General features: G+C 72.3%; 58 protein-coding genes and 1 riboswitch (2 of these 59 cut by a window edge). Of the genes, 33 read left to right on the forward strand and 25 right to left on the reverse strand.

Annotated features, from left to right (window positions below):
- Positions 1-954, forward strand: the 3' portion of a protein-coding gene (locus HGB44_RS01565) for a YihY/virulence factor BrkB family protein (protein WP_061080693.1). It extends 39 nt beyond the left edge of the window; the window shows 954 of its 993 coding nt (coding positions 40-993); its start codon lies beyond the left edge, outside the window; it ends in the stop codon at positions 952-954.
- Positions 955-1,314: 360 nt separating this feature from the next.
- Here HGB44_RS01565 and HGB44_RS01570 read toward each other — a convergent pair whose 3' ends face one another.
- Positions 1,315-2,202 (reverse strand): LysR family transcriptional regulator, encoded by an 888-nt coding sequence (locus tag HGB44_RS01570; protein WP_061080694.1) that lies wholly within the window; start codon positions 2,200-2,202, stop codon positions 1,315-1,317.
- 313 nt (positions 2,203-2,515) lie between these two features.
- On the opposite strand from HGB44_RS01570, the gene HGB44_RS01575 reads away from it, so the two are divergent.
- Positions 2,516-3,280, forward strand: a complete 765-nt coding sequence (locus HGB44_RS01575; RefSeq protein WP_061080695.1) for an SDR family NAD(P)-dependent oxidoreductase — start codon at positions 2,516-2,518, stop codon at positions 3,278-3,280.
- A 261-nt stretch (positions 3,281-3,541) separates the two neighbouring features.
- Here the strand turns inward: HGB44_RS01575 and HGB44_RS01580 are convergent, their stop codons facing one another.
- The 3 genes from HGB44_RS01580 to pfkB form a co-directional block, all read right to left on the reverse strand.
- A complete protein-coding gene (locus HGB44_RS01580) occupies positions 3,542-3,721 on the reverse strand; it encodes a hypothetical protein (RefSeq protein ID WP_061080696.1) in 180 nt (59 codons plus the stop codon).
- A gap of 118 nt (positions 3,722-3,839) precedes the next feature.
- A complete protein-coding gene (locus HGB44_RS01585) occupies positions 3,840-4,109 on the reverse strand; it encodes an HPr family phosphocarrier protein (protein ID WP_061080697.1) in 270 nt (89 codons plus the stop codon).
- 54 nt (positions 4,110-4,163) lie between these two features.
- On the reverse strand, positions 4,164-5,105 hold the full coding sequence (gene pfkB, locus HGB44_RS01590) for a 1-phosphofructokinase (protein WP_061080698.1): 942 nt from the start codon (positions 5,103-5,105) through the stop codon (positions 4,164-4,166).
- 329 nt (positions 5,106-5,434) lie between these two features.
- Here pfkB and HGB44_RS01595 point away from each other — a divergent pair, with 329 nt between their 5' ends.
- The 6 genes from HGB44_RS01595 (at position 5,435) to ptsP (ending at position 11,432) form a co-directional block, all read left to right on the forward strand.
- Complete coding sequence (locus tag HGB44_RS01595) at positions 5,435-6,196, forward strand: DeoR/GlpR family DNA-binding transcription regulator (RefSeq protein ID WP_061080699.1); 762 nt, start codon at positions 5,435-5,437, stop codon at positions 6,194-6,196.
- Between the two features lie 133 nt (positions 6,197-6,329).
- Complete coding sequence (gene mtlA, locus HGB44_RS01600; RefSeq protein ID WP_082768369.1) at positions 6,330-7,436, forward strand: PTS mannitol transporter subunit IICB; 1,107 nt, start codon at positions 6,330-6,332, stop codon at positions 7,434-7,436.
- On the forward strand, positions 7,436-7,744 hold the full coding sequence (locus HGB44_RS01605; RefSeq protein ID WP_061080716.1) for a PTS sugar transporter subunit IIB: 309 nt from the start codon (positions 7,436-7,438) through the stop codon (positions 7,742-7,744). Before mtlA ends, HGB44_RS01605 begins: the two co-directional genes overlap by 1 nt.
- Positions 7,734-8,177 (forward strand): PTS sugar transporter subunit IIA, encoded by a 444-nt coding sequence (locus tag HGB44_RS01610; protein ID WP_061080700.1) that lies wholly within the window; start codon positions 7,734-7,736, stop codon positions 8,175-8,177. Before HGB44_RS01605 ends, HGB44_RS01610 begins: the two co-directional genes overlap by 11 nt.
- 65 nt (positions 8,178-8,242) lie before the next feature.
- On the forward strand, positions 8,243-9,283 hold the full coding sequence (locus HGB44_RS01615) for a zinc-dependent dehydrogenase (RefSeq protein ID WP_013155220.1): 1,041 nt from the start codon (positions 8,243-8,245) through the stop codon (positions 9,281-9,283).
- A gap of 445 nt (positions 9,284-9,728) precedes the next feature.
- Positions 9,729-11,432, forward strand: a complete 1,704-nt coding sequence (gene ptsP / locus HGB44_RS01620; RefSeq protein ID WP_061080701.1) for a phosphoenolpyruvate--protein phosphotransferase — start codon at positions 9,729-9,731, stop codon at positions 11,430-11,432.
- Positions 11,433-11,564: 132 nt separating this feature from the next.
- Here ptsP and HGB44_RS01625 read toward each other — a convergent pair whose 3' ends face one another.
- The gene (locus HGB44_RS01625) at positions 11,565-11,804 is read right to left on the reverse strand and encodes an EF-hand domain-containing protein (RefSeq protein WP_061080702.1); all 240 of its coding nucleotides are present in this window, start codon (positions 11,802-11,804) and stop codon (positions 11,565-11,567) included.
- A 217-nt stretch (positions 11,805-12,021) separates the two neighbouring features.
- On the opposite strand from HGB44_RS01625, the gene HGB44_RS01630 reads away from it, so the two are divergent.
- The 5 genes from HGB44_RS01630 (at position 12,022) to HGB44_RS01650 (ending at position 16,620) form a co-directional block, all read left to right on the forward strand.
- Positions 12,022-13,212 carry a sensor histidine kinase gene (locus HGB44_RS01630; RefSeq protein WP_061080703.1) on the forward strand — a complete coding sequence of 397 codons (1,191 nt, stop codon included), beginning with the start codon at positions 12,022-12,024 and terminating at the stop codon, positions 13,210-13,212.
- 152 nt (positions 13,213-13,364) lie between these two features.
- Positions 13,365-13,979 (forward strand): response regulator, encoded by a 615-nt coding sequence (locus tag HGB44_RS01635; RefSeq protein ID WP_210751091.1) that lies wholly within the window; start codon positions 13,365-13,367, stop codon positions 13,977-13,979.
- A gap of 227 nt (positions 13,980-14,206) precedes the next feature.
- Positions 14,207-15,109 carry an ABC transporter ATP-binding protein gene (locus HGB44_RS01640; protein WP_168443879.1) on the forward strand — a complete coding sequence of 301 codons (903 nt, stop codon included), beginning with the start codon at positions 14,207-14,209 and terminating at the stop codon, positions 15,107-15,109.
- Positions 15,106-15,867, forward strand: a complete 762-nt coding sequence (locus HGB44_RS01645) for an ABC transporter permease (protein ID WP_061080705.1) — start codon at positions 15,106-15,108, stop codon at positions 15,865-15,867. Before HGB44_RS01640 ends, HGB44_RS01645 begins: the two co-directional genes overlap by 4 nt.
- 3 nt (positions 15,868-15,870) lie before the next feature.
- The gene (locus HGB44_RS01650) at positions 15,871-16,620 is read left to right on the forward strand and encodes an ABC transporter permease (protein ID WP_061080706.1); all 750 of its coding nucleotides are present in this window, start codon (positions 15,871-15,873) and stop codon (positions 16,618-16,620) included.
- 66 nt (positions 16,621-16,686) lie between these two features.
- Here the strand turns inward: HGB44_RS01650 and HGB44_RS01655 are convergent, their stop codons facing one another.
- The 4 genes from HGB44_RS01655 to HGB44_RS01670 form a co-directional block, all read right to left on the reverse strand.
- A complete protein-coding gene (locus HGB44_RS01655) occupies positions 16,687-17,247 on the reverse strand; it encodes a GNAT family N-acetyltransferase (RefSeq protein ID WP_061080707.1) in 561 nt (186 codons plus the stop codon).
- A 152-nt stretch (positions 17,248-17,399) separates the two neighbouring features.
- Positions 17,400-17,684, reverse strand: a complete 285-nt coding sequence (locus HGB44_RS01660) for a DUF397 domain-containing protein (protein WP_061080708.1) — start codon at positions 17,682-17,684, stop codon at positions 17,400-17,402.
- A gap of 61 nt (positions 17,685-17,745) precedes the next feature.
- Positions 17,746-17,934: a DUF397 domain-containing protein gene (locus HGB44_RS01665; protein WP_231972433.1), complete on the reverse strand. Its 189-nt coding sequence runs from the start codon at positions 17,932-17,934 to the stop codon at positions 17,746-17,748.
- A 13-nt stretch (positions 17,935-17,947) separates the two neighbouring features.
- A complete protein-coding gene (locus HGB44_RS01670) occupies positions 17,948-18,820 on the reverse strand; it encodes a helix-turn-helix domain-containing protein (protein ID WP_231972434.1) in 873 nt (290 codons plus the stop codon).
- A 306-nt stretch (positions 18,821-19,126) separates the two neighbouring features.
- On the opposite strand from HGB44_RS01670, the gene HGB44_RS01675 reads away from it, so the two are divergent.
- From HGB44_RS01675 to HGB44_RS01685, 3 genes are all read left to right on the forward strand, one after another.
- Positions 19,127-19,564, forward strand: coding sequence for an ATP-binding protein (locus HGB44_RS01675; RefSeq protein WP_168443880.1), 438 nt, complete (start codon positions 19,127-19,129; stop codon positions 19,562-19,564).
- Positions 19,565-19,574: 10 nt separating this feature from the next.
- Positions 19,575-19,808, forward strand: a complete 234-nt coding sequence (locus HGB44_RS01680) for a hypothetical protein (RefSeq protein WP_061079477.1) — start codon at positions 19,575-19,577, stop codon at positions 19,806-19,808.
- 469 nt (positions 19,809-20,277) lie between these two features.
- Entirely contained in the window at positions 20,278-20,445 is a 168-nt protein-coding gene (locus tag HGB44_RS01685; RefSeq protein WP_168443881.1) for a hypothetical protein, read from the forward strand.
- Positions 20,446-20,500: 55 nt separating this feature from the next.
- Here HGB44_RS01685 and HGB44_RS01690 read toward each other — a convergent pair whose 3' ends face one another.
- Entirely contained in the window at positions 20,501-21,148 is a 648-nt protein-coding gene (locus HGB44_RS01690) for a TetR/AcrR family transcriptional regulator (protein WP_061079476.1), read from the reverse strand.
- Positions 21,149-21,331: 183 nt separating this feature from the next.
- On the opposite strand from HGB44_RS01690, the gene HGB44_RS01695 reads away from it, so the two are divergent.
- On the forward strand, positions 21,332-22,924 hold the full coding sequence (locus tag HGB44_RS01695; protein ID WP_061079475.1) for an MFS transporter: 1,593 nt from the start codon (positions 21,332-21,334) through the stop codon (positions 22,922-22,924).
- A 347-nt stretch (positions 22,925-23,271) separates the two neighbouring features.
- Here HGB44_RS01695 and HGB44_RS01700 read toward each other — a convergent pair whose 3' ends face one another.
- Together HGB44_RS01700 and HGB44_RS01705 are read right to left on the reverse strand one after the other, a co-directional pair.
- On the reverse strand, positions 23,272-23,490 hold the full coding sequence (locus HGB44_RS01700; protein ID WP_061079474.1) for a hypothetical protein: 219 nt from the start codon (positions 23,488-23,490) through the stop codon (positions 23,272-23,274).
- A gap of 86 nt (positions 23,491-23,576) precedes the next feature.
- Entirely contained in the window at positions 23,577-23,882 is a 306-nt protein-coding gene (locus HGB44_RS01705; RefSeq protein WP_231972348.1) for an AbrB/MazE/SpoVT family DNA-binding domain-containing protein, read from the reverse strand.
- Between the two features lie 296 nt (positions 23,883-24,178).
- Between HGB44_RS01705 and HGB44_RS01710 the strand changes: the two genes are divergently transcribed.
- Positions 24,179-24,967, forward strand: a complete 789-nt coding sequence (locus tag HGB44_RS01710) for an SDR family NAD(P)-dependent oxidoreductase (RefSeq protein WP_061079473.1) — start codon at positions 24,179-24,181, stop codon at positions 24,965-24,967.
- A 196-nt stretch (positions 24,968-25,163) separates the two neighbouring features.
- On the opposite strand, the gene argJ is transcribed toward HGB44_RS01710, so the two are convergent.
- Positions 25,164-26,324, reverse strand: a complete 1,161-nt coding sequence (gene argJ, locus HGB44_RS01715; RefSeq protein WP_061079472.1) for a bifunctional glutamate N-acetyltransferase/amino-acid acetyltransferase ArgJ — start codon at positions 26,322-26,324, stop codon at positions 25,164-25,166.
- A 169-nt stretch (positions 26,325-26,493) separates the two neighbouring features.
- On the opposite strand from argJ, the gene HGB44_RS01720 reads away from it, so the two are divergent.
- A complete protein-coding gene (locus HGB44_RS01720; protein WP_061079471.1) occupies positions 26,494-27,525 on the forward strand; it encodes a serine hydrolase domain-containing protein in 1,032 nt (343 codons plus the stop codon).
- A 246-nt stretch (positions 27,526-27,771) separates the two neighbouring features.
- Here HGB44_RS01720 and otsB read toward each other — a convergent pair whose 3' ends face one another.
- On the reverse strand, positions 27,772-28,602 hold the full coding sequence (gene otsB / locus HGB44_RS01725; RefSeq protein WP_061079470.1) for a trehalose-phosphatase: 831 nt from the start codon (positions 28,600-28,602) through the stop codon (positions 27,772-27,774).
- Positions 28,603-28,882: 280 nt separating this feature from the next.
- Positions 28,883-29,167 (reverse strand): DUF3263 domain-containing protein, encoded by a 285-nt coding sequence (locus HGB44_RS01730; RefSeq protein ID WP_013155209.1) that lies wholly within the window; start codon positions 29,165-29,167, stop codon positions 28,883-28,885.
- A gap of 228 nt (positions 29,168-29,395) precedes the next feature.
- Between HGB44_RS01730 and HGB44_RS01735 the strand changes: the two genes are divergently transcribed.
- The 3 genes from HGB44_RS01735 (at position 29,396) to HGB44_RS01745 (ending at position 32,519) form a co-directional block, all read left to right on the forward strand.
- Positions 29,396-30,565: a S8 family serine peptidase gene (locus tag HGB44_RS01735; protein WP_061079469.1), complete on the forward strand. Its 1,170-nt coding sequence runs from the start codon at positions 29,396-29,398 to the stop codon at positions 30,563-30,565.
- 374 nt (positions 30,566-30,939) lie between these two features.
- The gene (locus HGB44_RS01740) at positions 30,940-31,716 is read left to right on the forward strand and encodes a class I SAM-dependent methyltransferase (RefSeq protein WP_061079468.1); all 777 of its coding nucleotides are present in this window, start codon (positions 30,940-30,942) and stop codon (positions 31,714-31,716) included.
- A gap of 206 nt (positions 31,717-31,922) precedes the next feature.
- Complete coding sequence (locus HGB44_RS01745; RefSeq protein WP_061079467.1) at positions 31,923-32,519, forward strand: GrpB family protein; 597 nt, start codon at positions 31,923-31,925, stop codon at positions 32,517-32,519.
- Between the two features lie 184 nt (positions 32,520-32,703).
- Here HGB44_RS01745 and HGB44_RS01750 read toward each other — a convergent pair whose 3' ends face one another.
- Positions 32,704-34,140, reverse strand: a complete 1,437-nt coding sequence (locus HGB44_RS01750; protein WP_061079466.1) for an alpha,alpha-trehalose-phosphate synthase (UDP-forming) — start codon at positions 34,138-34,140, stop codon at positions 32,704-32,706.
- 283 nt (positions 34,141-34,423) lie between these two features.
- A riboswitch (SAM riboswitch) is annotated at positions 34,424-34,565 on the forward strand.
- Positions 34,566-34,578: 13 nt separating this feature from the next.
- Here HGB44_RS01750 and thrC point away from each other — a divergent pair.
- The 8 genes from thrC to HGB44_RS31710 all read left to right on the forward strand — a co-directional run bounded on the left by thrC (position 34,579) and on the right by HGB44_RS31710 (position 42,258).
- A complete protein-coding gene (gene thrC, locus HGB44_RS01755) occupies positions 34,579-35,838 on the forward strand; it encodes a threonine synthase (protein WP_061079465.1) in 1,260 nt (419 codons plus the stop codon).
- Positions 35,839-36,119: 281 nt separating this feature from the next.
- The gene (locus HGB44_RS01760; protein ID WP_061079464.1) at positions 36,120-36,398 is read left to right on the forward strand and encodes a ubiquitin-like small modifier protein 1; all 279 of its coding nucleotides are present in this window, start codon (positions 36,120-36,122) and stop codon (positions 36,396-36,398) included.
- A gap of 173 nt (positions 36,399-36,571) precedes the next feature.
- Positions 36,572-37,054, forward strand: coding sequence for a GNAT family N-acetyltransferase (locus HGB44_RS01765; protein ID WP_061079463.1), 483 nt, complete (start codon positions 36,572-36,574; stop codon positions 37,052-37,054).
- Between the two features lie 84 nt (positions 37,055-37,138).
- The gene (locus HGB44_RS01770) at positions 37,139-37,732 is read left to right on the forward strand and encodes a PadR family transcriptional regulator (protein ID WP_061079462.1); all 594 of its coding nucleotides are present in this window, start codon (positions 37,139-37,141) and stop codon (positions 37,730-37,732) included.
- 167 nt (positions 37,733-37,899) lie between these two features.
- Entirely contained in the window at positions 37,900-38,871 is a 972-nt protein-coding gene (locus HGB44_RS01775; protein WP_061079461.1) for an ATP-binding cassette domain-containing protein, read from the forward strand.
- The gene (locus HGB44_RS01780; RefSeq protein WP_061079460.1) at positions 38,868-39,701 is read left to right on the forward strand and encodes an ABC transporter permease; all 834 of its coding nucleotides are present in this window, start codon (positions 38,868-38,870) and stop codon (positions 39,699-39,701) included. The genes HGB44_RS01775 and HGB44_RS01780 overlap by 4 nt, the downstream gene beginning before the upstream one ends.
- Before the next feature lie 392 nt (positions 39,702-40,093).
- Positions 40,094-41,725, forward strand: coding sequence for a chaperonin GroEL (gene groL / locus HGB44_RS01785; RefSeq protein ID WP_061079459.1), 1,632 nt, complete (start codon positions 40,094-40,096; stop codon positions 41,723-41,725).
- A 35-nt stretch (positions 41,726-41,760) separates the two neighbouring features.
- Positions 41,761-42,258: a hypothetical protein gene (locus tag HGB44_RS31710; protein WP_231972347.1), complete on the forward strand. Its 498-nt coding sequence runs from the start codon at positions 41,761-41,763 to the stop codon at positions 42,256-42,258.
- Here the strand turns inward: HGB44_RS31710 and HGB44_RS01795 are convergent.
- The 3 genes from HGB44_RS01795 to HGB44_RS01805 all read right to left on the reverse strand — a co-directional run bounded on the left by HGB44_RS01795 (position 42,219) and on the right by HGB44_RS01805 (position 46,407).
- A complete protein-coding gene (locus tag HGB44_RS01795) occupies positions 42,219-44,171 on the reverse strand; it encodes an ABC transporter ATP-binding protein (protein ID WP_061079458.1) in 1,953 nt (650 codons plus the stop codon). The genes HGB44_RS31710 and HGB44_RS01795 overlap by 40 nt on opposite strands.
- Positions 44,168-45,910 carry an ABC transporter transmembrane domain-containing protein gene (locus HGB44_RS01800; RefSeq protein WP_061079457.1) on the reverse strand — a complete coding sequence of 581 codons (1,743 nt, stop codon included), beginning with the start codon at positions 45,908-45,910 and terminating at the stop codon, positions 44,168-44,170. Before HGB44_RS01800 ends, HGB44_RS01795 begins: the two co-directional genes overlap by 4 nt.
- A 74-nt stretch (positions 45,911-45,984) precedes the next feature.
- On the reverse strand, positions 45,985-46,407 hold the full coding sequence (locus HGB44_RS01805; RefSeq protein WP_061079456.1) for an NUDIX hydrolase: 423 nt from the start codon (positions 46,405-46,407) through the stop codon (positions 45,985-45,987).
- A 167-nt stretch (positions 46,408-46,574) separates the two neighbouring features.
- Between HGB44_RS01805 and HGB44_RS01810 the strand changes: the two genes are divergently transcribed.
- Both HGB44_RS01810 and HGB44_RS01815 read left to right on the forward strand, forming a co-directional pair.
- Positions 46,575-47,870, forward strand: coding sequence for a glycoside hydrolase family 6 protein (locus HGB44_RS01810; RefSeq protein WP_061079455.1), 1,296 nt, complete (start codon positions 46,575-46,577; stop codon positions 47,868-47,870).
- Between the two features lie 130 nt (positions 47,871-48,000).
- The gene (locus HGB44_RS01815) at positions 48,001-49,053 is read left to right on the forward strand and encodes a zeta toxin family protein (protein WP_061079454.1); all 1,053 of its coding nucleotides are present in this window, start codon (positions 48,001-48,003) and stop codon (positions 49,051-49,053) included.
- 15 nt (positions 49,054-49,068) lie between these two features.
- Here the strand turns inward: HGB44_RS01815 and HGB44_RS01820 are convergent, their stop codons facing one another.
- Positions 49,069-50,085 carry a R2-like ligand-binding oxidase gene (locus HGB44_RS01820; protein ID WP_061079453.1) on the reverse strand — a complete coding sequence of 339 codons (1,017 nt, stop codon included), beginning with the start codon at positions 50,083-50,085 and terminating at the stop codon, positions 49,069-49,071.
- 260 nt (positions 50,086-50,345) lie between these two features.
- Between HGB44_RS01820 and HGB44_RS01825 the strand changes: the two genes are divergently transcribed.
- Entirely contained in the window at positions 50,346-50,582 is a 237-nt protein-coding gene (locus HGB44_RS01825; RefSeq protein WP_017563581.1) for a hypothetical protein, read from the forward strand.
- A 73-nt stretch (positions 50,583-50,655) separates the two neighbouring features.
- Here the strand turns inward: HGB44_RS01825 and HGB44_RS01830 are convergent, their stop codons facing one another.
- The 5 genes from HGB44_RS01830 to HGB44_RS01850 form a co-directional block, all read right to left on the reverse strand.
- Positions 50,656-52,302: a DNA repair helicase XPB gene (locus HGB44_RS01830; protein WP_061079452.1), complete on the reverse strand. Its 1,647-nt coding sequence runs from the start codon at positions 52,300-52,302 to the stop codon at positions 50,656-50,658.
- Positions 52,303-52,481: 179 nt separating this feature from the next.
- Positions 52,482-52,916, reverse strand: coding sequence for a hypothetical protein (locus tag HGB44_RS01835; RefSeq protein ID WP_061079451.1), 435 nt, complete (start codon positions 52,914-52,916; stop codon positions 52,482-52,484).
- 73 nt (positions 52,917-52,989) lie between these two features.
- Positions 52,990-53,265, reverse strand: a complete 276-nt coding sequence (locus HGB44_RS01840) for a hypothetical protein (protein ID WP_082768251.1) — start codon at positions 53,263-53,265, stop codon at positions 52,990-52,992.
- A 416-nt stretch (positions 53,266-53,681) separates the two neighbouring features.
- Positions 53,682-54,140: a CD225/dispanin family protein gene (locus HGB44_RS01845; RefSeq protein WP_061079450.1), complete on the reverse strand. Its 459-nt coding sequence runs from the start codon at positions 54,138-54,140 to the stop codon at positions 53,682-53,684.
- Between the two features lie 89 nt (positions 54,141-54,229).
- Positions 54,230-55,067 carry the end of a helicase-associated domain-containing protein gene (locus tag HGB44_RS01850; RefSeq protein ID WP_061079449.1) on the reverse strand. It continues 1,823 nt past the right edge of the window, so only the last 838 of its 2,661 coding nucleotides appear in the window; its start codon lies off the right edge, out of view — the gene reads right to left on this strand; its stop codon occupies positions 54,230-54,232.

Genomic DNA, 55,067 nt, shown 5'->3' on the forward strand with positions numbered 1-55,067 from the left:
TCCTCCCCGGAGGAGGCCGGGAAGCCGACCGACATGTCGGCGTCGTCGTGGTGGGCGTCGCTGCGCCGGACCGTCGGCGAGTTCAAGGAGGACGCGCTGGCCGACCTGGCCGCCGGACTCACCTACTACGCGATCCTGTCGCTCTTCCCGGCACTGCTCGTGCTGGTGTCGCTGCTCGGCCTGGCGGGGCCCTCCGCGACACAGACCCTGACCGAGAACGTCTCCGCCACCATGCCCGCCGACGCCGCGCGGCTGGTGACGACGGCCATCGAGAACCTCCAGGGCAACCAGGCGGCCGCGGGCGTGTTCGGCCTGGTCAGCCTGGCGATCGCCCTGTGGTCGGCCTCCGGCTACATCGCGGCCTTCATGCGCGCCTCCAACGTCGTCTACGACGTGCCCGAGGGTCGCCCCATCTGGAAGACGCTGCCGATCCGCGTCGGCGTCACCCTGCTGATGGTCGTTCTGCTGTCCCTGACGGTGGTCGGCGTCGCCCTCACCGGCAGCGCCGCGGCCTGGGTCGGGCAGCTGCTGGGCCTGGGCTCGACCGTGGTGACGGTGTGGAACATCGCGAAGTGGCCGGTGCTGCTGCTCATCGTGGTGTTCATGATCGCGCTCCTGTACTGGGCCTCGCCCAACGCCAGGCGCGGGTTCCGCTGGGTCAGCCCGGGGAGCGTGCTGGCGGTGGTGATCTGGCTGCTCGCCTCGGCCGCCTTCGCCTTCTACGTCGCCAACTTCGCGTCCTACAGCAAGACCTACGGGACCATGGCGACGGTGGTCATCTTCCTGGTGTGGCTGTGGATCACCAACATCGCGATCCTGCTCGGCGAGGAGTTCAACGCCGAGATCGAACGCGGACGCGCCATCTCCGGCGGCCAGCCGGTGGACGAGGAGCCCTACGTCGACATGCGCGACGTGCCCAAGAAGAAGCACCGGGCCCACCACGAGCAGGAGTGAGGGACCCGGGCCGCGACGACGGGCGCGCACCCTCAGCGTGATCTTGTACTTAGGGCGTCCGCCAGTAGGTGCTCGATCCGGGCGCACCCCCTGCGGCGGCCGAGCCCTGTTCGCGGCGACCCTATTCGCGGTGATCTTGTACTTATAGCGAGGTTCGACCGTCGACATGAGCTATAAGTACAAGATCACCGCAGGTCAGGCCCCTTGCGTCACGCCAGCAACGTTTCCGGCCAGACCACATCCGGCACCTACTGGCGGACGCTGTTATAGCGAGGTTCGAGCGCCGACATTGGCTATAAGTACAAGACCATCCCAGGTCAGGACCTCGTGCGTCACGCTGGCAACAGACCCGGTCAGCCGCTAGCCCAGGGTCTCGGCGAGGGCGGCGGCCAGGACCGGCACGCTCGGATGCCTGTCCCCGCGCGGCCACACCAGGCCGAGGGACGACTCCGGCAGGCCGTTGACCGGGACGAGGACGAGTTCGTCCCGGTCGGCGTGGTCCGCCACGTCCCCGCTCAGCAGCATGGCCCCCCTCCCCGCCGCGACCTGGGAGAATCCCTCCCGCAGGGTGTCCACGCCGGCCTCGTGGTGGATGGTTCTGCCCAGAGGGGTGAGGGTGGGGGCGTGGACGCGCAGCCAGTGGTCGGGGGTCCGCCGGACCGGGATGAGCGAGACCCGGGCCACGTCCTCGACCCCGACGCCGGTGCGCGCGGCGAGGGGGTGGTCGGCGGGCAGCGCGAGCCGCTGCGGCTGACGGGAGAAGACCGCCCCCACGACCAGGTCGCGTTCGCGCACCGGCAGCAGGACGACGGCGGCGTCGACCTCACCCTCGCGCAGGGGGCTGAACGGGTCCGAGTGCGCCGTCTCCACGATCCGCACCCGCGTGCCCGGCTCGCGCTCCTCGAAGGCGCGCACCGCCTCGGCCACCGGGCCGTGCACCCTCCCCCGGAATCCGAGACGGACCAGGGACGGCCCGCCGTGGGCGCGGTCGCGCGCGCCGTCCACCACCGCCGCCAGGTTCTGGTAGGCGGGCCGCAGGGCGTCGAGGAACTCCTCGCCGAACGGGGTGAGGCACGGGCGCGGGCCCGCGCGGTCCAGGAGGGGGGCGCCGATCCTGTCCTCCAGGGCGCGCAGCAGCCGGTCCACCGTGTCCGCGGGCACGCCCAGCCGCACCGCGGCGTGTCCGGGGTGCAGCTCCTCGGTCAGGACGAGGAAGCACTCCAGCTCCCGGATCTCGATACCCCGCAACCGGTCCGCCCCTCCTCGTGTCCGCCGACATGGTGCGCGCCGCTTCCGACACGCGTCGGGTCGGCGAGCACCCCTCATAGAAGCACGGGACGCGTCCCGCCCGGTCGACCGGCTCTCGTGTGGCGAGGGGGCGCGGCGAAAGACGGACCCGCGCGGTGTCCGGTCCGTAGGGGTCCGCGCGTGGGCGAGGCCCCCGGGCCGGGCCGCCCGGCCGCCGCTGGAACCCGGGCGGCCGGGCGGCCCCTCCTCCCTACGGTCCGGGCACGGCCACCGGATACGCTCGGCGCGACAGCGACTTCCAGGAGGAACCACCATGTCAGCGACCGCCGTCGTCACCGGAGCCAGCAGCGGGATCGGGGCCGCCACCGCGCGCGGCCTCGCCGAGGAGGGCTACGAGGTGGTCCTGGTCGCCCGCCGCGCCGACCGGATCGAGGCGCTGGCGAAGGAACTGGCCGCGGAGGGCCGCAGCGCCCGCGCCCACGTCCTCGACGTCACCGACAGGGCGGCCGTCGACGCCTTCGCCGACTCCCTGGCCTCGTGCGAGGTCCTGGTCAACAACGCGGGCGGCGCCATCGGCACCGAGACCGTCGCCGAGGCCGACCCCGCCGACTGGCGCGCCATGTACGAGGTCAACGTCATCGGCGTGCTCAACATGACCCAGGCCCTGCTGCCCAAACTGACCGCCAGCGGGGACGGCACCGTGCTGGTCGTCTCCTCCACGGCGGGCCACGTTGCCTACGAGGGCGGCGGCGGGTACGTGGCCGCCAAGCACGGCGCGCACTCCCTGGCCGCCACGCTGCGCCTGGAGCTGTGCGGGGAGCCGGTGCGCGTGCTGGAGGTCGCGCCGGGCATGGTCAGGACCGAGGAGTTCGCCCTCAACCGGATGCGCGGGAACTCCGGTGCCGCCGACGCCGTCTACGCCGGTGTGCCCGACCCGCTGACCGCCGGGGACGTCGCCGACACCATCGTGTGGGCGGTCACGCGGCCCCCGCACGTGAACATCGACCTGCTCGTGGTGCGCCCGCGCGCGCAGGCCGCCCAGCACAAGGTCCACCGCGTTCCGCGGGGGGAGGACTAGGGCCTGTTTTTTGGGCGGATCCCGGTTCGCAGGGGGTCGGTCCGGGCGCCCACGGGGTCCTGGGGGCGGCGGAGGCGGGTTCGTGGGGAACGGGTGGACCCGCAGTGGGCGCCGCCGTGCCCGCTACGACCCGGTTCCCGCTCTCCGGGCGCCCGGACACGGGCCGGGGCGGAGCGGAGGCCCGAAGAACGGCGGAGGTCCGGAGAACACCGTCCAGCCGGGGAGGCGCGTGCGGGCCGCCGGTCCCCGGCCCGGCGGGGCTCAGGCCTGCGCGCCGCCGGACGCGCACTCGGCGCAGTCGCAGTAGTTCGTCGTGGACATGGACCGGCACCGGGTGCAGATCTGCCGCTTCGCCCCGGGGGGATCGTGCTTCCAGTCGTGCTGCCCCCGCCTGCAGATCCCCGAGGGGCCGATGACGGTGTCGTCACGTGAGGTGTCCATGGCAGCAAGGTAGCCCCGGCCGACCCCGAAGACCAGGGCAGGGTGGCCCCGTGCCCGGTCGGGGCCGCCCCCGGACGGGGACGGCCCGTGTCCGGACGGGGGCCGGGCGGAGCCCGGATCAGGCGTCGAGTTCCCGGGACAGCATCTCCACCAGCTCGTCCAGGACCTTGTCCGCGTTCTCCTGCTCCTCGCAGGACAGGGTGACCGTCTCGCCGTGCTTGACGCCCAGCGCCATCACCGCGAGCACGCTGCGCGCGTCCACGGGGTCCTGGCCCTCCCGGGCGACCTTGACGGGCAGGCCGGAGCCGTTGACGGCCTGGACGAACAGGCTGGCGGGGCGGGCGTGCAGGCCGAGCTGGGAGGCGATGGCTACGGTGCGCTGGGGCATGTCAGTCCTCGAAGAAGTCGTCGGGAGATCGTCGGGTGGGCGGGGAGGCCCGGGTCAGAGCGTGTCGACCGGCCACTGCGGGTCGGGGTCGGCCACCACGCTGATCGCGTCGGTGGCCACGTCGTCGGGGGAGGGGACGGTGGTTCCGGGCAGGGAGACCGCGGCCGTCCCCCACGCCACGGCGTGCCGCAGCCGGTCCTCGGGGGGGCCGTCCGCGCCCAGGAACCCGGCCAGGGAGCAGTCGCCCGCGCCCACTGTGCTGCGCGTGCGGACCCGGGGACCGCGCGCCCACCAGGTGTGCTCGGGATCCACGAGTATCGCACCGTGGCCCCCCAGAGTCACCAGAGCGGAGCCGTTGCCCCACCCCAGAACCTCGCGGGCGGCGTCGGTGACCGCGCCCACGGTGGGCAGTTCCCGGCCGATCAGCTCGGCCAGCTCCTCGTGGTTGGGCTTGAGTAGGGACACCGACCCCGCGCGGGCCGCCGACTCCAGGGGCTTGCCGGAGGTGTCCAGGGCCAGGGGGACCCCGTGGGAGGCGGCCAGTTCGGCGACGCGCACGTACAGGTCGTCGGGGGTGCCGGAGGGAAGGCTGCCGCTGGCCACCACCCACGCGGGTCCCCGGCCCAGTTCGCCCTCCAGGGCGGCGAGCAGGGCGTCGGTCTCCCCGGGGGAGAGCACGGGGCCGGGTGCGTTGAGCTTGGTGGTGGTGCCGTCGTCCTCGGTGACGGCGATGTTGCCCCGGGTCTCGCCCTCGATGGGGACGGCGACGCAGGGCAGGTCTCCGAGCAGTGTGGTCAGCTCGGCGCCTCCGCCGCCGCCCACGGGCAGGACCGCCCTGGTGGGCACGCCGGCACGGCGCAGCGCGCGGGAGACGTTGACGCCCTTGCCGCCCGCCTGCGCGCGGGTGGAGCCCACGCGCAGGACCTCACCGCGGGTCAGGTGGCTGACCTCCAGGGTGTGGTCCACGCTCGGGTTGGGGGTGAGGGTCAGGATCATGGGTGCTCTTTTCGAGGTGGCTGCGCCCGGCCCGGTCCGGATGTGGGACTACCTTTGATTATGTGTGTTTACCTGCGTGTGTCAATGCTGTTGTGTCCTGGTTTCCGGTTTTGGCCACTGTCGGTCACGGGTGGAGGGGGCTCGCGTCACCGGTGTTCGGGTGCGCGGGTGCAGTCGAGGGGGAGGGAACGCTCCTGGTGGGTTCGGGCGGAGTACAGGGCTTCGCGTCGAGCGGTGTTGCTGGGATATTGGTTCAAGGTACCTCTTGTGTGTCCCAGGCAACACCACTAAACTCACAGAAAACCACACCGAAACACAGGTGATCCAACATGTACGCGGAAGAGCGCCAGAAGGCGATCCTCGAACGCGCCCGGCGGGACGGCCGGGTCGACGTCACGGGGCTTGCCGCGGAGTTCGACGTCACCTACGAGACCATCCGGCGCGACCTCACGGCACTCGAACGCCACGGGGTCCTGCGCAGGGTCCACGGTGGCGCGATCCCCGTCGAGCGGCTGGGCTTCGAGCCCGCCCTCAATGTGCGCGACTCCGTCATGACGCAGGAGAAGGAGCGCATCGCCAAGGCGGCCCTGGCCGAGCTTCCGGAGGAGGGCGCCATCCTGCTCGACGCCGGGTCCACGACCGGACGCCTCGCCGAGCAGCTGCCCTCCGACCGCGAACTCACCGTCGTCACCAACTCCCTGTCCATCGCCCTCACACTCGCCCCACGTACCCACATCAACCTCATGCTGCTCGGCGGACGCCTGCGCACCCGCACACAGGCCACCGTCGACGCCTGGGCGCTGCGCTCCCTCGCCGAGTCCTACGTCGACGTCGCCTTCATCGCGGCCAACGGCATCTCCACCGAACGCGGGCTCACCACCCCCGACCCCGCGGAGGCGGAGGTCAAGCGGACCATGATCGCCTCGGCCCGCCGCTGCGTCCTGCTCGCCGACCACACCAAGGTCGGCAACGACCACTTCGCCCGCTTCGCCGCGGTCGAGGACCTCGACCTGGTCATCACCGACACCGGTCTCGCCAGCGGTCTCGCCGACGAACTGGAGGCCGCCGGACCCCGGGTCCAGGTGGTCTGACCAGAGCGGGACACCGAGCGGGGCGGTTCCACCGTCCGGGACCGCCCCGCCCCGGACGCCCCGCGCCCACCCACTTCCCCTCCCCATCTCATCGGCGGGCTGCCCGCCCGTCGCACCTCCCAGGAGGTCCCCCATGACCACACAGCAGAGCACGGACAGACTCGCCTCGGTGCGCTCCGGAGTACAGCGCTTCGGAGGCTTCCTGTCGAGCATGGTGATGCCCAACATCGGCGCGTTCATCGCCTGGGGCCTCATCACCGCCCTGTTCATCCCCGACGGGTGGTGGCCCAACGAGCAGATGGCCGGGCTCGTCGACCCGATGATCAAGTACCTGCTGCCGCTGCTGATCGCCTACACCGGCGGCGCGCTGGTGCACGACAGGCGCGGCGGCGTGGTCGGCGCGGCCGCGACCATGGGCGTGATCGTCTCCGCGGACATCCCGATGTTCCTGGGCGCGATGTTCATGGGGCCGTTCGCGGCCTACCTCATGAAGCACTTCGACCGGGTCGTCCAGCCGCGCATCAAGGCCGGCTTCGAGATGCTGGTCAACAACTTCAGCGCCGGCATCCTCGCGGCGCTCCTGGCGGCCCTGGGCGTCTACGCGGTCGGCCCGGTGGTGGAGCGCATCGCCGGGGGCCTGGGCGCGGGCGTGCAGTTCCTCATCGACCTGAGCCTGCTGCCGCTGGTCTCGGTCATCGTCGAGCCCGCCAAGGTGCTGTTCCTCAACAACGCCATCAACCACGGCGTCTTCACCCCGCTGGGCACCGCCCGCGCGCTCGCCGACGGCCGCGCCATCGAGTTCCTCATCGAGTCGAACCCCGGACCGGGCCTGGGCATCCTGCTGGCCCTGATGTTCTTCGGCTCCAAGGTCAGCCGCGCCACCGCGTCCGGAGCCGCCGTCATCCACTTCTTCGGCGGGATCCACGAGATCTACTTCCCGTACATCCTCGCCCAGCCCAAGCTGATCCTCGCCGCGATCGGCGGCGGCATGTCCGGCGTCGCGACCTTCATGGTCCTGGACGCCGGACTCATCTCCGCCGCCTCCCCCGGCAGCATCATCGCGATCATGGCGGTCACCCCGCCGGGGGGCCACCTGTCGGTCCTGGCCGGGGTCGTCGCCGCCACCATCGTCTCCTTCGTCATCGCCTCGTTCCTGCTCGGCTTCGGCCGGTCCGAGCGCAAGGCCGAGCGTGAGGAGAAAGCCCAGCAGGAAGCCGCCCAGAACCAGGAGAACAGCTGATGAGCAGTATCGAGGGCTCCGCCATCAAGAAGGTCGTCGTCGCCTGCGACGCGGGTATGGGCAGCAGCGTCCTGCTCACCTCGCAGCTGAGCAAGACCCTGTCCCCGCACGGCGTGACCGTCGAGCACTCCCCGGTCGACCGGATCCCCGAGGGCGCCGACGTGGTCCTGTGCCACGTCGGGCTGGTCGACCGGGCCCGGACCCGGGTGCCCGGCACCGTCGTGATCAGTTTCCAGATGTTCCTGGGCGACCCGGCGTTCGCGCGCCTGGAGCAGGCCGTGAAGAACGGGAGCACCCTTGCCGAGTGATCTGGTGCTGACCGAGGAGGCCGTGCGGCTGGGCCGCAAGGCCGCCGACCGCGCCGACGCCATCGACCAGTGCGGCGCCCTGCTCGTCGAACTGGGCGCCGTCGAACCCGGCTACGTGCCCGCCATGCACGAGCGGGAGGCCTCCATCCCCACCTTCGTCGGCGAGGGCGTGGCCATCCCGCACGGCACGGACGCCTCGCGGGTCCTGGTCAAGCGCACCGCGCTGGCCGTGGTCCAGTTCCCCGGCGGGGTCGACTGGGGCGGTCCCACCGTCCACGTGGCCATCGGCATCGCCGCCTCCGGAGACGAGCACCTGGGTGTCCTGTCCTCGCTGGCGGGGATCCTCACCGACCCGGAGAAGGCGGCGCGCCTGCGCTCCGCCAGCACCACGTCCGACGTCCTCGAACTGCTCGGCCCCCTACAGGACGGCTGAGCCCAACCGAACCACCCGCCGGTCCCCTGACCCAGGGCCGGCGGGCCCAGCAGAAAGGCCCGAACATGCTCGTCGCCCGCTTCTACGCCCCCGGTGACATCCGACTGGAGCAGGCCCCCGAGCCGACCGCCGGACCCGGACAGCTCAAGATCGCCGTCGTCAACTGCTCCACGTGCGGCACCGACGTGAAGATCTCCCGGCACGGACACCACCACATCCGTCCGCCCCGCGTGATCGGCCACGAGATCGCCGGGCGGATCGTCGAGGTGGGCGAGGGCGTCACCGGCTGGGCCGAGGGCGACCGCGTCCAGGTCATCGCCGCCATCCCCTGCGGCACCTGCGTGGAGTGCTCCGACGGCCGGTTCACCGTGTGCTCGCGCCAGGAGTCCATGGGTTACCACTACGACGGCGGCTTCGCCGAGTACATGATCATCCCCGAGTCGGTCCTGGCCGTGGACGGGGTCAACCGCGTCCCCGACAACATCGACCTGGCCGAGGCCTCCGTCGCCGAGCCGCTGGCGTGCGTGCTCAACGGCCAGGAGATCGCCGGTGTCGGCGAGGGCGACACGGTCGTGGTCATGGGCGCAGGGCCGATCGGCTGCCTGCACGTCCGGCTGGCCCGTGCGCGCGGCGCCGCGAAGGTCTACCTGGTGGACCTCAACCGGGGTCGCCTGGACATGTCCGCCGACATCGTCCAGCCCGACGCGTCGATCTGCGGCGCCGAGACCGACGCCGTGGAGGAGGTGCTCCGCCTGACCGACGGCCGGGGCGCCGACGTCGTCATCACCGCCGCCGCCTCCGGGCGCGCCCAGGAGGACGCGCTGCGCATGGTCTCGCGCAGCGGCCGGATCAGCTTCTTCGGCGGCCTGCCCAAGGACGCGCCGATCATCCAGCTGGACTCCAACGCCGTGCACTACCGGGAGATCTCGATCTTCGGCGCCAACGGCTCCAGCCCCGAGCACAACCGCCGCGCCCTGGAGCTGATCTCCTCCGGCGCCGTGCCGGTGGCGGACCTGATCACCGAGCGGATGTCCCTGTCCGACGTGCACAAGGCCATCGAGACGGTGGCCTCGGGCACCGCGATCAAGGTGACCATCCAGCCCTGACGCGCGATGGCGGCGGACCCGGACGCGCGGGCGCGCGGCCGCTTCCGGGACGGTCCCCGGACCCACCCGGGCCCTCCCGGTACGGAAGCGGCCCCGGGACCCGGCCCCCGGGCCGTCCGCAGGGCTCTCGCACCCCGCCCTCCCCGCGGTCTCCCGGACCGCGGGGAGGGCGGTCGCGGGGCCAGCCCGGTCGTCCACAGGGGCTACCGCCGCCCGCCCTCCCCGCGGTTTCCTGGACACACAAGACTTCTGCCGGACACGCGACCCGCCCGTCACCTCCACCGCCCCCGGCGGCCGACCTCCGGCCGCGGCCTCCCGGTCCGCGTCCCGTCGGCACGGCGGCGCCCGCGTTCCCCGCACCCGGGGACGGGGCGCTCCGGCGGGGCACGAACCCTGACGGGCCCCGGCCACACCACCCCGGCCCTTCCCGACGTACGGAGCGACCATGGCGAAGACTGAACCCCTCCCCGCCGCAGCCGGCGACACCCGGCTGACGGGTATCCCCGCCAGCCCGGGGGCCGCTGTCGGCCCGGTGGCGCGGATGGCCCCACCGCCGTCCCTGCCCGACCAGCGGCCCACCGTCGTCGACGCGGGAGAGGAGGCCGCCCGGGCGCGTCAGGCCCTGGAACAGGTGGCCGACCTGCTCGACGGCCAGGCCGCGGACCTCCAGGGCGACGCGGCGGCCGTGCTGAGCGCCCAGGCGCTCATGGCACGCGACCCCGAGCTCGCGCGCCGCGCCGCGGAGCGCACCGAGGCCGGGGACCCCGCGGCGTGGGCCGTCCACGCGGCCTGCGGCGCCTACCAGGAGCTGCTCCAGGCGGCGGGCGGCTACCTCGCCGAACGCGCCGCCGACCTCGCCGACATCCGGGACCGCGCGACCGCCGTGCTCCTGGACCTGCCGATGCCCGGGCTGCCCGACCCCGGCGTCCCCCACGTGCTGGTCGCCGACGACCTCGCGCCCGCCGACACCGTCCAGCTCGACGTCGAGCGCGTGCTCGCCATCGTCACGCGTTACGGCGGACCCACCAGTCACACGGTCATCCTGGCCCGGTCACTCGGCATCCCGGCCGTGGTCGGCTGCACGGGGGCCGCCGGACTGCGGGACGCGACGCCGGTGGCGGTGGACGGCGACGCCGGGACGGTCGAGGTCGAGCCCGACGAGGGGCTCGCCGAGCGGATGCGCGAGCGCGCCGAACGGCGACGCGCCCTGCTGGCCGGATCCACCGGTCCGGGCCGGACCGCCGACGACGTCCCGGTCGCGCTGCTGCTCAACGTCGGCGAGGGGGACCCCGGCAAGGCCGGTGCCCACGACAGCGAGGGCGTGGGGCTGCTGCGCACCGAGTTCCTCTTCCTGGAGCGCTCCGACCCGCCCACCGTCGAGGAGCAGACCGCCTCCTACACGGCCCTGTTCCAGGCGTTCGCCGGGCGCACGGTGACGGTGCGGACCCTGGACGCGGGCTCGGACAAGCCCCTGGCCTTCGCGCAGACCGGCCACGAGGACAACCCCGCGCTCGGCGTCCGGGGCTTCCGGACCTCGCGGGTGCACCCCGACCTGATCACCGACCAGCTCACGGCCATCGCCGCCGCCTGCCGGGAGACCTCCGCCAAGGTCCGGGTGATGGCGCCGATGGTGTCCACGCCCGACGAGGCGGCGGAGTTCGTCTCCCTCGCCCGCGAGGCCGGGCTCGACCAGGTCGGCGTGATGATCGAGGTGCCCGGCGCGGCGCTGCTCGCCGACCGGCTGCTGCCCCGGGTGGACTTCGTGTCGATCGGCACCAACGACCTGGCGCAGTACACCATGGCCACCGACCGGACCCTCGGCGCGCTGCCCGACCTGCTCGACCCCTGGCAGCCCGCGCTGCTCCAGCTGGTGGGCACCGTGGGCGGCGCGGGGGAGCGGTCGGGACGTCCGGTGGGGGTGTGCGGCGAGGCCGCCGCGGACCCGCTCCTGGCCCTGGTGCTGGTGGGGCTGGGCGCGACCAGCCTGTCGATGTCCGCGCCCGCGCTGCCCGCCGTGCGCCACGCGCTGGCCCTGCACACCCACAGCGACTGCCGCAGACTGGCCGACCTGGCGGTCGCCGCCTCCAGCGCCGAACAGGCGCGCGAGGCGGTCAGGTCCGCCGCTCACCCGGAGGCGGTCGACCGCTGACGCCCACCCGGGCACGCCGTGCGCCCTCCCTCCACACCTCGGACACGGGAGGGCGCACCGCCGCGGGCGAACACGTTCTCAACCCCCCGGGGGGCGCCCGGTACGCGGGGCCGGCACGGGGCGTCGGGGCCCTCAGCCCCCCTGCGTGCCGATCCGGACGAACTCGTCCTGGCTGATGAGCAGGTCGTGGTCGGTGTCGACGTCGAGGGCGAAGGCGTGCAGCGCGCTCATGCGGTCGAGTCCCAGGTCCTGCTCGGCGTACACCAGCCACTCGTGGATGTTGATGGAGCCGTCCTGGTCCGTGTCGAGCCGGGTGAACAGGTCGCGTGCCTCCTGCTCGGTCGTGGCGCTGGGCAGGAACTTCTCGGGCATGGTGATGCGCTCCTTCGTTCGTGGGATCGGCCGGGGCGGAACCGTCGGCGGTACGTGTGCTCATCGTCCCACCGGAAGGGGCCGCTCCGTCGCCGGAGTCCCCGGCGCCCTCTCCGCGGTGGCGCGGGTGCGACGCCCCCGTTCCGGAGCGGACAGCCGGACCGGAGAACGCGCTCCGGGCAGGCGGCGGCCGGAACCGGGAACGTAGACTCGGCGCATGTTCGGCAGAGTCCGGCGTTGGTCGCGGCGGCACGAGACCCTCGTCGACGCGATCCAGGCGGCCCCGCTCCTGCTGCTGTGCCTCATGGCGAGCCTCAACCACGCCGACCCGGACTCCTACGGCGGCGTCCCCCTGCCCTACCTCGCCGTCACGCTCGCGCTCGTACTGCCGCTGGCGCTGCGTCGTAGGTACCCGCTGGCCGTGTTCGCGCTCCTCGCCTTGGTCGGGCTCCTGCAACTGGCCCTCGGCTTCGGCCTGGTCCTGGCCGACTTCGCCGTCCTCGTCGCCATGTACACCGTGGCCGCGCACCGCCGGTTCGGGTGGGCACTGGCCGCGCTGGCCACCGCCGAGGCCGGTCTGGTGCTGATGCTCGCGAGCCTGCCCCACGCCGACTGGGGCGACTGGAACGTGTTCGTCGTCTACACGTTCCTCATCATGCTCCTGTGGGTCACCGGCCTCTACACGAGCGTCCGCCGCGGCTACCTCGTCGGTCTGGAGGAGCGCGCCGAGTGGCTCGAACGCGAGCGCGACGCCCGCGCCCGGGCCGCGATCGCCGAGGAGCGGGCGCGCATCGCCCGCGAACTGCACGACGTGGTGGCCCACAACGTGAGCGTGATGGTGGTGCAGGCCGACGGCGCCGCGTTCGCGATCGACTCCGACCCGGCGCGGGCCAAGGGCGCGCTGGAGACCATCTCGGAGACCGGCCGAACCGCCCTGGCCGAGATGCGCGGCGTGCTCGGGGTGCTCCGGGAGGACGAAACCGGAGGGGAGTACGCTCCGCGACCCGGCGTCGAACAGCTGGAACAGCTGTTCGCGCGGGTGCGCGGTGCCGGACTGCCGGTGGAGTGCACCGTGGAGGGCCCGGTACGCCCACTGACGACGGGGGTGGATCTCGCCGTCTACCGGGTGGTGCAGGAGGCGCTGACCAACACGCTCAAGCACGCCGGGCCCGGGGCCGGTCGCGTCCGGGTGCGGCTGCGCTACGGGGACGACACCCTGGAGGTGCGGGTCCTCGACGACGGGCGCGGCACGGCTGCGTCCGAGGCCGCCCGCCCCGGGCGGGGGCACGGCCTGATCGGCATGCGCGAGAGGGTGTCGGTGTACGGCGGCTCCGTACGGGCGGGACCGTGCTCCGGCGGAGGCTACGAGGTGGTGGCGTCGCTGCCGTTGCGGCCGACCACCACGTGAGCGATTCGAGGGAGGGGAGCACACCTGTGGGCACACCGGAAGCCGGTGGGACGGGCATCGACACGGGAACCGGCACGGGAGGCGCCGGGAGGACGGACGCCGTACGCGTCGTGCTCGTCGACGACCAGGAGCTGGTCCGCACGGGCTTTCGCATGGTCCTCGACGCGCAGCCCGACATCCGGGTGGTGGGCGAGGCCGGTGACGGCGCCACCGCGCTGGAACTGCTGCGGACCCTGGCCGCCGACGTCGTCCTCATGGACGTCCGGATGCCGCGCATGGACGGCGTGGAGGCGACGCGCCGCGTCTGCGCCGTGGACGGCGGCCCACGGGTGCTGATCCTGACCACCTTCGACCTCGACGAGTACGCCTACGCGGCGCTGAAGGCCGGGGCGAGCGGTTTCCTGCTCAAGGACGCCCGGCCCCCGGAGCTGCTGTCGGCGATCCGCTCCGTCCACTCCGGCGACGCGGTGGTCGCCCCCAGCACGACGCGGCGGCTGCTCGACCGCTTCGTCGGCCACCTGCGCGCCGACGACGAGGCCCCGCCGACCCCCGAGTCCCTCGACGTGCTGACCCCGCGCGAGCGCGAGGTGCTCGCGGTGGTGGCCCGCGGGCTGTCCAACACCGAGATCGCCGCCCTGCTGCACGTGTCCGAGGCCACGGTCAAGACCCACGTGGGGCGGATCCTGACCAAGCTCGACCTGCGCGACCGGGTGCAGGCGGTGGTGCTCGCCTACGAGACCGGCCTGGTGGGCGTCCGCGGGTCCTGAGGGCTCCGGGTTCCCGCGCCGCGCTCCAGGTCCCCCGCGCCGCCGGGAGGGGCCGCTGACCGCGAACCCGGCAGGAGGCCGGGGCGCGGGGCCGACCGCACCCCCCTTCGGCGCGCCGGGCCTACCCCATGGGTCGCACACCGGGGCCCGGGTCATCCCGCAGAGGGACGCGCAAGGTCATCCTCCGGCCAGACGCCCCGTGGGGCCTCGGCGGACACGATGGTTCCGTGCCTCCAATGATCACCACCCACGGCCTGAGCAAGAAGTACGGCGACCGCGCCGTCGTCGAGGACCTGGACCTGCACGTACCGGAAGGGTGCGTGTACGGCTTCCTCGGCCCCAACGGGTCGGGAAAGTCGACCACGATGAAGATGCTCCTGTCGCTGGTACGCCCCACCAGCGGCGAGATCCACGTCATGGGCCGCCCCATGCGGCGTTCCACCCGCCGAGAGCTCCTGGGCGGTATCGGTTCCCTCATCGAGTCCCCGCCCGCGTACGCGCACCTCACCGGCGGGGAGAACATGCGCCTGGTGCGGCGGCTGCTGGACCTGGACAAGGGCCAGGTGGCCCGGGCGGTGCGCACCGTACGCCTCCAGGACCACCTCGACAAGCTCGTCCGCGACTACTCGCTGGGCATGAAGCAGCGGCTGGGCATCGCGATGGCGCTGGCCCGCGAACCCCGCCTGCTGATCCTTGACGAGCCCACCAACGGCCTCGACCCCGCCGGTATCGACGAGATCCGGCGCCTGCTCACCCGGCTGGCCGAACAGGGAACCACCGTGATGGTCTCCAGCCACCTGCTGGGCGAGATCGACCGGACCGCCTCCGTGCTCGGCATCCTCAGCAACGGCCGCATGCTCTTCCAGGGCACCCGGGACCAGCTGCTCGCGCGCTCCACCCCCGACGTGCTCATCGAGACGACCGAACCCGAACGGGCGAGCGCCCTCACCGCCCGGTGGGGCGCGGTCCGCGACGGCGGCGCCGTGCGCCTGCCCGGACTCGACCAGGAGGCCACGGCCCGCGTGGTGGCCCACCTCGTCGGCGAACACGTGCCCGTCCACGGCGTGCGCCGCGACGCCCAGTCCCTGGAGGACGTGTTCATGGACCTCACCGGAGGGCAGGGCCTGTGATCGCTCTCGCCGTGGCCAACGAGTTCGCCAAGATGCGCCGCCTGCGTGTGGCGCCCGTCGCGGGCGTCATGGTGGCCGGCGTGGTCGCGCTGTCCTGCTTCGCCGCGTTGGGCGACCCGGGGTTCCTGGAGTCGGTGGACGACCCCTCCGAGCACCCCTGGCGGTTGCTGCTCGCGGGCATGGCGCTGGCCGTGCCGCTGACCTCGCCCATCCTGCTGGCGGTGCTGGCCAGCCGACAGGTGGACATCGAACACCAGGGGAACGGCTGGCTGCTCTCCCAGACCTCGGGACTGACCCCCGGACACCTGTGCCGGGCCAAGTTCGCGGCCACCGGCGCGGTCGTGGTGGCGGCCACCCTGGCCCAGAGCGGCCTGGTGGCGGCGGTCGGCCTGGCGCTGGGCGTCACGGTGGCCTTCCCTGCCGGGCAGTGGCTCGGCTACACCGCCGCGGCCGTGGTCGTGAACCTGGTGCTCCTCGCGTTCCACCTCCTGCTGTCGGCGCGCGTGGGCAACCAGCTCGTGGGCATGGGGGTCGGGGTCCTGGGCGTGTTCGTGGCCCTGACCAGCACGGGGACGCCCGCGTGGCTGACTCACCTCCTCCCTCCGTGGGGGTACTACGCGCTGGTCACGCCCGTCGACTCCCGCGGTTCCGACATGGTCTCGCTGGATCCCCCGCACCTGAGCGTGGTCGCCCTCGGGGTCGCGGGCGGCCTCCTGTTCATGCTCGTCACCCGCCTGTTCGACCGTCAGGAGGCCTGAGCCATGGGTTCGGTCCGAGCCGAGTTCCTCAAGCTGAAGCGTTCCCTGAGCTGGGTCGTGGTGGTGCTCCTGCCGCTGTTGGCCGTGCTCACCGGGGCGGCCAACACGGCGGTCTCCGGTCAGCCGCTCGAAGGGGACTGGCACACCCTGTGGATGCGGGTGGTGGTCTTCTACGGCCTGTTCCCCCTGGCAGTCGGCATGGCCGTGCTGGCCTCGCTGGTGTGGCGGGTCGAGCACCAGGGCGGCAACTGGAACGCGCTGATGGGTCGGAAGGTGTCCAGCTTCCACGTGGTCGTCGGCAAGACGGCCGTGCTCGCCGTGCTCGCGGCGGCGATGCAGGCGGTGCTGGTCGCGGGCGTCATCGTCGTCGGCAAGCTGGTGTTCGCGCTGCCCGGAACGCTGCCGCCCCGGTACCTCCTGGCCAGTGTCGTCGTCGTGCTGGCGTGTGTGCCCGTGGCGGCACTCCAGTCCGGGTTGTCGATGCTCATGAGGTCCTTCGCCGCCCCCGTGGCCGTGGCGCTGCTCGGGGCGACCTCGGGGGTGCTGCTGCTGGTGACCCGGCTCGAACCCGTGGCGGTGACGCTCCCGTACGGGCTGCTCAGCCGGGCGACCCAAATGGGCACCGGGATGTTCGCGGACACCGGGAGCGTCACCACCGGCCTCGTGTCCGTCGTCGTGGCGGTCGCCCTCGGTCTCACGGCGGTGCTGACCGTCGGGGCCGCCGCCGTCCTGGACCGTCGCGACATCCGCTGACGGCGCGCGCGGCCCGCGGGTTCGGCTCGTCCGGTTGTCGGGCCGTCCGCGCCTCGGACGCGGCCGTCAGGAGGACTGGCGCCGTGCGCGCCACTCCGGGGCGAGCACCGACCAGACCTCCATGTCGTGGCGCTCGCCCCGGTAGACGTAGCTCTCCCGCAGCACGCCGTCCCTGACCATGCCGAGCCGCCGGGCCACGGCGATGCTGGCCCCGTTCGCCGAGGAGGCGTGCCACTCCACGCGGTGGACGCCCCGCTTCTCGACGGCCCAGTCGATGATCGCGCGCGTGGCCCTGGTCACCAACCCGCGCCCGGCGGCTGACGGTTCCAGCCAGCAGCCCGCCTCGGCGGTGCCGTGCGCGAGGTCCATCGTGCGGAAGAGGACCCCGCCGAGCAGCCGCTCACCCGACCAGATGCCGTAGATGGCTCCGGTGTCGGTGGCGGCCTTCTCCGCGTACGAGCGCAGGTAGGTCCGGCTCGACTCCAGGTCCACGATGACGTCCGGGAGCGCGATGTAGCGCCCGATGAACTCGCGTCCCCGGTCGATGTTGGCCAGGAACTCCTCGGCGTGCCGCGGTTCGAGCGGGCGCAGTTCCGTGCCGTCAGCATCCAGGGGTAACGCGAACATCGCCGACCTCCACAGCCGATCCCGTGAACATGGTGGACGGGATCATCCCATGGGGGTGTTGCCGGACTCCGTTGAGGGCTGTGGACTGCGGTCGTGGGGCTGGGCTGGGCTGAACCTGGGCGGTTCCGTGCCCTGTCCGTGTGGGTGGGCGCTTACCGCTGGCGGGCCTTGAGGGTGCTGAGGAGGCTGGTCCACTCGGGGGCGGTGAAGGCGAGGTGGCCGAGTTCGCGGTTCTGGGTGTCGCGGACCAGGGTCTCGGTCCAGCCTTCGGCGACTTCCACGCAGTCGTTGTTCACTCCGCTGCTGTGACTGCTCTTGTGCCAGTCAGAGACCTCGACGCACTCACCGCCGTTGGTGCTGTAGCTGGACTTGTGCCAGTTCGAGAGCTCCACACAGTCACCACTGTGGGTGCTGTAACTGCTTTTGCGCCACGTCATGCACTGCTCCATCGCAATACTGGGTACCTCGGCAGTCCCGAGGTACCCAGGACGACTGGCTCTAACGCGTCTTGAGGGTGTTGAGGAGGCTGGTCCACTCGGGGGTGGTGAAGGCGAGGTGGCCGAGTTCGCGGTTCTGGGTGTCGCGGACCAGCACGCTCTGCCCTTCCGCGACCTCGACGCACTCGCCGCCTGAGCTGCCGCTGTGGCTGGACTTGTGCCAGTTGATGTCGGTGACCTTCGTTTTCACTCGTTGCTCCTGCTCAGGCGTTACGCGCATAACGTGTCTCGATCACCTGCTGGATCAGCTCGATTGAGGCTGGTGGGGAGAGCGCGACGTTGTGGACGTGCTCGAACGTCTCTTGGAATGCCTCTGTCTCGCTGGCTTCTTCCAGGTACAGCGATCCGAGCCTGTACTCGATGTAGACCAGGTCCCCGATCTCCACGTTCTCCAGTAGGTCCGGGAACTTCATGATCATGAAGCTGGTCTCGCTGGCTGTGTGTACCCCGGCGTCGAACGGAAGTACCTGAAGGCGGATGTTGTCCAGTTCAGCGCGTTCGATCAGGAACTCCAACTGTCGGCGCATGGTCTCGGTGTCGCCGCCGGGCCGGTGCAGCGCGGCCTCGTTGAAGACGGTGTGGAGGCGCAGGGGGTTCTCACCCGTCAGACGGGCCTGGCGTTGTGTTCGGACTTCGACCTGGGCTTCGATTTGTTCGAAAGTCCCAGAGCGCACATCCGAGGCCAAAAGGGCGCGGGCGTAGTCCGGCGTCTGGAGTAGGCCGGGGATCACGCTGTCCTGGTAGGTGGAGACCTCCAGGGCCTCGGATTCGAAGGCGACGTAGGTCGCGAACCAGTCAGGGATGTCCTTGTAGACCTGCCACCAGCCCAAAGTGCGCTGGCCCGCGAGGTCCACGAGCTTGTCGCGGACTTCGGGATCCAAGCCGTAGAAGTCAGCAAGGCGGTAGACCACGGTCTTAGGGAACGGGTTCTCAGCCCGTTCGTACTTGGTCAGAGTCCCTTGAGCGAAGCCCGCGACGGAAGCCGCGTTGGTTGCGGTGATGCCGTTGCGGATGCGTGCATCTCGCATGACACGAGCGACGATCCGTCGCGCGACGGACGCAGTGGGTCTGCTCACGGACGCCTCCTCGCAGTGTGGTGTCCCAAGTTTGGCGCAAGTTCCGCTTCGTAACCAACTTCTCGCATACTCACTCAGGGAATAATTCCTTAGAACACCTTGCGCTAGGACATTGCTCCGTGCACACTGATTCCATACTGAGGTGCCCCTTCGTGAAGGGATAGTCACGCAGTGCATGGGCCAGGCTCTGAGCGTCGTCAAGGAGGAAGCACGATGGATGGTTTTGGCGTACCGCGACCGAGGCGGGCGGCGGAGGGAGAACCGGGTGGGAGCGGGCTGCCGCGTCGGGGGAGGGGCGGTACCGGGGTGCGCACAGCGTTCTTCGGGTCTGAGGTGAACCAGGTGGCCCAGATCCGCAGCTGGTGCCAGCGGGGCGCGCGGGTTCAGGTCCACCGGACCTTCTCCCTGGTGCTCGTGGTCAGCGAACTGGTCACCAACGCCTGGACGCACACCGCCTCCGGTGCCCCCGGCGGCCGGGTGAAGATCCAGATGCGGCACCTGCCGAAGCACGTCATCCACCTGGCGGTTACCGACGACGGGCCGCGACCGGGCCAGCCCGCGCGCCTTCCCCATCTGTCCCCGCGCAGCGACGACCTCCGCGTCGGCGGGCGGGGCCTTTACCTCGTGGACAGCCTGTCCGTGGAGTGGGGCTGGAACGGCGAGCCCGGCATGCCCCTGACGGTCTGGGCGCACGTCGACCCCTACGCACCCGTCCCCGAGCCCGACGACGCCGTCGCGGCCTGAACAGCCAGCAATGGCGTGGGACCGAAGCCAGGACGCCGCCCAGTACGAGGCCGCGCGCCTGCTGGAACAACTCCACGAACGCTGGTGGGTTCTGTGGGGACCGGCTTCGCGCCGCTTCTTCGCCTTCCACCTCGGACCACACCAGGTCACACCGCTGAGAGCGGTCACACCGCAGTTGCTGGACGCGGCCATCCGCGCCACCGAGCGCGAACTCCGATCCCTTCGTTCCCTCCGGTCCCTTTGACCGTGAGCGGGAAGCGCAGCCCCTGCTGGGGCCAATGATACCCGCGCGAACGCAACAGAAAGCAAGGTGCCCCGAACCGGTGTTAGGGCCACCGGGCCGGGGCGTGATCACCACCTGTCACCACCAGGAGGAGACCGTGGAAAACCCTATCGGCAGGCACCGCAGGCGTCACCGGTCGTGGGCCGAACAGCTGCGTGCGCTGTGCGCCGCCGCGCTCGCGTGGATGCTGGGACACCTGCTCGGCACGCGTCGCCAGACCAGGGCCATCGAGAGCACGCCGCCGTGCCCCGAGCTTCCGCCCGTCCCCGCGCCACGACCGCGACCCGTCCCTGAATCGCGACCTGCCTTCGCGCCGAGGCCCGCGTCCACACCACGCCAGCGACCTGTTCCCGAGTCGCGGCCCGCACCCGAAACGCGACGCCCCATCCTGAACCCCGACCGCACGGCGGGCGCGCTGGTCCGTCCCTACATGCCTCCGCTGCCACGGGTTCCGGTCGGCGACCTGCTGGCCGCACCGCCTTCCGCCACGCCCACAGCTCCCGCCACGGCAGCGGACTACCGCACGACCAGTTCCCCGCCGGGTGAGTTCGACGAACTCCGGGACCTGGTGCGCGTCTGGTGCGCCCTGTTCGACTGAGGTTCCCCATGTGAACCGTGAACCCAACAGAGGACCCGCGAGGTTGCGTAGCCGCTCAGCCTCGCGGGCACTCCCAGTGCCCGCCGACCACCTCGGGCACCAGGTCGAACCGTTCGAGGAAGGCCTGGACCAGGTCCTCCACGTCGCTGGAGCCGGACACGCACCACGCCTGGTGACCGCTGTTGAGCACGGACAGGAACACCGAGGCCAGCACCCCCGGGCGCGGGTCGGTGACCGGGTCCACGCCGGTACGCCTGCCCAGCGCCCGCGCCAGCCGCTCCTGCCTGCGGTGGCAGTAGCGCATGTTGACCTCGATCAGCTCGGGGCTCTCGGACACCAGTCCCATGGCGCTGCCCTGGAGGTGGAGCATCTCGCGTTCGAGGTAGTCCCAGTGGTCGAGCATCGCGTTGCGCAGAGCGGTGAACGGCGACTCGTCGGCGGGACGGGCGAGCAGGGCGGCGAACAGCTGCTCGTCGATGTCCTCGACCGCCTCCAGGACCACGTCCTCCTTGGAACCGAAGTAGCGGAAGAAGGTGCGCTGGGAGACCCCGACGCAGGAGGCGATCTCCTCTGTCGTCGTCCGCTGGTAACCGTTCTCGTGGAACAGGCGCAGCGCCGACTCCATGAGTGACTCGCGCATCCGGGCCTTCTTGCGCTCGCGCAGCCCGAGCTGCTCCCCCGGTTCGGCACTCGTCGTGCTCATGGACGTGCCTCCGCATGTTGGCTCTGCCCGCTGGTCCCGGCCCTGTCGACCGAGGTCTGACGAACGAGGATACCGTGTGAAACAGATTACGTCAGCGACTGACAAAACGCACTTGCTGCAAAGAGTCAGCGGCCGACATAATTATGCGGACGACGACATCGGCACCGGCACGCAGGGGGAACCATGACCGCACAGACCGTCCCGAAGGCGGCTCCGGAGACGGAGCAGACGGAGCGCAAGCAGCGCTGGACGGAGAGCCCCTGGGCGACCCTGGTCGCCATCGCCTTCGGCGTGATGATGGTGGCGCTGGACGGCACCATCGTGGCCGTCGCCAACCCCGCGATCGGCACGAGTCTGGGCGCCTCGCTGGCCGAGCTCCAGTGGGTCACCCACGGCTACCTGCTCGGCCTGGCGGTCTTCCTGATCACGGCGGGCAAGATCGGCGACCGCTTCGGCTACCGCAACACCTACCTCGTGGGCGCGGTCGGCTTCGTCCTCAGCTCGGTCGCGATCGCGCTGTCCGCCGGTGTCATCATGCTCGTCGCCTTCCGGGTGCTGCAAGGCGTTTTCGGGGCGCTGCTCCTGCCCTCGGCGATGGGCCTGCTGCGCGCCAGCTTCCCGCCCAGCAAGCTCGGCCGGGCCTTCGGCGTCTTCGGCAGCCTCATCGGCGCCGCCACGGCGGGCGGCCCCATCCTGGGCGGCGTCCTGGTCGGCTCCCTCGGCTGGGAGTCCGTCTTCTACATCAACGTCCCGGTGGGCGCGGTCGCCCTCGGACTCGGCCTGTGGCTGCTGGCGGCCAACAAGCCGACCGACGCCGGGAGCCGGATGGACGTTCCCGGCATCGTGCTGCTGAGCATCACCATCTTCGCCCTGGTGTGGGCCCTGGTGGAGGCGCCCAGCGTGGGCTGGGGCCACCCCGTCACACTGGGCTCGCTCGCCGTCACGGCGGTCTTCGCCGTGGCCTTCCTCGTGTGGGAACGCCGTGCGGAGCAGCCCCTGCTCCCGCTCGGCCTGTTCGCCAACCCCTCGGTCTCCATCGGCGCCGTCCTGACGGTCGCGATGGCGCTGAGCCTGATGGGGTCGCTGTTCTTCATCACGTTCTACCTCCAGGGAGTGCGGGGCATGAGCCCCGCCCAGACGGGCCTCCAGCTCATCTCCATGACCGCGCTGATGGCGGTCACCTCGCCGATCGCGGGCCGGATCCTGGACCGGGTCGGCGCCCGGCCGCCCACGACGGCGGGTCTGCTGCTGGCGGCGGCGGGCATGTTCATGCTGTCGCTGCTGGAGGTCGACACGGGCGTGCTCTACACCTCGGCCGGGTTCGTCCTGCTCGGCATGGGTCTGAGCCTGATCATGACCGGCGCCACCGCGGCGATCATCGGCAACGCGCCCGTGCGGTACGCCGGTGTCGCCTCGGCCGTGCAGCAGGCCGCCATGCAGCTGGGCGGCTCCCTCGGCACGGCGGTCCTGGGCGCGGTCATGTCCGCGACCATCGTCTCCACCCTGCCCGGCCACTTCGCCGCCGCGGGGCTGGCCGAACCCGCCGCCGAGGAGCTGGCGGGCATGCAGAGCGTCGTGGCCCAGGGCGGCGCGGTGCTGCCCGAGGGCGCGACCCCGGAGGTCGTGGCGGCCGTGACCGAGGCCAGCAACCTGGCGTTCATGGAGGGCCTGCAGCTCGCCTTCACCATCGCGGCGGCGGTCATGCTGGCCGCCGCGGTGCTGTCGCTGTTCATGCGCTCGGGCAGGATGACCGACGGCCCGGCCGTCCACATCTGATAGCCCGGCCAGAAATTGCTGGTGTGCCGCGAGGGTTCTGACCTGCGATGATCTTGTACTTATAGCGAGGTTGGACGGTCGAGACGCGCTATAGGTACAAGATCACGGGGGCGGGGACGGCCTCACGGCGGAGGGGACGGCTGCGGGCACGCCGACGCCGCACGGGTTCGCGGGCGCGCCCATGCCGCCGGAGGCCGTGGGCCCCCTGTATCCAGGAAACCGCGAAAGAGGAGGCGGCACCACCCCCTGTGGACAAGGGTGGGGCCGCCTCCGACGTGCGGTTCCGGCCGCATACCGCCGGGGGAGTAGGGCGTGACGGGAGTTCCTGCGTCGTCCGGCCTCCGTTGTCAGGGCGGACCGGGGTTGAAGACGGCGTGTGTGCCCACCCGGCGCCAGATCACGTGCGGCTTACCGGGGAAGCGCTCGTCGCCGTACTCCCACGTGGCGCGCCCGTCGGGTGCCCAGGTCATCTCGTAGACCCCGGGGGCGCCCTGAACGCCCTTGACCCGCAGACCCGGTCGGAATTCCCCCTTCTGCACGTCGGGTGCGAACTCGGTGGTGACCACCTTCCGGAAGCGCTCCGCCTGTTGCCGCGTCAGTTTCTTGAAGTCGACCCGGAACCGGGGGGTGGTGGCGAACGTGGCCAGTGTCCTCAGCGCTCCTCGTCTTCCAGAGCGTCGAACATCGCCTCCGCGCCCTCGAACTCCTCGGTCAGGCCCGCGGCGATCTGCTCACTGGCCTCGCGCTCACCCTGCTGCCAGTCGCGGTCCCAGAACCACGCCTGGTCGGCGGGCACCGAGGTCATGCCCCTGAGTGTGACCTGACCGTTTTCCGCGATGGCGAACTCGACCTCGTCGCCCTCACGGATGTGCAGGGCCTCGGCGATCTCGCGGGGCAGGGTGACCTGGTTCTTGCGACGCATCACCGCGCGCCGACGTCTCGCCTTCGTCTCGCCCATGGGTGTGGTCCTTCCGGCTGGGGTGCCTGTCCAAGGGGTTCCCGTCCCCGAAACAGGGCGCTCGTACCCCGGGCTTCCGGGGGCACGCTCCCAGAATGGCTCCAATAGTCGGAGAGTTCAACTTTCCTACTAGAGATTTTCCGATCGGACGCCCGAGCAGAGAAAGAAAGAGGCGGCACCACCCCCTGTGGCCAAGGGTGGGGCCGCCTCCGACGTGCGCGTTCCCGGGCGACAGACTTCACCGAGCGGCGGCCTGCGCCGCCCCGCCATTCGTACGACCCGACAGGGGGCTTCTCTTGAGCGACCGCACCGGCCAGCACCGGGCCTATCTGGACGAACTGTTCGGACTCACCGGCCGCCGTGCCCTCGTGACGGGAGGGAACTCGGGCATCGGCCGCGGTGTCGCCGAGGCCCTCGGACGCGCCGGGGCGAGCGTGCACCTGGTGGCCCGCGACGCCGGACGCCTGACCCAGACGGCGGAGGAGTTCGCCGCCCAGGGCATCGAGGTCGGCACCACCCCGGTCGACCTGGCCGACCGCGACGCGCTCGGGGAGCTCTGCGCGAGTGAACCGGTGACGGGGGCGGACATCCTGGTGACCTCGGCCGCGGTCAACCACCGGCCCCCGCTGGGGGAGACATCGGAGGAGGTCTGGGAGGAGACACTGGCGGTCAACCTCACCGCGCCGTACCTGCTGGGCCAGGCGTGCGGGCCGCGGATGGCCGAGCGGGGCCGGGGCCGGATCCTCAACATCGGCTCCCAGCAGACGTGGAGCGCGTTCGGCAACTCGGGGGTGTACGGCGTCAGCAAGGCCGCCGTCGGCGGGCTCTCACGCTCCCAGGCTGAGGCTTGGTCGCCCCACGGCGTCACCGCCAACACCATCATTCCCGGTTTCGTGGTCACGCCGATGACGATGCACACGGTCGCGGTGCCCGGCCGCGAGGAGGAACTCGCAGCCCGCACCATGGTCGGCCGCAACGGCCTCCCCCGCGACTTCGCCGGTCTGGCGGTCTTCCTCGCCTCGGACGCCTCCGCCTTCGTCACCGGGCAGACGCTGGCCGCCGACGGCGGGCTCAGCGTGCACTGACCCGTGGCGCGGGAGTTTCCAGGAAACCGCGAAGGAAGAGGCGGCCCCACCCCTGTGGACAAGGGTGGTGCCGCCTCCGCCGTGCTGTCTCCGCTGTCCCGCCTTCACGACCGCGCCGCCTCCGCTGTACACGGCGCCGCCGACCGTGACCGACCGACTTGGCTGTCCGAAACCCCTCCGGGCCCGGACCGGCGGTTCAGGTCGTGTAGTCGGCGTTGATCCGGATGTATCCCTCGGTCAGATCGCACCCGTAGGCAGTGAAGGCGCCGTCGGCGATGCCCAGGCCGACGCCGATCACCACCTCGTCGCCCTTCATGTGCTGGGCGGCGCGCTCCAGCACCTCGTCCGTGGCCTCCGCGGGGTAGGTCTCCACGTCGCCGAAGGAGATCCGCACGTTGTCGGGGAGGATGTCGGTCTCCTCCTCGCACTTGCCGACCGCCATCGTCACCCGGCCCCAGTTGGGGTCCGCGCCGTGCACGGCGGTCTTCACCAGCGGCGAGTTCACCACGGCCTTGGCCACCCGCTTGGCCTGGGCGTCGTCGCGCGCGCCGGTCACGCGCACCTCGATCAGCTTGCTGGCACCCTCGCCGTCGGAGGCGATCATCCGCACCAGCTTCAGGGCCACCTCGTGCAGCGCCGCCTCGAACTCCGCCGCGTCCACCGGCCCGGCCAGCCCGTTGGCGAACACCGCCGCCGAGTCGCTGGTGGAGGTGTCGGTGTCGATGCTCAGCGCGTTGAACGTGCGGTCCACCACCCGGCGGAACACCTCGTCCAGCACCGGCTGCTCCAGCTCGGCGTCGGTGAAGAACCAGGCCAGCATGGTCGCCATGTTCGGCTCGATCATGCCGACGCCCTTGGCGATGCCCGTCAGCGTCGCCCCGCCCACCGTCACCGAGGCGGTCTTGGGCCGGGTGTCGGTGGTCATCATCGCGGCGGCCGAGCGGTCCAGGTCCGCCGGAGGGAACTCCGCGGGCAGCGCGTCCAGGTAGGCGCGGACCTTCTCGATCGGGTACGGGCGGCCGATCACGCCGGTGGAGGCGACAAGCACCTCCTCGGGCGGCACCCCCGCCGCCCGCGCCACGCGCTCCTGGAGCTCGTGGGCGTGGCTGTCGCCGACCCTGCCCGTGGCCACGTTGGCGTTGCGGGCGATCACCGCGACCCCCCGCGCACTGCCGTCGGCCGCCGCCCGGCGGCTGAGCAGCACGCTGGGTCCGGCGAACCGCGACCGGGTGAACACTGCGGACACGCGGGCGGGTACCTCCGACACCACCGCGAAGAAGTCGTCGTTGGGGTCCTTGATCCCGATGTTTCCGGCCACGCCGCGGAAACCTGCGGGCACGGGGGTCTGGCTGCTCATCGTCCTCCTCGGGGCTTCTCCGGCGCCAGACTACTCCGCCGCGTCCCACGGCCCTCATTACGGCTGCGACCTGCGAGGGTTTCGTCCTGTGCGCCTCCGGGACCCGTGTGACAACAACCTGATAACGGGGTATCGCCGGAAGACGAGACCACCCGGGGGGAGGCGTGTTGTGCGTGATGGTGACTGGCTCACGGAGACAGGGGCGCGGATTCGGGGCGTCCTGAAGGTGATGGTGGACGCCGGGTGGCTGCCCGGCGGAGCCGCCGTGATCGGCACCGGCGGCATGTGGGAGTTCGTCGCCGTCGGCCGGATCGACGGAGAGCACGACACCGCCCCGGACGTGGCCTACGACGTCGCGAGCCTGACGAAGGTCATGGCGACCTGGCCGCTGGTCGGCCAGGCGGTCGCCGAGGGGATCATGGACCTGGACGCACCGATGTCGGAGTACCTGGACGTGGACCACCTCCCCGGCGCGGAGATCACCACGCGGCAGATCCTCACCCACACCGGCCGCCTCAACCCGGTGACCTGGCTGGAGAGGTACGTGGGCACCGACCAGGACCTCGCGGAGGCCATCCTCGCCGACCCGCTGGAGGAGCCGGGCTACGCCTACGTCGACCGCGGGTTCATCCTGCTCGGCATGCTCCTGGAACGCCTCTACGGCACGGGCCTGGACCGGCTGGCCCGTGACCTGTGGGAGCAGATGGGCATGCGCTCCACCGCCTTCGGCCCCCTGACGCGTTCGCCCGGCGTGGCGCCCACCGAGCGCCGCATCCCCGGAGCCGCTCCCGCCTGGGGGGTGGTGCACGACGAGGCGGCCGCGCTGATGGGCGGCGTGGCGGGGCACGCCGGGGTGTTCAGCACCGCCATCGACCTCGGCGCGTTCACCCGGGAGATCCTGCGGATGCACGACGGCGGCCGGGGGCCGGTGCCGTCCTCCTACGTGCGCACGAGCTGGCAGCCGCACGTGGACGCGGGGGCGCGGCTGTGGCGCGGCCTGGGCTGGCTGGTCACCCCGGAGGGGGTGGTCTACCACAACGGTTTCACCGGGACGAGCCTGTTCATGCACCCGCAGAGCGGCCGGTACGTGGGCGTGCTCACCAACGCAGTGCACTACGGGCGCCACCGGACCGGGCTGGTGGACCTGCGGTCGGCCGCGCGGTCGGCGCTCACGCCGCAGGCGCACGAGTCGTCGTCCTGAGGCGGGCGGTGACGGCGAGGGCGGGCGTTGGGAGCGCGCCCACGCGTCGGATGTGGCCACCGCGCCGGGCGAACGCGGTCCACCGCGGACACCCGGCGCGCGCCCACGCGTCGGACGGGAGCGGGGACAGGTACGGGCGTGTTGGCAGGAGAAGCGCACACGCCACACCGCCGACGCTTCCGGTCAGCGCATCAGCGCGTCACGCCCTGAAGGTGCCGTGCCTGGGGGCGCCACGCTCCGAAGGTGTCACGCCCCGGAGGTACCGCGAATCGTGTCGGCGAGCCCGCCCAGGAGGTCGGCCAGTCCCGCGGGACCGGAGACGACCAGGTCGGCGGCCTCGGCCACGGCGGTGACCTCGTCCGAGGACGAGCACACGTTCAGGCCCTCGACGCCCTGCGAGCGCAGACCCACCACGGCGTCGAACGCGGGCAGGTCACCGAGGTCGTCACCGGCGTAGAGCACCGTGCGCGGACCCGCCTCGGCGACGAGCGCGGTGAGCGCCGCGCCCTTGTCCACACCCAGCGGGCGGAGCTCGACGACCATCCGGCCCGGCTCCACCTGGAGGTCCGACCGCCGCGCCAGTTCGCTCAGGGCGGGCGTGAGCAGGGCGAGCGCGCCGTCCGGGTCGGCGGTGCGCCGGGTGTGCACCGCGAGCGAGCGCCCCTTGTCCTCGATCCAGGTGCCCTCCGGGGCGCCCAGACCGTCGAGCAGGCCGGGCAGCTCCTCGCGCACCACCTCCACGCCGGGCGGCGCGGGGACGGCGACCACGCGGCCGCCCTCCCAGCGCTCGGCGCCGTAGTGCCCCAGCACGGTGATGCCGGGCACCCGGTCCAGGCCGCCCAGCCGCACCGCCGTCTCGGCGGGGCGGCCGGTGACCACGGCGACCGAGCCGATGAGTCCGGCCAGGTCGGCGAGCACGTCCACGATCCCCGGGTAGGGGGCGGACGTGCGCGGGTCGGCGACGATGGGCGCGAGCGTGCCGTCGAAGTCGAAGGCGGCCAGCGCCCGCTCGGGTGCGGAGAGGAAGGCGTCGAGCGCGGTGCGTCCGGCGTCCGTGCTGGGTTGGGGCAGGGACATGGCGGGCCTTTCCGGTGGGGCCGCGGATGCGGGCCGGGCGGGACCGCCAGACTACCGACGCGACCCCGCGCCGACGGGACTCCACCGCGTGTGTGACGGCTGTTTCACCGGATGTCCGTGCGGTGTTGGGTGCGCGGTCGGCCTCGTGGGACGCAACGGCACCGCCGCTTCCCGTCGCGGGGGTGGCCCGGACGGGAGGCCCCGGCGAGACCGTGCGGACGGTGTCGTCACCGGGGTGCGGGATGGGTACGGGTGACCCGAAGGAGAGGGACGGGAAACGTCAGAGCTGGATCCCCAGCTGGCGTGCGTTGCGTTGACGGCGGCGGTCGGCGCGCAGCCGACGCAGCCGCTTGACGGTCATCGGGTCGAAGGCGAGGGCCTCCGGTCGTTCCACCAGCCCGTTCAGCAGCTGGTAGTAGCGGGTCGCGGAGAACCCGAACTCGTCACGGATCGCCTGTTCCTTTGAGCCCTCGAACTTCCACCACTGGCGTTCGAAGGCGAGGATGCGCTGCTCGCGCTCGGCGAGGGCCGACTGACCGTCTTCGGTCGGACCGATATTCGGCATGGGACACCCCCTGGACGGGAAATTGGTTTGTCCGGATCGGCCCGACTCATGCTAGCGACTCGACATGCCGGATGAGGAGCCGAAACCGCAGGACTGGCACCAGGGATACAGTTACGTTTTCTACCCCTCAGGCCACTTGTCCACGCTTGAATCCTGTGCTCGTGACAGAATTACGGGGGTCCGGAGGGCCGCGTGGAACGTCGACCGCATCGTTCGAGGGAGCCTGACGTGCTCGGGGGCAACAGCCGCAACAGGATACACACAAGCCGCGCCCGTGGCGGGGCCAGCGCGGCCTTCGCGGCCGCCACCGCCGCCGTCCTCGGTCTGACCGCGGTCCCGGCCGCGGCGGACCTGGTTCCCGACTACCGTCCCGAGCAGTGGGGACTCCAGGCCGTGGGAGCCATGGAGCTGTGGGAGGAGAACCAGGGCCAGGGCGCCACGGTCGCGCTTCCGGGCGTCTCCGTCGACGAGGGGCACCCGGACCTGGTCGACAACGTCCAGCTGGACACGCAGTTCGGTGAGAACGACGGCGACGTCGAGCAGGGCAACGCCGCGGCCGGACTGGTCGCGGCCCACGGGCACGGCAGGGACGCCGACGGCGGCGTCCTGGGGGTGGCCCCCGAGGCCACCGCGCTCGTGCTGCCCACGGGGGACCAGCTGGCCGAGGCCGTGCGGTTCGCCTCCGAGGAGGGCGCCCAGATCATCCTGCTGCCCGAGCCCGCGGGGCCCGGCCTCGCCGAGGCCACCCAGGAGGCCGCCGACAACGGCGTGCTGGTCGTCGGTCCGGCGGGGGAGGACGAGGACCCCAACGTGCTCACCGTCGCGGGGACGGACCAGGACGGAGCCCTCATCCCGGACACGCCCGGGGCCGGGACGATCGCGCTGACCGCCCCCGGCGCCGACCTGGTCACGGCTGGGCCGGAGCCGGGCCAGGCCGAGGTGACCGGGGCCCCCTACGCCGCCGCGATGGTCGCCGGGGCCGCCGCCCTGATGCGCGCGGAGCACCCGCAGCTGCGGCCCGAGCAGGTCCGCGACGCCCTGGTGGACGGCTCCCAGCCCGGTCCCGACGGCCTGCCCGCGCTGCACCTGCCCAGCGCGGAGGAGCAGGCCTCCGGCGTCGCCCAGGACATCCCGCTCATCGACGAGGACCTGGCCGGGCGGGGCGAGCAGTCGGGGCTGGTGCCCGCGTGGGCGTGGTTCGTCACCGTCGGCGCCGTCGTGGTCCTGGGCGTCCTCATCCTGATCCTGTGGGTGCGCCGCTCCACCGCCGACCCCTACGGCGTGAAGGCCGAGCGTCGCGAGCAGGACGAGCTGATCGCCGCCGAGCGCGCCGCCGAGGCCGCGCCCGCCAGCCGCCGCAAGAAGGGCGGACGCCGCCGCAGGACGCGCGGCAACTGAGCCGCCGTACCCGTCCGCGCCCACCCCCGGGGGGGGAGGGCGCGGACGGTCTCTGTCCCGGGCAGGTCCCGGCTCCCGTGCGCCCGTTCCGGAGCCCCCGCGGCGGACTGCCCCCCGGCTCTCCACGCCTCCGCCCCGGGGCGTCCCCGGTCCCGGTCCCCGCGCGCCCGTTCCGGACTTCCCTGTCGCGATCCGGTTCCAGTTCCGGACGCGCCGTAACCGGCGGGCACGCGGCACCGCCGGTGTGGGGTCACTCACATCCTCCGCGCCGGGTGCGGGGACGTTGAGCACTGGCGTCCGGCTCCACCCGGCGGATAGCGTCCTCACCGCCGGGCGCCCCGCCCCGGGCGCGCCCACGACAGGGCGGAGAGCACATGACGCGCATGGCCGACGGCAGCGCTGGCGACGCCGACTACGGTGTCATCGCCCGCACCTACACCGACCACCGACGCCCCGACCCGCGGATCGCGGCCACGGTGCACCGCGCGCTCGGTGACGCGCGCACGGTCCTCAACATCGGTGCGGGCGCGGGCTCCTACGAGCCCCTCGACCGCGAGGTCACCTCCGTGGAACCCTCCGCCAGCATGCGGGCCAAACGCCCGGACAGCCTGCCCGCGGCGGTCGACGCCGCCGCCGAGAGCCTGCCCTTCCCCGACGGGTCCTTCGACGCCGCCATGGCCACGTTCAGCGTCCACCAGTGGCGCGACCTGGAGGCCGGACTGGCCGAGGCCCGGCGGGTCACCACGGGCCCCGTCGCCGTGCTCACCTGCGACCCGGACCTGGTGCGCGACTTCTGGCTCTATGAGTACGCCCCCGAGGTGCTGGACACCGAGGCCCGCCGCCACCCCGCGATCGCCGCCCTGGCCGCGGGGCTGGGCGGCGCCACCACCGTCGTGCCCGTCCCCGTGCCCCTGGACTGCTCCGACGGGTTCAACGAGGCCTACTACGGGCGGCCGGAGGGCCTGCTGGAGGTGGGCGCACGCCTGTCCTGCTCGGCGTGGAGCTTCGTGGACGAGGCGGTGCACGAGCGGTTCACCGCCCACCTGTCCCGGGACCTGGCCGACGGGACCTGGGACCGCCGGTTCGGACACCTGAGGGGAGTGCCCGCGCTGGAGGGTTCCCTGGTGCTGGTGGTGTCGGTTCCCGACTAGGAGGCGTTCCGCGCGGTCCCGTCCGCCCGCCGGGGTCCGTGGGCGCGCGCCTCGGCCCTCCCGACCGGAACCGGACACCGGACACGGTCCGTGGTCGCTGCACGTCACGAACCCCCGACGAGCTGTGACGTCACGTCTGCGCGTGCATATGTAAGCAACGCCGGACGGGCTTGACGCGGGCACCCGAGGGGACGAGGCTTTGGAGAATGTCACCCCTCGAAGCGTCTCCTCTGCCCTCACGAGGCGAGCCGCGAGCCGGGACCGCGCCCGAGTTCCGCAACCTCGTCAACGGGCGCGTCCGCCTCTCCGAGTACGACCCCAAGTGGCCCTACCTGTTCCGGCGCGAGGACGGAAGGGTCCGCGCGGCCCTCGGCGACCGCGTGCTGCTCTTCGAGCACGTCGGCTCCACCGCGGTGCCCGGCCTCGCCGCCAAACCCTGCGTCGACCTGCTGCTCCTCGTCGCCGACTCCTCGGACGAGGCCGCCTACCTGCCCGACCTCGAAGCCGCCGGGTACCCCCTGGTGATCAGGGAGCCCGACTGGTACGAGCACCGGGTGTTCAGGGGCTCAGAGGTCAACCTCAACCTGCACGTGTTCAGCCGGGGGTGCGAGGAGGCGGAGCGCATGCGCCGCTTCCGCGACCTCCTCATCGCCGACGCCGACGCGCGCGAACGCTACACCGCGGTCAAACGCGAGCTGGTCGGGCGCACCTGGGACCGCATCCAGGACTACGCCGACGCCAAGAGCGACATCGTCCGGCAGCTCCTCGCCGAGGCGGACGCCGGGAAGGGCACCACCGGCTGACCGGCTCCCGGTCCGCCGGGACGCGACCAGGGGCGCGTACCGTCTCCCGACGGCGGACGCGCCCCCGACCCCGGACCCTCAGCGGTCCCGAACCCGCGGACCCGGGACCGTGCGAACGCAGGTCCCCAGGCTCCGCGCGGACCCGGGCGCGCGGACGCGCCCCCGGGCCCCGACGCCTCCGGCCTCAGCCCAGCGAGCGCAGCTGGTCCTGGAACCACCGGCGCGGCGGCAGCGCCACCGCCGCCTCGGCCAGCCGCTGCCTGCGCCTGCGCCGCTCCTCCCCGGGCATCGACAGCGCCTCGTGCAGCGCCTCCGCCGTCTCCACGGTGTCGTAGGGGTTGACCAGCAGCGCGTGCTTGCCCAGCTCGTCCGCCGCCCCCGCCTCGTGCGACAGCACCAGCACCGAGTCCCGCTCCGACAGGACCGGGCCCTCCTTGGCCACCAGGTTCATGCCGTCCCGGATCGGGTTGACCAGCAGCACGTCGGCCATCTGGAACGAGGCCAGCGAACGCGGGTAGTCGTCGTTGACCTCCAGGATCAGGGGCGTCCACTCGGGGGTCGCGAACTCCTCGTTGATCTCCTTCGCGGTCCGCAGCACCGCGTCGGTGTACTCGCGGTACTCCGGCACGTCGCCCCGGCTCGGGTAGGCGAACGCCAGGTGGGTCACCCGCCCCCGCCACTCCGGACGGGCGGTCAGCAGCTCGCGGTAGGCCTCCAGGCCCCGCACGATGTTCTTGGACAGCTCCGTGCGGTCCACCCGCACGATCAGCCTCGTGTCGCCGACCGCGTCCTCCAGGGTGCTCCGGCGCGAGGCCACGGCCGGTTCGGCGGCGCTCTGGCGCAGCCCCTCCTCGTCCGCGCCCAGGGCGTGCACACCCACGCCGACCACCCGGCCGCCGTACTCCACGGTGCGCTGCCCGAAGTCGACCTTCGCACGCAGGATCTCCTCGCAGCAGCGCAGGAAGGCGTCCGCCCAGCGCGGGCTGAGGAAGCCCAGCCGGTCCGCGCCCAGCATGCCCTCCAGCAGCTCGCGCGCGACCTGCCCGGGCAGCATCCGGAAGTACTCCGGGGGAGCCCACGGGGTGTGCGAGAAGTGCGCGATGCGCAGGTCGGGGCGGCGCGCGCGCAGGATCCGCGGCACCAGGGCCAGGTGGTAGTCCTGCACGGCCACGCGGGCGCCCTCGGCCGCTCCGGCCACCAGGGCTTCGGCGAACGCGTTGTTGTAGGCGGTGTAGTCCTCCCACGTCCGCCGGAACCGCGAGCCGAAGGACGGCTTGTTGGGGGTGTCGTACAGCATGTGCTGCACGAACCACAGGGTCGAGTTGGCCACCCCGGTGTAGGCGCCGTCGAAGACCTGCTGCGGGATGTCCAGCATGTGGACCCGCATGCCGTCCAGGTCGTGGGCCTGGTCCAGCCGGGCCTCCGGCGCCTCCGCCGCGGCCCGCCGGTCGGCGTCCGACAGGGCGGCGCAGACCCAGATGCTGTCGATCTCGGTGGCGACCGAGATCATCCCCGACACCAGCCCGCCTCCGCCGCGCCGGTGTTCCAGCGAGCCGTCGTCGGCGGTCGAGAAGGACACGGGTCCCCTGTTGGAGGCGATGAGGATCTGTGCCTTGTCCACGTGGTCGTCCTCTCGGAGAAAAAGCGATCGGGGTGGGGCGGTGGTGAAGAGGGGGTTCACCCTATGTCTCGCCTGTGGACAGCCGCCCCAAACCCCGTGCGGGTCAGCGGGGGTGCGCGTCACACGCGCGTCGGGCCGCGGGCGCGCCTCCCCGGGCCGGACCAGCGCCGTCTCACCATGTGAGCCGTTTCGTGTTACCCGGATCACCAGGCGTGGAAAACCGGCCGACACCTCCGTTACAGTTGCGGTGCGGATCCGACAGGACCAGCACAAAACTTCATATTGCTCATCCAGAGGGGTGGAGGGACCGGCCCTGCGAAGCCCCGGCAACCATGCCAGCATGTGACACCCGCGAACCCGCGGGACGGCTGGGACAGGTGCCAACTCCGGCCTGGGGACAAGGTGTCCGCCAGGAAAGATGAGGGGAGACGCCTCGCCATGGCGATTACCGCCACCGAACCCACCGCCGCCCGCTCCTTCGGCCCCGGTACCGCGCTCTCCTGTCGCGAGTGCGGTGAGCGCTACGAGCTCACCCCCAGGTTCGCCTGCGAGTTCTGCTTCGGCCCCCTTGAGGTCGCCTACGACTTCGGGACCGTCACCCGCGCCGACATCGAGAGCGGCCCCAAGAGCATCTGGCGCTACCGCTCCCTCCTGCCCGTTCCGGCCAACGTCGCCGAGCTGCCCAACATGGCGCCCGGCCTGACCCCGCTGGTGCGGGCCGACCGCCTCGCGGCCGAGCTGGGCCTGGACTCCCTCCACGTCAAGGACGACTCCGGCAACCCCACGCACTCCTTCAAGGACCGCGTGGTCGCCATCGCCGTCGAGGCCGCCCGCACCTTCGGGTTCACCACCCTGTCCTGCTCCTCCACCGGCAACCTCGCCGGTGCCGTCGGCGCCGCCGCCGCGCGCGCCGGGTTCGAGTCCTGCGTGTTCATCCCCGCCGGGCTGGAGGAGGCCAAGGTCGTCATGGCCTCCGTCTACGGGGGCAAGGTCGTGGCCATCGACGGCAACTACGACGACGTCAACCGCTTCTGCTCCGAGCTCATCGGCGACCCGGTGGGCGAGGGCTGGGGCTTCGTCAACGTCAACCTGCGCCCCTACTACGGCGAGGGCTCCAAGACGCTGGCCTACGAGATCGCCGAACAGCTCGGCTGGCGCCTGCCCGAGCAGATCGTCATCCCGATCGCGTCCGGCTCCCAGCTCACCAAGATCGACAAGGGCTTCCAGGAACTGGTCAAGCTCGGTCTGGTCGAGGACCGCCCGTACCGGATCTTCGGCGCCCAGGCCACGGGCTGCTCCCCGGTCGCGCAGGCCTGGGACAAGGGCATCGACGTCATCCAGCCGGTCAAGCCCGACACCATCGCCAAGTCGCTGGCCATCGGCAACCCGGCCGACGGGCCGTACGTGCTGGACATCGCCAAGCGCACGGGCGGATCGGTGGAGCACGTGGGCGACGACGAGATCGTCGACTCCATCAAGCTCCTCGCCCGCACCGAGGGCATCTTCGCCGAGACCGCGGGCGGCGTCACCACCGGAGTGCTGCGCAAGCTCGTCCGCGAGGGCAGGCTCGACCCGAAGGCCGAGACCGTCGTGCTCAACACCGGTGACGGGCTCAAGACCCTGAACGCCGTCGACGCCGGGGTGAGCGCCACGATCAAGCCGTCGCTGAGCGCCTTCACCGACGCCGGTCTGGCCTAGACAGTGCTTTCCGGGGCCTCCGCTTCGCCTTGACCCGTGTTCGGGCGCCCGGAGCACGGGAATCGGGTTGTAGCAGGCACAGTGGTGTCTCCGGCGGATTCGACCGTTCCTCGCGAACCCGTCTCCGCCACCTCCAGAACCCCGTGGGCGCCCGGACATCACCCCTTGGGCCCTCCGCCTCGCCTCGGCCCTCGTCCGGGGCCCGTCGGCCGGGGCCCGGCCAGGGAACAGGCCCCGGCCGTCCCGACCACCCGTCATCTCCCACGAGAAGGAAGTCCGCCATGAGCGCCAGCGTCCGCGTGCCCACCATCCTGCGCACCTACACCAACGACGCCTCCGAGGTCTCCGCCGAGGGCGCCACCCTGGCCGAGGTCCTCGACGACCTGGAGGCCAACTACCCCGGCATCCGCGCCCGCATCCTGGACGACGGCGGCAAGGTGCGCCGCTTCGTCAACGTCTACATCGGCGACGAGGACGTGCGCTTCGAGAAGGGCCTCCAGACCGAGGTCGCCGACGGCGCCCAGGTCTCCATCATCCCGGCGGTCGCCGGGGGCTGCTGAGTCCCACCGCGAGGGGCGGCCGCGGCGCGTCAGGGCGCCGGGGCCGCCCCTTCGGCGTTCACCGGAGGGCCGGCGCGGGCGGTCGGGGCCCACGGGGTTTCCGGAGGGCCGGTGCGGGCGACCGCACCGGAAAACCCGGTGCGCCCGGAATCGGCGCTGTCTAGCCTGTGCGCATGGGCATCGAGATCCGGCTGTTCCGGGAACCCGACAGGGAAGCGGTCATCGCTCTGGCACTGCGCGCGTGGGAACCGGTGCACGCGTCGCTGCGCCGGGTCCTGGGCGAGGAGGTCTACCCGGTCCTGGTCCCGGACTGGCGGCGGAGCCAGCACGACGAGGTGGCCGGGAGCGTCGACGCCGACGACCAGCGGGTGTGGGTCGCCGAGGCCGACGGCGCGGTCGCGGGCTTCGCCACCGCCAGGATGCTGCCCGACGACGACATGGGGGAGATCCACCTGCTCGCCGTCGACCCCGGCCACCAGGGGAGGGGCATCGGGACGGCGCTGACCGGGGCCGCCACCGACTGGATCCGCGAGCAGGGCGCTGCGGTGGCCGTGGTCGAGACGGGCGGTGACGACGGGCACGCCCCGGCCCGCGCCACCTACGAGCGCGCCGGCTACACCGCGCTGCCGATCGTGCGGTACTTCCGCAAGCTGTGATGCCTGGTGGCCTGGTCGGGGCGCGCCGGACCGCGGCGCCGCTGCTCGTAGGCTGGAAGGGATTCCGGTCGAACGAGGGTGGAGATGTCGGCGACACGGCTGTTGGTCCTGGGTGTGGTGCGCATGGAGGGGCAGGCCCACGGATACCGGGTGGGTCGTCAGCTCCTGGACTGGGGAACCGAGCACTGGGCCAACATCAAGTGGGGCTCCATCTACCACGCCCTGCGCAAGCTCTCCCAGGAGGGCAGGCTGCGCGAGTTCGTCGCCGAGGGGGACGAGGTGGTCGACCGCGTCTCCTACGCGATCACCGGGGACGGCGAGGCCGAGCTGTACCGCCTCATCCGCCGTGGGCTCGCCCGCAGGGAGGACCCCGCGATGCTCTTCGCGGCGGTCACCCTCATGACCGCCCTGCCGCGCGCGGAGGTCGTCGGCCTGCTGGAACAGCGCCTGGAGCTGTTGGAGAGGACCGACGAGGAGCTGCGGCCCTCCGACGGGTGGGGCAAGCCGGTGCACGTGCGCGAGCTCTTCGGCCTGTGGCGGGGCACGATCGGGGCCGAGGCCAGCTGGACGCGCGGCCTCGTCGCCTCCCTGCGGGCCGGGGAGTACACCATGGCCGACGACGGCCCCGACGCGTTCGGGCTGCCCCCGGTGCCGGGGGCGGCCGCCCGCGACCGCTGACCCGGCGGCGCTCCGGTCCCGTCGCCTCGGCCTTCCTTCGTCCGGGCGGGTCCCTCCCCGCTGTCCGGGGCGGACCCCGGGGGCGGACCGAGCTCTTATTAAAGTTTGAATATCCCGCCGGGGTGGTGCACACTCTCTCTCGTACTCAAGTTTTAATAAGGAGAGGGATGATCCACACACGTGGGCTGACCCGCGACTTCCGGGTCGGCAAGGAGGTCGTCCAGGCCGTCCGCGGCGTCGACATCGACGTCGCCGAGGGCGAGCTCGTCGCCCTGCTCGGACCGAACGGCGCGGGGAAGTCGACCACGCTGCGCATGCTCACCACCCTGCTGGAACCCACCTCGGGCACCGCCGTGGTCGCGGGGCACGACGTCCGCACCGCACCCGCCAGGGTGCGCCGGGGGATCGGCTTCGTCGGCCAGGGGCACGGCGCCGGGGAGGACCAGCGGGCCCGGGAGGAGCTGTACACGCAGGGGCTGCTGTACGGGCTCGACCGGCGCACCGCGCGCCGCCGCGCCGACGAACTCCTCGACCAGCTGGAGCTGGGCGGGGCCGCCGACCGCGAGGTCACCAAGCTCTCCGGCGGACAGCGCAGGCGCTTCGACATCGCCATGGGGCTCATCCACGAGCCGAAGCTGCTGTTCCTGGACGAGCCCTCCACCGGACTCGACCCGCACAGCCGCGCCAACCTGTGGGGGCACATCGCCCGGCTGCGCGACCGGATGGGCACCACGGTCGTGCTCACCACCCACTACCTCGACGAGGCCGACGACATGGCCGAGCGGGTCCTGGTCATCGACCACGGCAGGGTCATCGCCGACGGCACCGCCGACGAGCTCAAGGGCAAGGTCTCCGGCGACCTGGTCAGCCTCACCGTGCCGGACGCCGAACAGGCGCGCACCGCCGCCGGGATCGCCGAGCGGGTGCCCTCCGCCGGAACGGCGGAGGTGCTCGCGGAAGCGGGGCGCGACGCCGAGGTGCGCCTGCGCGTGGAACGCGGGGACACCGTGCTGCCCGAGCTGCTGCGCGGGCTGGACGCGGCCGGGGTCCCGCTGCTCGCCGTCCGGGTGCAGCGGCCCACGCTGGACGACGTGTTCCTGACCCTGACCGGACGCAGCCTGAGGGAGGAGGGGGCATGAGCTTCCACGAGGTGACCGGAACCCCGGCGGAGGCGACCGGGGAGGAGCGGACCGGGACGGAGGCGACCGGGGTGCGGGGGCCGGGCCTGTTGCGCGACACCGCGACCGTCTTCGCCCGCCAGATGCGGCCGTTCCTGCACCGGCCGCTGATGCTGTTCTTCGGCATGCTGCAACCGGTGCTGTACCTGGTGCTGTTCGCGCCCCTGCTGACGGGGCTGGCCGGTGCCGAGGGGCAGGACCCCTGGCAGTGGTTCGTCCCCGGTCTGCTGGTGATGCTCGGTCTGTTCACGGCCGGGTTCGCCGGTTTCGGGCTGTTGCCGGAGATGTCCTCCGGAGCGCACGAGCGGCTGCTGGCCACCCCGGTGAGCCGGGTCTCCCTGCTGCTGGGACGGGTCCTGCGCGACGTGGCGATGATGCTGGCGCAGATGGTGCTCATCCTCGTGCTGGTGGTGCCGCTCGGGTTCGACGCGTCGTTCGCGGGCGCCGTCGTGGGGCTGCTCCTGCTCGCCGTCCTGGGCGCGGGGCTGTCCACGCTGTCGTACCTGACGGCCCTGGCGGTCAAGCAGACCTACGTGTTCGCGCCCATCGTGCAGACGCTGATCATGCCGCTGATGCTGCTGTCCGGCGTGCTGCTGCCGATGGAACTGGCACCGCCGTGGCTGTACGCGCTCTCGCGGGCCAACCCGGTGGCCTACGTGGTGGACGCCGAGCGCGCCCTGTTCGCCGGGCAGTGGGACGCGTCGGTCGCGGTCGGCTGGGCCGTGGCGGTGGTGCTGGCGGTCGCGGCGCTGGCCGGGGGGTCGCGGGCGATGCGCCGCCTCAGCTCCTGACCTCGGCTCCACTGCCGCGCGGCGGGGCGGGGCCCGGTCGGGGCGGCCTCGGAACCGGGTCGGAGCGGGACCGGAGCCGTGCGCCGGGAGAAGGCCGAACCGGCGCGCGACTCCGTCCGCTCAACGCGGAAACCCCCATGTCATACGGTGTTTGTGCAGGTAGATGCGGAAATGCCGGGATGGAAAATCGTGACCACATCGTTTGCACTCGCCGGGGTCGAGTGCTAAAAAGGGAACTGGTTAGCACTCGCCTTGACTGAGTGCTAACCGGATCGAGGCTGCGAGATCGCGGTCCCCGGCAGCAGGGTTGCCGGAGGGTCCGCGGTCGTCCGTCGCGGGCGCATGCCTCGTCCCATCGCGTATCAGCCCGGTCACGGGAGGACAAGAACTCAATGGCAGCCAAACTGATCGCGTTCGACGAGGAGGCCCGTCGCGGCCTCGAGCGCGGCATGAACCAGCTCGCTGACGCCGTCAAGGTCACGCTCGGCCCCAAGGGCCGCAACGTCGTCCTGGAGAAGAAGTGGGGCGCCCCCACGATCACCAACGACGGTGTCTCCATCGCCAAGGAGATCGAGCTCGAGGACCCGTGGGAGAAGATCGGGGCCGAGCTGGTCAAGGAGGTCGCCAAGAAGACCGACGACGTCGCGGGTGACGGCACCACCACCGCCACCGTGCTCGCCCAGGCTCTCGTCCGCGAGGGTCTGCGCAACGTCGCCGCCGGCGCCAATCCGATCAGCCTCAAGCGCGGCATCGAGTCCGCCGTCGCGCGCATCAACGAGGAGCTCGGCAACCTCTCCAAGGACATCGAGACCAAGGAGCAGATCGCCTCCACCGCCTCGATCTCCGCCGGCGACCCCCAGATCGGCGAGACCATCGCCGAGGCCATGGACAAGGTCGGCAAGGAAGGCGTCATCACGGTCGAGGAGGGCCAGACCTTCGGGCTGGAGCTCGAGCTCGCCGAGGGCATGCGCTTCGACAAGGGCTACATCTCGCCCTACTTCGCCACCGACCTGGAGCGCATGGAGACGGTCCTCGAGGACCCCTACATCCTCATCGTCAACTCCAAGATCTCGAACAACAACGAGTTCCTGCCGGTTGTCGAGAAGGTCCTCCAGGCCGGCCGCCCGCTGGTCGTCATCGCCGAGGACCTGGAGGGCGGCGCCCTCCAGACGCTGGTCGTCAACAAGATCCGCGGCACCTTCAAGTCCGTCGCCGTCAAGGCCCCGGGCTTCGGTGACCGCCGCAAGGCCCAGCTCGGCGACATCGCCGTGCTGACCGGCGGCCAGGTCATCACCGAGGAGGTCGGCCTCAAGCTGGAGAGCACCGAGCTCGACATGCTCGGCCGCGCCCGCAAGGTCGTCGTCACCAAGGACGAGACCACCATCGTGGACGGCGCCGGTGACGCCACCGCGATCGCCGGTCGCGTGAACGAGATCCGCAACGAGATCGAGCGCACCGACTCCGACTACGACCGCGAGAAGCTCCAGGAGCGTCTCGCCCGCCTGGCCGGCGGCGTGGCCGTCATCAAGGCCGGTGCCGCCACCGAGGTGGAGCTCAAGGAGCGCAAGCACCGCATCGAGGACGCCGTCCGCAACGCCAAGGCCGCGGTCGAGGAGGGCATCCTGCCCGGCGGTGGTGTCGCTCTGCTCCAGGCCAGCGTCCCGGCCTTCGAGAAGCTGGAGCTGGAGGGCGACGAGGCCATCGGCGCCGACATCGTGCGTCGCGCCATCGCCGAGCCGCTCAAGCAGATCGCGATCAACGCCGGCCTTGAGGGCGGCGTCGTGGCGGAGAAGGTCCGGAACCTGGAGCCCGGGTTCGGCCTGAACGCCGCCACCGGCGAGTACACCGACCTGTTCAAGGACGGCGTCATCGACCCGACCAAGGTCACCCGCTCGGCTCTGCAGAACGCGGCTTCCATCGCCGGTCTGTTCCTGACCACCGAGGCCGTCATCGCCGAGAAGCCGGAGAAGGCCGCCGCTCCCGCCGGCGACCCGACCGGTGGCATGGGCGGCATGGACTTCTAGCAGGTCCGTGAGATCTCGGGCCCCCGGGCCCGCAGGTGTCTGAGGTCCGGATACGCGACCTCGCCCGCGACGACCGGGCGGCCCCTTCGGGGGCCGCCCGGTTTCGCCTTCTCCAGGCGAAACCGGCGCGGGCGGCACTGTCGCAACGGGACTACCTGCTGGGCACCTGGCGAGAGCTGGACGTGCCCGACGGTTGGCGGGCCGAGATCATCGATGACAACGGAGTCGTGCTCGTGGCTCCCCCGTCCGACCCCCGCAACCACATCGCGGTCCGGGTGAACCGGATGCCCGGGCAGGTCCCTCCCGACGGCTGGGACGTCTATCAGCCCCTGGGCATCCAGTTGCAGACGGTCGAGCGGCTCTACATGCCTGACCTCGTTGTCCTGCCGGAGGACGTCGTCCTCGACCCGTCACGGACCCCCTGCCCGGCGGATCAGGTCTCTGCCCCGACCAGCGGCCCTCCCGAGGACGCGGGCGGCGGCCCGAGGGTTTTTCAGCCCGCGCCGTGCCAGGCCCGCCACAGGTCGGCGTAGGAGCCGCCGCGGGCCAGCAGCTCGTCGTGGCTGCCCAGCTCGCTGATCCGGCCGTCCTCCACCACCGCGATCCGGTCGGCGTCGTGCGCGGTGTGCAGCCGGTGCGCGATGGCCACCACCGTACGGCCCGACAGCACCCCCGCCAGCGAGCGCTCCAGGTGGCGGGCCGAACGCGGATCCATCAGGGACGTGGCCTCGTCCAGCACCAGCACGTCCGGGTCGGCCAGCACCACGCGGGCCAGGGCGAGCTGCTGCACGTGGGCCGGGTCCAGCGGGGCGTCGCCCGACCCCACCCGCGTGCCCAGCCCGTCCGGCAGCGCGCGCACCCAGGACTCGGCGTCCACGGCGGCCAGGGCCTCCCACAGGCGTTCCTCGTCCACCGCGGCCGCGCCCTCGGGCCGGTCCAACGCCAGCGCCAGGTTCTCGGCGATCGTTCCCCGGAACATGTGACTCTCCTGGCTCAGCAGGATCGCCCGCGCGCGCCGTTCCTCGGGAGGCAGGGCCGACACCGGCGCCCCGCTCACGCGGACACCGCCCGAGGTGGGCGGGTGCACGCCCGCGATCAGCTTGCCCAGGGTCGACTTGCCCGCGCCGCTCGGGCCCACCACGGCCAGGCGTTCGCCGGGCGCCAGCACCAGGTCGACGCCGTGCAGGACCTCCGTGCCGGTGTAGCCGAAGCGCACGTCCTCCACCCGCACCTCGCCGGGGCGGGCGGTCCGGGGCGCGTCCGCCACGGAGGGCAGGGGCGCCTTCCCAGCCGGTTCCCCGGCCAGCTCCACACCCAGCAGCCTGCGCATGCTCGTGAAGCCCATCATCAGGCTGTCCACCTGGTCCAGCAGCTGGTCCAGGGGCCGCCCCATCTGCCTGCTGAGGAAGACCGCGGTGGCGATCCCGCCCAGGCTCAGCGACCCGTCCGCGTACAGCAGGCCCGCCACCAGGAAGGTCAGCGCGATCGGGAGCATGTACCCGAGTTCCAGCGGCGGGTACCAGACGCAGCGCAGCCACAGCGTGTACCGCTCCGCCGCGTAGGCACGGCCCACCTTCTGCTCGTTGAGCGCGATCCGCCGGGCCTGCCGTCCCAGCGACTCGATGGTGTGCGCGCCCTCCACGGTGTCGGTCACGCTCTGGGTCAGTTCCGAGTAGGTGCCCAGCTCGCGCACGTACCCGTCCGGGGCCCTGCGGGCGTACCAGCGCGTGGACACCCACAGCACGGGCAGGGAGGGCAGCCACGCCAGCAACAGGAGCGGGTGCAGGACGGCGAGCGCCGTGGTGACGACCACCAGGGTCACCGAGCTCACCGCCATCACCGGTACCGAGACGCGCACGGTGTGGCTCAGATGGCCGATGTCGCGGCCGGTGCGCGCCACCAGGTCGCCGGTACCCGCCCGTTCCACCACCCCCATCGGGAGCCGGAGCACCGCGCGCACGAACTCCTCGCGCAGCTCGGCCAGCACGCTCTCGCCGAACCGGATCGAGGCCGCCACGGACGCCAGGGTGAACCCGGCGTGCAGCACCAGCGCCACGACGATGAGTCCGGCGAGCACGTCGACGCGCGAGGCCGTCTGGTCCGCGGTTCCGGAGAGGGGCCCGGCTGAGGCCCCGCCCGCGCGCACGGTGTCGATGATCAGGCCCAGGATCCAGGGTGAGGCCAGCGCCATGAGCGCGGCCGTCCCGTACAGGAGCACGACGACGGCGAGCAGGCGTCCGTGCTCGCGCCCGGCGCGGCGCAGCCGCCTCCACACGGCCGCGACCGGTGCGATCGGCAGTCCCGTCGCGCGGTGCTCCGTGGGTGCGGGGACGGGTGCGGCGGGCGTCCCGGATGCCCGGGACGCGGTGGACGCGTCGGATGTTCTGGACGCCGCGGACGCCTCGGGCGGGCCGAGGGTCTCGGCGTCGTCGGCGGCCCGGGTCATGGCTTCCCCTCCGCGGGAACGGCGCGCAGGACGGTGGCGGCGTAGCGGGGGGACTCGGCGAGGAGACCGCGGTGGGTCCCCTCGGCCGTGAGGCGGCCGCCCTCGACGAACTGCACGTGGTCGGTGTGGTCGAGCAGCAGTGGGCTGGTGGTGACCAGGCCGGTCGTGCGCCCCGCCCGCTCGGCGGGCAGCCCGGCGGCGATCGCGGCCTCGGAGTGGGCGTCCACGGCGGAGGCGGGCTCCACCAGGACCAGGATCTCCGGCTCCAGGGCCAGGGCGCGGGCCAGGCGCAGGCGCTGCTGCTGGCCGCCGGAGTACTCGCGGCCGCGCTCGGTGAGCAGCGCGTCCAGCCCGGCGGCGGACTGGCGCACCACGTCGTCGGCGTGCGCGGCGCGCACGACCTCGGCGAGGCGTTCGTCGGAGATCCCCTGGTCCGGGGACAGTTCGCCGCGCAGGGTTCCGGAGAACAGGTGCGCGTCGTTGGTGGCCACCAGGACGCGGCGGCGCACCAGGGACCGGGGCAGGTCGCGCAGGCGCACGGTCCGGCCGGTGTCCGTCTCGACCAGCACGGCGTCCGCGCCCTCCTCGTCCCGGTAGCGCCCCAGGCGTTCGGCGATGGCGGTGGCGTCGGAGGGGTCGGCGCAGACCACGCCGGTGGTGCGGTGCGCGGCGAGGGTCACCCCGCTGCCCGGGTCGTGCAGGTCGCAGGGGCCGGTCGGTTCCGGCTCGGGGCGCTCGGGGTCGGGGTGGTCGTGCTCCAGACGCAGCACGCGCACCACGCGCCCCGCGGCCACCCGGGCCGAGACGAACAGGGACAGGGAGCGCATCAGGTGGCGCACCGTCATGGACAGCGTGCCGGTGTAACCGTAGAAGGCGACGAGCTGGCCGACGGTGATCTCCCCGGTCAGGGTCAGGCGCGCCCCGTACCAGACGATGCCGACCAGGAGCAGGCCCGGGAGGAGCTCGCGCACGGCGTTGAGGGCGGCGTCCACCCAGCCCACGCGCATGGTGGCGGAGCGGACCCGCTGGGAGGCGGTGCGGTAGCGGTGGTCCACGGTGCGCTCGCCGCCCACGCCCCGGAGCACGCGCAGGCCCGCGACCAGGTCGGTGGCCAGGGTGGTGAGCTCGGCCTGCCGGTCGCGCTGGTGCTCCTGGCGACGGGAGAACAGGCTCAGCAGGGGCACCATCCCCGCCATGATGAGCGGGACCGACACCAGGACGATGACGCCGAAGGTGACGTGCGAGGTGAGCATGAAGGCGCTGACCGCGGCCACCGCCAAGAGGGAGGACAGGATCTGCCCCGCCGTCTCGTAGAAGTCTCCGACGCGGTCGATGTCCTCGGTGCCCACGGCCACCACCTCGCCGGAGGGCAGCCGCCGGGTGAGCGTGGGACCCATGCGTACGGAGTGGTTGGTGACCACCTGGATGGTCCGGTAGGCGGACGCGTACCAGTTGAAGCACTCGGCCCGGTGGGCGAGGGGGATGAGGGCGACGGCGGTCGCGACGAGCGCGCTGAGGACGCCGAACCAGCCCAGGAGGGCGCCCGGGTCCCCGCGGGTGACCCCGGAGTCGAGGGCGGCGCCGAGCGCGGCGGAGATGAGTACGCCGTTGACCATGAAGGCGCCTGTGACCGTCCCCGACCACAGCAGTGAGCGGCGCTCCCTCCGGACGAGCCACCACAGGAACCGGTCGGCCGACCGGCGTTCGGGAACGCCCGCGGGCTGGGGAAGTGTGCGCACAGTTCCCGAACTGTAACCAGGGGAACAGGTACGGGCCACTCATTTTCCCGGGCCGGGGAGGGCCCGGGCCCCGGTCAGTCGACGGTGCCCTCGGCGTGGAGGATTTCGATGAGGCGGCGCACCGCCGGGGCGCAGCGCCGGCGGTCGGCGAAGCCGATCCACGCGAGTTCGGCGATCTCGTTGTCCGCCGAGATCTGGCCGTCGTACTCGGCGGTGTGGCACGACAGGCGCACGCGGACGCCCGGGCCCTGGGCGTGGGCGTCCTCGTCGATCACCGCGATCCGGCGGACCGTGTCCGGACGCAGCACCACGCTGACCTCCTCCAGGGCCTCGCGGGCCACCGCGGCCTCGTCGCTCTCCCCGGGCTCGCGCTTGCCGCCGGGCAGGTAGAACAGGTCCACCCCGTCGGTGCGCACGCACAGCAGGCGCCCCTCGTGGACGTGGACCCAGGCGAGGGCGTCGATGACGGCGGGGGAGGAGGGCGGGGTGGGCGACATGTGACCACCCTATGTCAGGACGTGGATGTCACCTTTGGGGAACACAGTCGTTACTCCCCTGGGGGAAAGGGACTCCGCGGGGTAACGTGACTTTTTGGGAGCGCTCCCATGCGCGCAGTAACGGGGAAGCAGGGGAAACCGGGGAACACCACACCGAAGGAAGGCTCATGTCCCGCACACGCATAGCCATCGGAGCAGCAGTGAGCTCCGTCTCGGCCCTGGCCCTGGGAACGGCGCTGCTCAGCACAGCGCCCGCCTCGGCCGCCGAGTCCGAGTTCTACGTCAACCCCAACACGTCGGCGGCCGTCTGGGTCGAGGAGAATCCCGGCGACCCCCGGGCCGACGTCATCCGCGACCGCATCGCCTCGGTCGCCCAGGCCACCTGGTTCACCCAGTACAACCCCGACGAGGTCCGCGACGACGTGGACGCGGTGGTCAGCGCCGCCGACGCCCAGGGCCAGGCCCCCATTCTGGTGGTCTACAACATCCCCGGCCGCGACTGCGGCAACCACAGCGGCGGCGGGGCGCCCAGCCACGACGCCTACCGCGCCTGGGTCGACGAGGTCGCCGCGGGCCTGGAGGGCCGGTCCGCCACCATCGTCCTGGAGCCCGACGCCCTGCCGCTGGTGAGCGGCTGTAGCGATCCGTCCGAGCTCCTGGACTCCATGGCCTACGCGGGCAAGGCGCTCATGGAGGGCTCCTCCGAGGCCAGGGTCTACTTCGACATCGGCAACTCGGCCTGGCTGGACCCGCAGGAGGCCGCCGACCTGCTCAACGGCGCGGACGTCGCGAACAGCGCCCACGGCATCGCCACCAACACCTCCAACTACAACTGGACCCACGACGAGGTCGCCTTCGCCGAGGCCGTCATCGCGGCGACGGGCGTGCCCGGGCTCGGCGCCGTGGTCGACACCAGCCGCAACGGCAACGGCCCCGCGCCCCAGAACGAGTGGTGCGACCCGCCGGGGCGGATGATCGGCCGCCCCAGCACCACCGACACCGGCAACCCGCTGATCGACGCCTTCATCTGGACCAAGCTGCCCGGCGAGGCCGACGGCTGCATCGCGCCCGCGGGGCAGTTCGTGCCCCAGGCCGCCTACGACATGGCGGTGAACGCCCCCGAGTACCCCACCGACCCCGAGGAGCCCACCGACCCGCCCGCGGGCGAGGGCTGCACGGCCGACTACAGGATCGTCAGCGAGTGGGGCAACGGCTTCCAGGCGGCGGTGACGGTCACCGCCGACGACTCCCTCAGCGGCTGGACCGTGACGTGGACCTACGCCGACGGACAGCGGTTCAGCCAGGGCTGGAACGCCGAGTTCGCCAGCAGCGGGTCGCGGGTCACCGCGTCCGACCTCGGCTGGAACGGCACGCTCAGCGCCGGGGGCAGCACCGAGTTCGGGTTCACCGCGACCCACAGCGGTAGCAACAGCGCGCCCGAGGTGACGTGCTCCGCGGCCTGACCGGTCTGACGGGGCGGGACGCGCCGCGTTCCGCCCCGTTCTCCTGGCCGCCTCCGGCCAACAGCGCCGAACCCCGCACCCCGGGACAGGGAAGGCACTAGCATCCCCGGTGGGTGAAGGGCGGACACGGATGACGATCCCACAGGTGGGCGAGCGGACCCTGGTGGAGGACAGCGCCTGCGGCGGTTTCCCCGCGCAGGAGGCTGGTTCCAGGCAGGCCCGCGAACGGGCCTACAACCTCTACAGCGCGGCCGTCGGCGCCTGCCTGAGCAGGACCGGGCTCCGGGAGCGCGCCGCCGAGCTCCTCGCGCAGGAGGCCCGGCTGCCCTTCCTCGGCGACGAGGAGGTCGCCCGGGTCAACCGCGAACTCCCCGGGGTCGTCGCCGAACTGCGGGCCGAGCCGATCCGCGTCCGCGACGGCGCGACCCCCGGGGAGCCGGGCGGGGTCCTGGCCGGGGCGGACCTGGACGCGCTGTTCGACCTCGCGCTCCGCGACCGGCTCACCGGACCGGCCCGCGAGCGGCCCCGGCTCCTGCTCCTCGGCGGCCAGCCCGGCTCGGGCAAGTCCACCCTCCAGCGCCTCATCCTGCCCTTCCTGCCCGAGGGCACCGTCAGCTACGACGGCGACGACCTGCTGCGCCTGGCACCCGACTACGAGTGGGCGATGACCGCGGACGACCGCGCCGCCTCCTCCTCCCTGGCCCGGCAGGTCGGCGGCCTGCACGGGCTCGCCATGGCGCACCTGCGCGCGGGCCGCGTGGACGCGGTGTGCAGCCACCCCCTGGGCCGCGCCGACTGGGCCGCGTCCTGGGTGGAGGGGTTCCGCGACGCCGGTTACCGGGTGGAGGTCGCCTTCGTGGCCACCCACAGTTCCAACAGCGGCTTCGCGATCGCCGACCGCTACGCCCGGGCCCGCGCCGACCAGGGTTTCGGCAGGTGGATGCCCGAACTCCACCACGACCGTTTCTATCTGGGCGTTCCCAACACGGTGGAGTTCCTGGAGACCCACCGGCTGGTGGACTCGCTCTACGTGCTCTCCCGCGACGGCGAGGTGCTCTACGCCAACCACCGGGAGGAGGACGACTGGCGGACCGAGCCGTTCGGACGCGTCGCCCTGGAGGCCGAACGCGGGCGCCGCGAGCTGTGGCACGCGCCCAGGAGCGCCCCGCGCAGCGCCGTCTGAGCGGGTCCGGCGGGTTCAGCCCCGTGCCGCCAGCCTCCGCACGGCCTCCCGGTCCTCCTCGCCGAACCGCTCCTCCAGCTCCTCGGGTGCGGCGTCCAGGTCGATCCGCGACAGGGGCACCCCGCGCGCGGACTCGATCGCGCCGAGACGGCGCAGCGCGCGGTCGCCCGCGTAGCGGACCAGTTCCCCCGGCGGCAGTTCGTAGCGCCGGGTCGCCGGGTCGTCCGAGGGCTCCTCACCGCGTTCCACCGTGGACATCACGTGCGGCAGCAGCTCGTCCAGCCGTTCGCGCACCACGTCCCAGTTGGCGTCGTCGGCCGCGACGTGGCGGCGGCAGGTGAAGGTGCCCCACGCCATGTGGCGCCGCTCGTCGTCGCCGATCCTGCGCACGATCTGGCGCATCCCCGGGAAGACGTCCCGCACCGTGCACACGTGGTTCCAGGCGTAGTACCCGGTCAGCGCCAGCGAGCCCTCGATGACGTGGTTGTAGGTCACCGAGGCGCGCACCTGGTTGCGGGGGCTCGGGTCCTCCAGCAGCGTCTCCAGGGAGCCGGGCAGCTCCTCGTGGAACAGCGTCCGGTAGCCCGGGTTGGCGTCCACGTAGCCGTGCAGGTCCTCGCGGACCCCGAGCGCGTCCAGCCACAGCCGGAACGCCTGGACGTGCTTGGCCTCCTCGAACGCGAACTGGGTCAGGTACATCTCGTCGCCCAGGCGCCCCTCCGCGGCCATCGCGCGGAGGAAGGGCTGGATGTCCTCCGTGACCGCCTCCTCGCCCGCCACGAAGAACGCGCACAGCCGCAGGATCCGCGCCCGGGCCTCCTCACCCAGCTTCTTCCAGTCCTCGGCGTCCCGGCTCAGGTCGATGTCCGCCGGGTTCCAGAACCGGGCGTTGCCCTTGGCGAACAGCCTGAGCGGAAGCGAGTCCCAGTTCAGGCCGCCGCCCCGGAGGGAGTGGAAGCCGGTGCGGTACTCCGCGGGTGAGGGCGCGGGCGTGGCTGGCGCGGACGGGGTGCTGGCGGGAGAGTCGGGCACGGGGGGACCTCCTGGCTGCCGGGGGGAGCTGCTGTGCCCTCATGATTGGACACGGGAGGGGTTCGTGTAAAGAGCGAATGGAATGCGCGGGGTCAAAAACCGAATCCGGCTCGGTGGGTTCCGGGGCGCGGGGCGCGGGGCGCGCGGAGACGGACGGCAGCCGCGGGGAGCCGGGATACGGCCGTGGCCATTGACGGCGCGCCCCCGCCGAAACGGTACGGTCGGGGAGTACCGACCGCACCGAACGATCGGGGAACGACGTGTTCTGTGGTGATCCCGGCACATCCGGCTACACCGCGTGCGCCTCCCAGACCCAGCTCTTCGCGTTGGCCTCCGCCATCCCCGCCCTGCTCGGCATGGCCCTCCTGGTGGCGGCCTTCACCGCGCCGTCCGTGCGGGGCGACCGGCTCCTGCGCACCCGCACCCTGAGCTACTCCCTGGTGGCCTGGGGAATCGCCGCGGGCACCTACGTCATGGGCGGCCTGCCGTCCTTCTGAGCGGCGGGCGCCCCGCGGGCGGCCCCCGGGCGGCCGCGCCCCGCCGGGACGCGGCCGGAGCCGCCCGCCCCGGTCAGATCTCCTCGCCCGACAGCAGGTCGCCGGCGTCGGTGATCCGGTAGGCGTACCCCTGCTCGGCGAGGAAGCGCTGCCGGTGCGCGGCGTAGTCCTGGTCGAGGGTGTCCCGCGCCACCACGGCGTAGAAGCGGGCGGCGCGGCCGTCGGACTTGGGGCGCAGCACCCGGCCGAGCCGCTGCGCCTCCTCCTGCCGTGAGCCGAAGGACCCCGACACCTGCACCGCGACACCGGCCTCGGGCAGGTCGATGGAGAAGTTCGCCACCTTCGACACCACCAGCGTTCTCAGCTCTCCGGAGCGGAAGGCGTCGAAGAGGCGCTCGCGCTCCTTGTTGCGGGTCTCGCCCTTGATCACCGGCGCGCCCAGCGACGCGCCGAGTTCGTCCAGCTGGTCGATGTAGGAGCCGATGACCAGCACCTGATCCTCGGGGTGGCGCTCCACGATCTCCCGGACCACGGAGGTCTTGGTCTCGGAGGAGGCGCAGAACCGGTAGCGGTCCTCCGGCTCGGCGGTCGCGTACGCCAGCCGCTCGGCCTCCGACAGGTCCACCCGCACCTCGACGCAGTCCGCGGGGGCGATCCACCCCTGGTTCTCCATGTCCTTCCACGGGGCGTCGTAGCGCTTGGGGCCGATCAGTGAGAACACGTCGCCCTCGCAGCCGTCCTCGCGCACCAGGGTCGCGGTCAGGCCCAGCCGGCGCCGGGCCTGGAGGTCGGCGGTCATCCGGAAGATCGGCGCGGGCAGCAGGTGCACCTCGTCGTAGACGACCAGGCCCCAGTCGCGGGCGTCGAACAGCTCCAGGTGCGTGTACACGCCCTTCCGCTTGGCCGCCATGACCTGGTAGGTGGCGATGGTGACGGGGCGGATCTCCTTGCGGGTGCCCGAGTACTCGCCGATCTCGTCCTCGGTCAGCGAGGTGCGCCGCAGCAGTTCGGTCTTCCACTGGTGCACCGACACCGTGTTCGTCACCAGGATGAGCGTGGTCGCCCCGGTCATGGCCATCGCCGCCGCGCCGACCACGGTCTTGCCCGCGCCGCACGGCAGGACCACCACGCCGGACCCGCCCGCGTGGAAGCTCTCCGCGGCCTCCTTCTGGTAGCCGCGCAGCTCCCAGCCGTCCTGGTCGAGGTCGATCGGGTGCGCCTCGCCGTCGACGTACCCGGCCAGGTCCTCGGCCGGCCAGCCGATTTTGAGCAGCGCCTGCTTGAGGTTGCCGCGCTCGCTCGGGTGCACGGCGACCGAGTCCTCGCCCAGCCGCTCGCCCAGCATGCCCTTGAGCCTCCTGGCGCGGACGACCTCCTCCAGCACGGCGCGGTCGGAGGACTCCAGGACCAGGCCGTGCCGCGGGTCGCCCACGATCCGCAGCCGCCCGTAGCGGTCCATCGTCTCGGCGATGTCCACCAGCAGCGAGTGCGGTACCGGGAACTTGGAGAACCGGATCAGCGCGTCCACGACCTGCTCGGCGTCGTGCCCGGCGGCACGGGAGTTCCACAGGGCCAGCGGTGTGATCCGGTAGGTGTGCACGTGTTCGGGCGCGCGTTCGAGCTCGGCGAAGGGGGCGATGGCCCGGCGGCACTCGCCGGCGAGCTCGTGGTCGACCTCCAGCAGGAGCGTCTTGTCGGACTGGACGATCAGGCAGGACAACACGGACCTTCAATCTCGCGGGGCGGGGGCGGCCACAGATGCAACGCATCCGGACCCCCGATCATGCCCGCGGGACCCGTGCCCGTACCCTCGCGGGCCGTCCTGGACCCGGGACGGCGGTCGTGACGCCCCGGCGACAGCCGGGAGGGCGGGGAGGGGGAGCTGCCGGAGGCGGCGGGTCACATGCCGGAGACGACGGCGATCACGATGAAGGTGAGGAAGAGGACCAGCAGAGCCAGGATCACGCCGTTGGAGATCCAGGCGACGCGGGTGTAGCGCTGGTACCTGTCGGGATCGGACTTCTCCGAGATCGCGAGGGCGGAGAAGACCGTGCCGACGATGCCCAGGAAACCGCAGCAGGTCAGCACCAGGACGAGGGACACCACCAGGGCGGCGATCGCGCCGGACGCGCTCCTCTGTTCCCGGTAGGGGCCGCCCGGGTACCCGCCGCCCGGGTAGGGGCCGCCCGGATGGGGCTGTCCGGGGCCGTAGCCGCTCCCGGGGGCTCCGTAGCCGCCGTACGGGTCGTACCCGCCGGTCGGGTCCTCGTACGCGTCGTTGCCGCCGGGGCCGTGGCCCGGGGGAGGGCCGCTGTGCCGCCAGTTGTCGTTCACGCTCGTGCTTCTCCGCGGATCGTGGTGCACGGCACCGGGGGTGGGGGCGAGGACCGGCGCGGGGGAGGGCCGGTCAGTAGGTGAACAGGAGCATCATCATGGCCAGGACGGCGACCGGGATGAGGAACAGGACGAACAGGGCGAAGTACGAGAAGTTGCAGGCCCAGGTGTACCGAATGTACCGCTCCACCCGTTCGGGGTCGGAAAGCCCGCGCAGCGTCGAGATGCCGAACCAGACCCCGGGCACGTTCACCGCCAGGAGGAAGAACCAGAAGCCCAGGTACATCATCAGTATCGACCCCGCCGCACTGAGGACGGCCACCACCAGCGCGGCCACGGCGCCGCCCACACGGGCGGGAGGGGCCGCAGGGGGAACCGCACCGGGGGGGAGCGCCGGGTCGGGGGGCGCCGTCAGCAGGGAGGCGCTCCCCGGGACGGGACCGGTGGCGTGTCCTCCCGGGCCTCCCGGCCCGGGCACGCCCGACGCGCCGCCCGGTCCGGACGCACCCGAGGGTCCGGGCGTCCGGAACGCCGCCGGGGGCGCAGGGCGTCCCGGTCCGCCTCCGGGCGGGGACCCCGGTGTGAAGCCGTGCTTCCTCTCCCAGAAGGCCTTCGGACCGCCTCCGCCGTTCATCACCGCTCGTCCCCCTTCCCCTGTTTTCCGGACCCGCCTCGTTCCGCTCCCACGGCCGTTCCCGCTCCCGCTGGTGATCCCCGTGCTCCGTGTGGACGCGGTGCCCCGCGGCCCCGTCCGCCAAACACGGCTCAGTAGTTGGTGACCGGGACGATCCCCTGGATCCAGGAGCCCGCCTGGGTGAACATCACCAGCGTCAGCACCAGCATCACGAAGAGCATCACCCCGGCCGCTCCCAGGCAGTACCAGGAGTAGCGCGTGAGCGTCTCGGCCTGGACCGCGCGCCCCCGGTCGCGGGCGTGGGCGGCGCGTACCGCGAACACGATCCCGGCGATACCGAACAGCCAGTTCATGCAGCACAGGAAGGTCAGGGCGTGCAGGATCAGCGCCATCGTCGAACTGCTGGCCCCGATCGCGCTCCGTCGCGCGTCGGGTCCGTCGCGCTCGTCATCCCGGTCGTCGCGGCGGTCGCTCCCGGCCCCGCGCTCCCCGCCGCGCTCGGGGGCGCGGGCCCTCCGGCGCTCGCGGTCGTCGTCGCGTCCGTGTTCACGGGGGGACGATGCCCCGGGGGGCAGCGATGCGTTGCTCATGGGGGTTCTCTCGCTGTCGGTGGGTCGACCAACTCGGTTCCAGACTAGCCCGCCGCCTCCGGGCCGATCGTGAGGAACCCGGGTGCGTCCTACCGCGGCTCCGGTTGCCCCTGCCGCTCCGTGTCCTCCCGCGGCTCCGGGTCCAGTTCGGCCACGGCGGTCACCCGGTGCACGGCGAACCGGTGCACCGCCGCCCGGGTCGCGTCGTAGGCGGTCAGGAAGCCCCCGTCCACACCCGACGGCTCCACGATCCGGCTCACCTGGCGACCGTCCGTGTCGGTGTAGCCGATCCACACCCTCCGGCCGTCCCGGGCGGCTCCCGCGAGCACCTCCAGCACCGCAGCCGACCGTGACCCCGGCGGGCCGTTCTCGGGCAGCGGGACCGGTGTGCGCGCCGCCGTGGCGGCCTCGTCCCCGGCGCGTACGGCGCGTACCGCCGCGGCCGCCAGCTCCCGCGACGTCCCCGACCCGCCCGGGGCGGGGGGCACGTCCGCGGCGTCGGCCCGGCGTACCTCGGGGCGGCTCAGCCGCATCGACCCGTCCCCGCCCTCGGGCACCGGGTGGTACCCCAGCTGCCGCAGCCGCTCCACCAACGCCGCACGGGTCGACCGGCTCGCCACCACGGTCGGCGCCAGCCTCAGCAGTCCCAGGTCGTCGGTCCGCCGGTCGCTGACCAGCTCCTCCAGCAGCGCGGGCTCGTCGCAGCGCAGGTAGCTCGACGCCGAACCGGCCCGCAGCCGTCCGTGCCGCCGACCCACGTCCGAGACCAGGTACCGCAGTGCCTGGGGGAGCGGGGTGCGCGAGTGGCGTTCGAGCAGGGTGGTGATGTCGGCGACGCCCCGCCCGGCGTCCAGGGCCCGCCGTACCGACCCCTCCGTGAACCGGTACACCGTGGCCCCGCCGGTGGACTCCACGTCGGCGACCAGG

Origin of the sequence: Nocardiopsis alborubida, assembly GCF_012396365.1 — a bacterium.
GTDB classification, from domain to species: Bacteria; Actinomycetota; Actinomycetes; order Streptosporangiales; family Streptosporangiaceae; genus Nocardiopsis; species Nocardiopsis alborubida.

Coding starts and splice junctions, on each gene's coding strand:
- HGB44_RS01575 (WP_061080695.1), top strand. CDS start 2,516: ATGTCAGCGACCGCCGTCGTCACCGGAGCCAGCAGCGGGATCGGGGCC.
- HGB44_RS01580 (WP_061080696.1), bottom strand. CDS start 3,721: ATGGACACCTCACGTGACGACACCGTCATCGGCCCCTCGGGGATCTGC.
- HGB44_RS01585 (WP_061080697.1), bottom strand. CDS start 4,109: ATGCCCCAGCGCACCGTAGCCATCGCCTCCCAGCTCGGCCTGCACGCC.
- pfkB (WP_061080698.1), bottom strand. CDS start 5,105: ATGATCCTGACCCTCACCCCCAACCCGAGCGTGGACCACACCCTGGAG.
- HGB44_RS01595 (WP_061080699.1), top strand. CDS start 5,435: ATGTACGCGGAAGAGCGCCAGAAGGCGATCCTCGAACGCGCCCGGCGG.
- mtlA (WP_082768369.1), top strand. CDS start 6,330: ATGACCACACAGCAGAGCACGGACAGACTCGCCTCGGTGCGCTCCGGA.
- HGB44_RS01605 (WP_061080716.1), top strand. CDS start 7,436: ATGAGCAGTATCGAGGGCTCCGCCATCAAGAAGGTCGTCGTCGCCTGC.
- HGB44_RS01615 (WP_013155220.1), top strand. CDS start 8,243: ATGCTCGTCGCCCGCTTCTACGCCCCCGGTGACATCCGACTGGAGCAG.
- ptsP (WP_061080701.1), top strand. CDS start 9,729: ATGGCGAAGACTGAACCCCTCCCCGCCGCAGCCGGCGACACCCGGCTG.
- HGB44_RS01625 (WP_061080702.1), bottom strand. CDS start 11,804: ATGCCCGAGAAGTTCCTGCCCAGCGCCACGACCGAGCAGGAGGCACGC.
- HGB44_RS01630 (WP_061080703.1), top strand. CDS start 12,022: ATGTTCGGCAGAGTCCGGCGTTGGTCGCGGCGGCACGAGACCCTCGTC.
- HGB44_RS01635 (WP_210751091.1), top strand. CDS start 13,365: ATGGTCCTCGACGCGCAGCCCGACATCCGGGTGGTGGGCGAGGCCGGT.
- HGB44_RS01650 (WP_061080706.1), top strand. CDS start 15,871: ATGGGTTCGGTCCGAGCCGAGTTCCTCAAGCTGAAGCGTTCCCTGAGC.
- HGB44_RS01655 (WP_061080707.1), bottom strand. CDS start 17,247: ATGTTCGCGTTACCCCTGGATGCTGACGGCACGGAACTGCGCCCGCTC.
- HGB44_RS01660 (WP_061080708.1), bottom strand. CDS start 17,684: ATGACGTGGCGCAAAAGCAGTTACAGCACCCACAGTGGTGACTGTGTG.
- HGB44_RS01680 (WP_061079477.1), top strand. CDS start 19,575: ATGGCGTGGGACCGAAGCCAGGACGCCGCCCAGTACGAGGCCGCGCGC.
- HGB44_RS01685 (WP_168443881.1), top strand. CDS start 20,278: ATGCCTCCGCTGCCACGGGTTCCGGTCGGCGACCTGCTGGCCGCACCG.
- HGB44_RS01690 (WP_061079476.1), bottom strand. CDS start 21,148: ATGAGCACGACGAGTGCCGAACCGGGGGAGCAGCTCGGGCTGCGCGAG.
- HGB44_RS01695 (WP_061079475.1), top strand. CDS start 21,332: ATGACCGCACAGACCGTCCCGAAGGCGGCTCCGGAGACGGAGCAGACG.
- HGB44_RS01705 (WP_231972348.1), bottom strand. CDS start 23,882: ATGGGCGAGACGAAGGCGAGACGTCGGCGCGCGGTGATGCGTCGCAAG.
- argJ (WP_061079472.1), bottom strand. CDS start 26,324: ATGAGCAGCCAGACCCCCGTGCCCGCAGGTTTCCGCGGCGTGGCCGGA.
- otsB (WP_061079470.1), bottom strand. CDS start 28,602: ATGTCCCTGCCCCAACCCAGCACGGACGCCGGACGCACCGCGCTCGAC.
- HGB44_RS01730 (WP_013155209.1), bottom strand. CDS start 29,167: ATGCCGAATATCGGTCCGACCGAAGACGGTCAGTCGGCCCTCGCCGAG.
- HGB44_RS01740 (WP_061079468.1), top strand. CDS start 30,940: ATGACGCGCATGGCCGACGGCAGCGCTGGCGACGCCGACTACGGTGTC.
- HGB44_RS01745 (WP_061079467.1), top strand. CDS start 31,923: ATGTCACCCCTCGAAGCGTCTCCTCTGCCCTCACGAGGCGAGCCGCGA.
- thrC (WP_061079465.1), top strand. CDS start 34,579: ATGGCGATTACCGCCACCGAACCCACCGCCGCCCGCTCCTTCGGCCCC.
- HGB44_RS01760 (WP_061079464.1), top strand. CDS start 36,120: ATGAGCGCCAGCGTCCGCGTGCCCACCATCCTGCGCACCTACACCAAC.
- HGB44_RS01765 (WP_061079463.1), top strand. CDS start 36,572: ATGGGCATCGAGATCCGGCTGTTCCGGGAACCCGACAGGGAAGCGGTC.
- HGB44_RS01770 (WP_061079462.1), top strand. CDS start 37,139: ATGTCGGCGACACGGCTGTTGGTCCTGGGTGTGGTGCGCATGGAGGGG.
- HGB44_RS01775 (WP_061079461.1), top strand. CDS start 37,900: ATGATCCACACACGTGGGCTGACCCGCGACTTCCGGGTCGGCAAGGAG.
- HGB44_RS01780 (WP_061079460.1), top strand. CDS start 38,868: ATGAGCTTCCACGAGGTGACCGGAACCCCGGCGGAGGCGACCGGGGAG.
- groL (WP_061079459.1), top strand. CDS start 40,094: ATGGCAGCCAAACTGATCGCGTTCGACGAGGAGGCCCGTCGCGGCCTC.
- HGB44_RS01795 (WP_061079458.1), bottom strand. CDS start 44,171: ATGACCCGGGCCGCCGACGACGCCGAGACCCTCGGCCCGCCCGAGGCG.
- HGB44_RS01805 (WP_061079456.1), bottom strand. CDS start 46,407: ATGTCGCCCACCCCGCCCTCCTCCCCCGCCGTCATCGACGCCCTCGCC.
- HGB44_RS01810 (WP_061079455.1), top strand. CDS start 46,575: ATGTCCCGCACACGCATAGCCATCGGAGCAGCAGTGAGCTCCGTCTCG.
- HGB44_RS01815 (WP_061079454.1), top strand. CDS start 48,001: ATGACGATCCCACAGGTGGGCGAGCGGACCCTGGTGGAGGACAGCGCC.
- HGB44_RS01845 (WP_061079450.1), bottom strand. CDS start 54,140: ATGAGCAACGCATCGCTGCCCCCCGGGGCATCGTCCCCCCGTGAACAC.